At 54.0% G+C, this 57,671-nt stretch carries 48 protein-coding genes and 1 tRNA gene (2 of these 49 cut by a window edge); 31 read left to right on the forward strand and 18 right to left on the reverse strand.

All coding sequences use genetic code 11. The features are described 5' to 3' along the window. The 4 genes in view from lptA to G9Q38_RS05555 are tightly spaced (at most 10 nt apart) and all read right to left on the reverse strand, a layout consistent with a single transcriptional unit that may run on beyond the window. Window positions 1-390, reverse strand: the 5' portion of a protein-coding gene (gene lptA, locus G9Q38_RS05540) for a lipopolysaccharide transport periplasmic protein LptA (RefSeq protein WP_166128641.1). 210 nt of this gene lie to the left of the window's left edge; the window shows 390 of its 600 coding nt (coding positions 1-390); it begins with the start codon at window positions 388-390; its stop codon lies beyond the left edge, outside the window. A 10-nt stretch (window positions 391-400) separates the two neighbouring features. Beyond that, window positions 401-1,015, reverse strand: coding sequence for an LPS export ABC transporter periplasmic protein LptC (lptC, locus tag G9Q38_RS05545; protein WP_166128644.1), 615 nt, complete (start codon window positions 1,013-1,015; stop codon window positions 401-403). A gap of 6 nt (window positions 1,016-1,021) precedes the next feature. Further along, window positions 1,022-1,621: a KdsC family phosphatase gene (locus G9Q38_RS05550; protein WP_166128647.1), complete on the reverse strand. Its 600-nt coding sequence runs from the start codon at window positions 1,619-1,621 to the stop codon at window positions 1,022-1,024. Between the two features lie 2 nt (window positions 1,622-1,623). Further along, window positions 1,624-2,613: a KpsF/GutQ family sugar-phosphate isomerase gene (locus G9Q38_RS05555; protein WP_166128650.1), complete on the reverse strand. Its 990-nt coding sequence runs from the start codon at window positions 2,611-2,613 to the stop codon at window positions 1,624-1,626. Window positions 2,614-2,725: 112 nt separating this feature from the next. On the opposite strand from G9Q38_RS05555, the gene G9Q38_RS05560 reads away from it, so the two are divergent. Then, complete coding sequence (locus G9Q38_RS05560) at window positions 2,726-3,262, forward strand: adenine phosphoribosyltransferase (protein ID WP_114421379.1); 537 nt, start codon at window positions 2,726-2,728, stop codon at window positions 3,260-3,262. A 12-nt stretch (window positions 3,263-3,274) separates the two neighbouring features. Here the strand turns inward: G9Q38_RS05560 and ilvA are convergent, their stop codons facing one another. Then, window positions 3,275-4,783 carry a threonine ammonia-lyase, biosynthetic gene (gene ilvA, locus G9Q38_RS05565; RefSeq protein WP_166128653.1) on the reverse strand — a complete coding sequence of 503 codons (1,509 nt, stop codon included), beginning with the start codon at window positions 4,781-4,783 and terminating at the stop codon, window positions 3,275-3,277. A gap of 88 nt (window positions 4,784-4,871) precedes the next feature. Between ilvA and G9Q38_RS05570 the strand changes: the two genes are divergently transcribed. Together G9Q38_RS05570 and G9Q38_RS05575 are read left to right on the forward strand one after the other, a co-directional pair. After that, entirely contained in the window at window positions 4,872-5,363 is a 492-nt protein-coding gene (locus G9Q38_RS05570) for a YqaA family protein (protein ID WP_166128656.1), read from the forward strand. Between the two features lie 69 nt (window positions 5,364-5,432). Next, entirely contained in the window at window positions 5,433-9,374 is a 3,942-nt protein-coding gene (locus G9Q38_RS05575; RefSeq protein ID WP_166128658.1) for a DUF3683 domain-containing protein, read from the forward strand. Between the two features lie 26 nt (window positions 9,375-9,400). Here the strand turns inward: G9Q38_RS05575 and phoR are convergent, their stop codons facing one another. Both phoR and phoB read right to left on the reverse strand, forming a co-directional pair. Further along, window positions 9,401-10,702 (reverse strand): phosphate regulon sensor histidine kinase PhoR, encoded by a 1,302-nt coding sequence (phoR, locus tag G9Q38_RS05580; RefSeq protein WP_166128661.1) that lies wholly within the window; start codon window positions 10,700-10,702, stop codon window positions 9,401-9,403. A 45-nt stretch (window positions 10,703-10,747) separates the two neighbouring features. Further along, a complete protein-coding gene (phoB, locus tag G9Q38_RS05585; protein WP_166128664.1) occupies window positions 10,748-11,452 on the reverse strand; it encodes a phosphate regulon transcriptional regulator PhoB in 705 nt (234 codons plus the stop codon). A gap of 155 nt (window positions 11,453-11,607) precedes the next feature. Here phoB and ubiE point away from each other — a divergent pair, with 155 nt between their 5' ends. From ubiE to rfaE2, 6 genes are all read left to right on the forward strand, one after another. Further along, complete coding sequence (gene ubiE, locus G9Q38_RS05590) at window positions 11,608-12,372, forward strand: bifunctional demethylmenaquinone methyltransferase/2-methoxy-6-polyprenyl-1,4-benzoquinol methylase UbiE (protein WP_166128668.1); 765 nt, start codon at window positions 11,608-11,610, stop codon at window positions 12,370-12,372. A 122-nt stretch (window positions 12,373-12,494) separates the two neighbouring features. After that, window positions 12,495-13,460, forward strand: coding sequence for a Tim44 domain-containing protein (locus G9Q38_RS05595; protein ID WP_166128671.1), 966 nt, complete (start codon window positions 12,495-12,497; stop codon window positions 13,458-13,460). Between the two features lie 155 nt (window positions 13,461-13,615). After that, the gene (locus tag G9Q38_RS05600) at window positions 13,616-14,257 is read left to right on the forward strand and encodes a ubiquinone biosynthesis accessory factor UbiJ (RefSeq protein ID WP_166128674.1); all 642 of its coding nucleotides are present in this window, start codon (window positions 13,616-13,618) and stop codon (window positions 14,255-14,257) included. Then, on the forward strand, window positions 14,254-15,810 hold the full coding sequence (ubiB, locus tag G9Q38_RS05605) for a ubiquinone biosynthesis regulatory protein kinase UbiB (protein WP_166128676.1): 1,557 nt from the start codon (window positions 14,254-14,256) through the stop codon (window positions 15,808-15,810). Before G9Q38_RS05600 ends, ubiB begins: the two co-directional genes overlap by 4 nt. 117 nt (window positions 15,811-15,927) lie before the next feature. After that, the gene (locus tag G9Q38_RS05610) at window positions 15,928-16,782 is read left to right on the forward strand and encodes a ferritin family protein (RefSeq protein ID WP_119441276.1); all 855 of its coding nucleotides are present in this window, start codon (window positions 15,928-15,930) and stop codon (window positions 16,780-16,782) included. A 4-nt stretch (window positions 16,783-16,786) separates the two neighbouring features. Then, window positions 16,787-17,281 (forward strand): D-glycero-beta-D-manno-heptose 1-phosphate adenylyltransferase, encoded by a 495-nt coding sequence (gene rfaE2 / locus G9Q38_RS05615; RefSeq protein WP_166128679.1) that lies wholly within the window; start codon window positions 16,787-16,789, stop codon window positions 17,279-17,281. Window positions 17,282-17,295: 14 nt separating this feature from the next. Here the strand turns inward: rfaE2 and G9Q38_RS05620 are convergent, their stop codons facing one another. The 6 genes from G9Q38_RS05620 to G9Q38_RS05645 all read right to left on the reverse strand — a co-directional run bounded on the left by G9Q38_RS05620 (window position 17,296) and on the right by G9Q38_RS05645 (window position 23,725). Next, window positions 17,296-18,627, reverse strand: coding sequence for a TolC family outer membrane protein (locus tag G9Q38_RS05620; RefSeq protein WP_166128682.1), 1,332 nt, complete (start codon window positions 18,625-18,627; stop codon window positions 17,296-17,298). Window positions 18,628-18,632: 5 nt separating this feature from the next. After that, complete coding sequence (locus G9Q38_RS05625; RefSeq protein ID WP_114421378.1) at window positions 18,633-19,313, reverse strand: protein-L-isoaspartate O-methyltransferase family protein; 681 nt, start codon at window positions 19,311-19,313, stop codon at window positions 18,633-18,635. 37 nt (window positions 19,314-19,350) lie between these two features. Then, a complete protein-coding gene (thiD, locus tag G9Q38_RS05630; RefSeq protein ID WP_166128685.1) occupies window positions 19,351-20,181 on the reverse strand; it encodes a bifunctional hydroxymethylpyrimidine kinase/phosphomethylpyrimidine kinase in 831 nt (276 codons plus the stop codon). After that, window positions 20,178-20,984 (reverse strand): thiazole synthase, encoded by an 807-nt coding sequence (locus tag G9Q38_RS05635; RefSeq protein WP_166128688.1) that lies wholly within the window; start codon window positions 20,982-20,984, stop codon window positions 20,178-20,180. The genes thiD and G9Q38_RS05635 overlap by 4 nt, the downstream gene beginning before the upstream one ends. A 61-nt stretch (window positions 20,985-21,045) precedes the next feature. After that, a complete protein-coding gene (locus G9Q38_RS05640) occupies window positions 21,046-21,945 on the reverse strand; it encodes a helical backbone metal receptor (RefSeq protein WP_166128690.1) in 900 nt (299 codons plus the stop codon). Next, window positions 21,890-23,725, reverse strand: a complete 1,836-nt coding sequence (locus tag G9Q38_RS05645; protein WP_166128693.1) for a TonB-dependent receptor plug domain-containing protein — start codon at window positions 23,723-23,725, stop codon at window positions 21,890-21,892. Before G9Q38_RS05645 ends, G9Q38_RS05640 begins: the two co-directional genes overlap by 56 nt. Window positions 23,726-24,094: 369 nt before the next feature. Here G9Q38_RS05645 and metH point away from each other — a divergent pair, with 369 nt between their 5' ends. Then, on the forward strand, window positions 24,095-27,892 hold the full coding sequence (gene metH / locus G9Q38_RS05650) for a methionine synthase (protein ID WP_166128695.1): 3,798 nt from the start codon (window positions 24,095-24,097) through the stop codon (window positions 27,890-27,892). 8 nt (window positions 27,893-27,900) lie between these two features. Further along, window positions 27,901-28,698: a helix-turn-helix transcriptional regulator gene (locus G9Q38_RS05655; protein WP_166128698.1), complete on the forward strand. Its 798-nt coding sequence runs from the start codon at window positions 27,901-27,903 to the stop codon at window positions 28,696-28,698. Between the two features lie 35 nt (window positions 28,699-28,733). On the opposite strand, the gene G9Q38_RS05660 is transcribed toward G9Q38_RS05655, so the two are convergent. Beyond that, window positions 28,734-30,113: a DHA2 family efflux MFS transporter permease subunit gene (locus G9Q38_RS05660; RefSeq protein ID WP_166132327.1), complete on the reverse strand. Its 1,380-nt coding sequence runs from the start codon at window positions 30,111-30,113 to the stop codon at window positions 28,734-28,736. 150 nt (window positions 30,114-30,263) lie between these two features. Here G9Q38_RS05660 and G9Q38_RS05665 point away from each other — a divergent pair, with 150 nt between their 5' ends. From G9Q38_RS05665 to G9Q38_RS05680, 4 genes are all read left to right on the forward strand, one after another. Next, window positions 30,264-30,452, forward strand: coding sequence for a DUF3460 family protein (locus G9Q38_RS05665; protein ID WP_166128701.1), 189 nt, complete (start codon window positions 30,264-30,266; stop codon window positions 30,450-30,452). Window positions 30,453-30,457: 5 nt separating this feature from the next. Then, the gene (locus G9Q38_RS05670; protein WP_166128704.1) at window positions 30,458-31,336 is read left to right on the forward strand and encodes a segregation and condensation protein A; all 879 of its coding nucleotides are present in this window, start codon (window positions 30,458-30,460) and stop codon (window positions 31,334-31,336) included. 51 nt (window positions 31,337-31,387) lie between these two features. Beyond that, on the forward strand, window positions 31,388-32,239 hold the full coding sequence (gene panC, locus G9Q38_RS05675) for a pantoate--beta-alanine ligase (protein WP_166128706.1): 852 nt from the start codon (window positions 31,388-31,390) through the stop codon (window positions 32,237-32,239). Between the two features lie 80 nt (window positions 32,240-32,319). Next, window positions 32,320-32,742, forward strand: coding sequence for a response regulator transcription factor (locus G9Q38_RS05680; protein ID WP_166128708.1), 423 nt, complete (start codon window positions 32,320-32,322; stop codon window positions 32,740-32,742). On the opposite strand, the gene G9Q38_RS05685 is transcribed toward G9Q38_RS05680, so the two are convergent. Beyond that, window positions 32,708-33,397, reverse strand: coding sequence for a hypothetical protein (locus tag G9Q38_RS05685; RefSeq protein WP_166128710.1), 690 nt, complete (start codon window positions 33,395-33,397; stop codon window positions 32,708-32,710). The two genes, G9Q38_RS05680 and G9Q38_RS05685, sit on opposite strands and share 35 nt — an antisense overlap. Before the next feature lies 1 nt (window position 33,398). On the opposite strand from G9Q38_RS05685, the gene G9Q38_RS05690 reads away from it, so the two are divergent. The 7 genes from G9Q38_RS05690 to G9Q38_RS05720 all read left to right on the forward strand — a co-directional run bounded on the left by G9Q38_RS05690 (window position 33,399) and on the right by G9Q38_RS05720 (window position 44,553). After that, complete coding sequence (locus G9Q38_RS05690; protein ID WP_166128713.1) at window positions 33,399-34,187, forward strand: prepilin peptidase; 789 nt, start codon at window positions 33,399-33,401, stop codon at window positions 34,185-34,187. Between the two features lie 56 nt (window positions 34,188-34,243). Beyond that, window positions 34,244-34,843, forward strand: a complete 600-nt coding sequence (coaE, locus tag G9Q38_RS05695; RefSeq protein ID WP_166128716.1) for a dephospho-CoA kinase — start codon at window positions 34,244-34,246, stop codon at window positions 34,841-34,843. Window positions 34,844-34,902: 59 nt separating this feature from the next. Next, window positions 34,903-35,658, forward strand: coding sequence for a cell division protein ZapD (zapD, locus tag G9Q38_RS05700; RefSeq protein ID WP_166128719.1), 756 nt, complete (start codon window positions 34,903-34,905; stop codon window positions 35,656-35,658). A gap of 107 nt (window positions 35,659-35,765) precedes the next feature. Next, a complete protein-coding gene (locus tag G9Q38_RS05705; protein ID WP_166128721.1) occupies window positions 35,766-36,929 on the forward strand; it encodes an MdtA/MuxA family multidrug efflux RND transporter periplasmic adaptor subunit in 1,164 nt (387 codons plus the stop codon). Between the two features lie 9 nt (window positions 36,930-36,938). After that, on the forward strand, window positions 36,939-40,025 hold the full coding sequence (locus tag G9Q38_RS05710) for a multidrug efflux RND transporter permease subunit (RefSeq protein WP_166128724.1): 3,087 nt from the start codon (window positions 36,939-36,941) through the stop codon (window positions 40,023-40,025). Window positions 40,026-40,048: 23 nt separating this feature from the next. Then, complete coding sequence (locus G9Q38_RS05715) at window positions 40,049-43,147, forward strand: efflux RND transporter permease subunit (RefSeq protein WP_305076281.1); 3,099 nt, start codon at window positions 40,049-40,051, stop codon at window positions 43,145-43,147. 2 nt (window positions 43,148-43,149) lie between these two features. Then, window positions 43,150-44,553: an efflux transporter outer membrane subunit gene (locus G9Q38_RS05720; protein WP_166128729.1), complete on the forward strand. Its 1,404-nt coding sequence runs from the start codon at window positions 43,150-43,152 to the stop codon at window positions 44,551-44,553. On the opposite strand, the gene G9Q38_RS05725 is transcribed toward G9Q38_RS05720, so the two are convergent. Both G9Q38_RS05725 and G9Q38_RS05730 read right to left on the reverse strand, forming a co-directional pair. Continuing rightward, window positions 44,528-45,493, reverse strand: a complete 966-nt coding sequence (locus G9Q38_RS05725) for a Nudix family hydrolase (protein ID WP_166128732.1) — start codon at window positions 45,491-45,493, stop codon at window positions 44,528-44,530. The two genes, G9Q38_RS05720 and G9Q38_RS05725, sit on opposite strands and share 26 nt — an antisense overlap. Continuing rightward, window positions 45,486-46,367 (reverse strand): ATP-binding protein, encoded by an 882-nt coding sequence (locus G9Q38_RS05730; protein WP_166128734.1) that lies wholly within the window; start codon window positions 46,365-46,367, stop codon window positions 45,486-45,488. The genes G9Q38_RS05725 and G9Q38_RS05730 overlap by 8 nt, the downstream gene beginning before the upstream one ends. 137 nt (window positions 46,368-46,504) lie before the next feature. Between G9Q38_RS05730 and G9Q38_RS05735 the strand changes: the two genes are divergently transcribed. Both G9Q38_RS05735 and G9Q38_RS05740 read left to right on the forward strand, forming a co-directional pair. Continuing rightward, on the forward strand, window positions 46,505-47,470 hold the full coding sequence (locus G9Q38_RS05735) for a polyprenyl synthetase family protein (RefSeq protein ID WP_166132328.1): 966 nt from the start codon (window positions 46,505-46,507) through the stop codon (window positions 47,468-47,470). Between the two features lie 21 nt (window positions 47,471-47,491). Then, window positions 47,492-47,568: transfer RNA gene (locus tag G9Q38_RS05740), tRNA-Pro, on the forward strand. Between the two features lie 5 nt (window positions 47,569-47,573). On the opposite strand, the gene G9Q38_RS05745 is transcribed toward G9Q38_RS05740, so the two are convergent. Further along, window positions 47,574-48,908 (reverse strand): PepSY-associated TM helix domain-containing protein, encoded by a 1,335-nt coding sequence (locus G9Q38_RS05745; RefSeq protein ID WP_166128737.1) that lies wholly within the window; start codon window positions 48,906-48,908, stop codon window positions 47,574-47,576. A 400-nt stretch (window positions 48,909-49,308) separates the two neighbouring features. On the opposite strand from G9Q38_RS05745, the gene G9Q38_RS05750 reads away from it, so the two are divergent. From G9Q38_RS05750 to G9Q38_RS05780, 7 genes are all read left to right on the forward strand, one after another. After that, window positions 49,309-51,471 carry a TonB-dependent receptor gene (locus tag G9Q38_RS05750; protein WP_166128740.1) on the forward strand — a complete coding sequence of 721 codons (2,163 nt, stop codon included), beginning with the start codon at window positions 49,309-49,311 and terminating at the stop codon, window positions 51,469-51,471. A gap of 129 nt (window positions 51,472-51,600) precedes the next feature. Next, window positions 51,601-53,145, forward strand: coding sequence for an AMP-binding protein (locus G9Q38_RS05755; protein ID WP_166128743.1), 1,545 nt, complete (start codon window positions 51,601-51,603; stop codon window positions 53,143-53,145). Between the two features lie 46 nt (window positions 53,146-53,191). Further along, complete coding sequence (locus G9Q38_RS05760) at window positions 53,192-54,961, forward strand: acyl-CoA dehydrogenase family protein (protein ID WP_166128745.1); 1,770 nt, start codon at window positions 53,192-53,194, stop codon at window positions 54,959-54,961. 94 nt (window positions 54,962-55,055) lie between these two features. Further along, the gene (locus tag G9Q38_RS05765) at window positions 55,056-55,991 is read left to right on the forward strand and encodes a dihydrodipicolinate synthase family protein (RefSeq protein ID WP_166128748.1); all 936 of its coding nucleotides are present in this window, start codon (window positions 55,056-55,058) and stop codon (window positions 55,989-55,991) included. Between the two features lie 9 nt (window positions 55,992-56,000). Continuing rightward, entirely contained in the window at window positions 56,001-56,780 is a 780-nt protein-coding gene (locus tag G9Q38_RS05770) for an SDR family oxidoreductase (RefSeq protein WP_166128751.1), read from the forward strand. 9 nt (window positions 56,781-56,789) lie between these two features. Continuing rightward, window positions 56,790-57,065 carry a hypothetical protein gene (locus tag G9Q38_RS05775; protein ID WP_166128754.1) on the forward strand — a complete coding sequence of 92 codons (276 nt, stop codon included), beginning with the start codon at window positions 56,790-56,792 and terminating at the stop codon, window positions 57,063-57,065. A gap of 8 nt (window positions 57,066-57,073) precedes the next feature. Further along, a protein-coding gene (locus G9Q38_RS05780; RefSeq protein WP_166128758.1) for a DODA-type extradiol aromatic ring-opening family dioxygenase crosses the window boundary here: on the forward strand, window positions 57,074-57,671 show its 5' portion. The gene runs 227 nt beyond the window's last position; 598 of the gene's 825 nt are visible here — the first part of the coding sequence; its start codon is at window positions 57,074-57,076; the stop codon falls past the right edge of the window.

The raw sequence follows: 57,671 nt of genomic DNA on the forward strand, positions 1-57,671 counted from the left end.
GATCATTTCAATTTCCTCGGTTTTGCCGTTGTATTCCGCCCGCAGGCCACGTGCTTCAATGACTTCGAATTTTTCCGGGTTTTCCTGGCGGATGAAAACGAGTTTCCCCTCGTTGGCGGTTGCCGTACCGTATTGAAAGCCTTCTTCGTCTTCGCGCATGATGAGCGTGTCGGCGTTCAGCGTCATTTGGCCGCGCGTCATGACCACGTTACCGGTAAAAGTGCTTTCTTGCTTGATGTCGTCGTAATTTAGCGTATCGGATAAGATAAGGGTGTCGGGCTCTTCAGCAGGGTTATCGTTTGCCTGCTGAGCGCTTGCCAAAGACGATAAGGCCATCAGTGCGCTAACACATACCCAGCGGCAAAGGTGTTGAATAGATAAGCGGTTCATAATATTTTTTCTAGTCGTTCGATGTGGCGTTTTCAGTGCGTTGCGAGCGTGATTCTTCGCCCGATATTTTTACGTCGCTGGCCGAGAAAACCTCAAGTGTACGAGACTCGTTGTCGTAGCGCATGCCTTTTCCGTTAATTCGCGACTTCCCGTTTTGTACCAGCGCCGGCAGGTCGGTGTAGGCGACATCTTCGTCGGGCAGCAGAATGAGTTTTTCGCTGGTCACGTCAAGCGCGGGCCGGTCGTCGTAGGGAACCCGGTGCAGGTGGGCGTCGCCGGTAAGTGTGATGCGGCTGCCGTCCTGATCCATGATGGCTTTGTTCCCGGTACCCACGGTAATGGGTGACCCTGCACGTTGACCAACGGCACGTGCATTGTCGACTTCATAGGAATCGTCGTCGGGGTAATGCTGCAGGTAGTCGCCCTCCAGCCGGTTAATGGCCTCGCCCTGGGGGTTGGTTCTTACCATGACGAAACTTTCGGACCAGGCGTCAGGCTCATGGGTAATGCGCCGGGGTGGCTCCAACTGCACTGCGCGCTGCGTGTATTCCGCCGCCCACCAGCTTAAAACAACCAGTGAGCAGAGCAGTAATATCGCGATGAATCCAGGTAGCCGTTCTTTCATAATATGTTATTGCGTGACATCGCCCAGTACGACACTATTTTGCGACAGGAAAGGGCCCAGGCGTTTCTGTGCGGCCAGAATCAGGTCGCAACACTCTCTGGCGGCGCCTTCCCCGCCCGGCTTGCCTGATACCCAATGTACGGCTTGTTCAATATAGGCGGGGGCGCCGGGCACCGAAGCGGCAAGCCCGACACGTTGCAACGCGGCCAAGTCCATGATGTCGTCACCCATAAAACCTATTTGATCGAAGGACAGGCCATGCTCCTGAGCGATTTGGGTAAGGGATTGAAGCTTGTCGCGCACCCCTTGCAATACAATCTCAATACCGAGTTCGGCGCCTCGCCGGGCGACAATAGGGCCTTTTCGGCCCGTGATGAAAGCCACCACAATGCCGCTTTCCCTAAGCATGCGCAGCCCATAACCGTCGAGCGCATGGAAGCGTTTGGCAACTTCACCGTTTTCGCCGTACCAAAGTGCACCATCGGTAAGGATGCCGTCGACGTCGAAGGCCATGAGTTTGATTTCCCGAGCGCGGTTGACCACGTGCTCAGGGACACGAGCCAGGATGAGCGCTTCTGCGGGGTGTGGAATAGCGGGTGTTTTCATATTCAGATTACCTTGGCGGCCATGAGGTCGTGCATATGCAGGGCGCCAATGAGTTTGCCTTGTGTGTTAACGACAACGACTTGCGATAGTTTGTTGGACTCCATTATCGAAGCCGCTTCGACGGCGAGCGCATCGGCGCTCACGCTGCGTGGGCCGAGTGACATGCCGTCGGAGACATTCAGGTGGCGGATATCGCCTACCTTTGAAATGAGACGACGCAAATCGCCGTCGGTGAAGATCCCAATGGGTTCTTCCTTGTTATTCACAACAATGGTCATGCCCATACCTTTGCGCGACATCTCCTCGAGCGCTTCCTGGATGGGGGTTGCGCCTTGAACAATGGGCAAAGCCTGACCGTGTCGCATGATGTCGCGCACGTGAGTTAGCAAGCGACGCCCCAGGGCGCCGCCCGGGTGCGATCGGGCAAAATCCTCGGCACCAAAGCCGCGCGCCTCGAGGCAGGCAACCGCCAGCGCATCACCCAGTGCCATGGTGGCGGTGGTGCTGGCTGTGGGCGCCAGATTAAGCGGGCAGGCCTCTTGTTCAACGCGAACGCTCAAATGTACTTGCGCACTGCCGGCCAGTTCAGATTCGGGGTTGCCTGTGATGGCGATGATAGGAATGCCCATGCGCTTACAGACCGACAGGACGGTAATCAGTTCCTCGGCAGTGCCCGAATAAGAAATGGCAATGACGACGTCTTGGGGGGTGAGCATGCCCAGATCACCATGGATGGCTTCTACGCCATGCATGAAAAAAGCAGGTGAGCCTGTGGAAGCAAGCGTTGCCGCCATTTTTCTGCCGATGTGGCCGGACTTTCCGATGCCGGTCACCACCACTCGGCCACTGCATGCCAAAACCAGTTTGACCGCTTGATGGAACGTGTTATCAAGGCGGTTGCTGAGGCTTTCGAGCGCAGCGATTTCGGTGCTGAGCGTCCGGCGGGCGGAGGCCAGTGCGTTGGTGGCGGAAAGGGAGTCTGAAAGCGTCATTATTCGATTTTAAACGTTGCGAATTGTTTTTGTTTCAATGGGTGGGCTGCACAGTTCAGGCAATATTAAGGTTATAGTTAGTGCCTGGTTCAATTTTGTTGTGGCGACCTTAATGCATACCGATCCTGCCGAGTACATCCGCAATGCCATCCGCAGCGTGCCCGATTGGCCCAGCCCGGGTGTTACATTTCGCGACATTACCCCTATATTACAAGACCCGCGCTCATTTCGGGTTTTGGTCGACCTGTTTGTTTATCGTTATATGCGCCAACGACTCGATCTGGTGGCGGGTGTCGATGCCAGGGGGTTCATTCTGGGCGCGGTGCTGGCATATGAATTGAACCTGGGGTTTGTTCCGGTGCGGAAAAAAGGCAAGTTGCCTTTTCAAACCCTGGCCGAGGAATACACCCTGGAGTATGGCAATGCAACCGTTGAAATGCATACTGATGCCGTGAAGCCCGGGCAGCGCGTGTTGCTGATCGACGACCTGATCGCAACAGGCGGCACTATGGTGGCCGCCGCCAAGTTATTGCAACGTTTGGGTGCCAATGTGGTTGAAGCCGCCGCTATTATCGACCTTCCCGATCTTGGCGGGTCGAAAAACCTGAAAGACACCGGTTTGCCGCTTTACACTGTGTGTACGTTTTAATCCGGCGCCGCCTTACAAGAATAACTGGTAGGCGGGATTGTCGGTTTCGTTCCAATATGGGTAACCCAGGGTTTCAAGAAACGCTTTGAACGCTTTTTTGTCGGCTGGGGGAACTTGCAGCCCTACCAGGATACGGCCGTAGTCATCGCCTTGGTTTCGATAATGAAACAGGCTGATGTTCCACTCGGGGCTCATTGAGCTTAAAAATCGCATCAAGGCGCCTGGTCGTTCCGGGAACTCGAAGCGGTAAAGAAGCTCATGTTCCGCCAGGTCGGAGCGCCCCCCCACCATAAAACGCAAATGGGTTTTGGCCATTTCGTTGTGGGTCAGGTCAAGGGCTTCAAAGCCTTTGCGACTGAACATGTTGGCCAGCTTTTCACCTTCCGAGGGTGAGCTGATTTGGAGGCCGACAAAAACGTGGGCGTTTTTAGCGTCGGAAATACGGTAGTTGAACTCGGTAACGCTACGCGCGCCGATCGCTTCGCAAAGCTTCAGGAAACTGCCGCGTTGTTCGGGAATGGTGAGTGCCAAAAGTGCTTCGCGTGCCTCGCCGACGTCGGCCCGATCGGCCACAAAACGCAGACGATCGAAGTTCATGTTGGCGCCGCTGGCGACGGCGACCAGCGTTTTGTTTTTCCACTTGTTTAAAGCCGCGTAGCGCTTGGCGCCGGCAATAGCCAAAGCGCCCGATGGTTCGAGCACGCTGCGGGTATCCTGGAAAACGTCTTTAATGGCTGCGCAAATGGCATCGGTGTCAACCGTCACGAAGTCGTCGACCCACTCGCGCGTCAAGCGGAAGGTTTCTGCACCGACTTTCTTGACTGCCGTGCCGTCGGAAAAAAGGCCTACGTCGTGCAATTCAATGCGTCTGCCCGCTTTAACGCTACGAATCATGGCGTTGGAGTCTTCGGTTTGGACACCAATCACTTTAATATCCGGGCGCAGTTGTTTTACGTAAGCCGCCACCCCGGATACGAGCCCACCTCCGCCGATGGCGCAGAAAATGGCATCGATACGGCCCGGGTGTTGACGCAGGATCTCCATGCCTACCGTGCCTTGGCCGGCAATGACGTCGGGGTCGTCGAACGGGTGCACAAATGTAAGACGTTCTTTCTTCTCGAGCTCTTTGGCGTGAAGGAAAGCATCGGAATAACTGTTGCCGACCAACACCGTTTCGCCGCCGAATGCCTCGACCGCCCGGACTTTCACCTGAGGGGTGGTGGTAGGCATGACGATAACCGCGCGGCACCCCAGCTTTCGTGCAGACAGCGCCACCCCTTGTGCATGGTTGCCCGCCGAGGCTGCAATAACGCCACGCTTTAATTCGGCTTTGCTAAGGTGCGCCATTTTGTTATAAGCACCCCTTAGCTTGAAGCTGAAGACTTCCTGTGCATCTTCGCGCTTTAGAAAGAAATTGTTCTGGGTACGCGCGGAAATCTGGGGCGCATATTCCAGGGGTGATTCAATGGCGACATCGTAGACTTTGGATGTGAGAATGCGTTTGAGATAGTCGGTTGACATGATGCGATTGAGCGCTAGAAAAGGGGCTTGATAAAGGGATTTAGGTTACCACAGCGCATGCTTCTTACACAGACAAAGGACAGGAAATATGCAAGGGCAATGGGGCGCGATGGTTTCTGATCTACTGGCTTTTCTGGCCATGCCCGAAGTTGGTTTAAGCGCGGTGTTCGTTATAAGTTTTTTGGCGTCAACCCTGTTGCCGCTGGGCTCCGAGCCTGTTTTGATGGCCTATTTGCAGCTCCAGCCTGGCAACGTCTGGCCGGCGCTGGCGTTGGCCACGCTGGGTAACACTTTAGGTGGCGTGGTGAGTTACGCCATGGGTATGGGGGTAGTCTGGGCCGTACGTTACTTCGGTGAAAGTACTGGACGTTGGCGGGGTGTTGCGCAGGGCTATGTTCGACGCTTTGGCCCGCTGGCGCTGTTTTTTTCCTGGTTGCCGGTAATAGGCGACCCACTTTGTGCGGTGGCCGGCGGGATGCGTTTACCTTTCTGGCCATGCTTGTTTTTCATCGCATTTGGGAAGTTTCTGCGGTATTTATTGGTGGCCTGGGCGTTTTTATGGGCTTCTTCAGGGGTTTAAGCGCCTTGTGTGCTTGACCGATGCAGTAAACTGAGGGATTACCCAAATCTTTTTTTTGACAGCGACTCCATGAACGCCCCTATTGCCAGCCAATTGCTTGCGAATTTGCCGTCAAACGACGCACCGCGTCTACGTGAAATTCCATACAACTACACTTCTTTTTCCGATCGCGAGATTGTTTCTCGATTGTTGGGTGAAGAGGCCTGGTCTTGGTTAACCGATCTGCGCGGAGAGCGTAAAACCGGTCGTTCGGCCAGAATGTTGTTCGAAGTGCTGGGTGATATCTGGGTAGTGAAGCGCAACCCGTATTTGCAGGACGACTTGCTCGATAACCCCAAACGCCTTGCGATGCTGGTAGAAGCCATGACGCACCGACTGGGTGAAATTGACAAGCGTCGCGACGCGGGTGACCCCGAACGCGATAACAAAGTTGTGTTATTGCTGCAGGCGGCGCGTGGCGCCGTGAGCGCTTTCCAGCTTGAGTTCGAGCAAACACGGGCATTGCGCAAAAAGGTCATGAAGCGCCTGGCCAAGGTAACCGCGCGCGACAATATCAAGTTCGACGGGCTGTCGCGCGTTTCGCATGTTACCGACGCAACCGACTGGCGTGTTGAGTACCCATTTGTGGTTTTAACACCCGATACCGAGGCCGAGATGGCGCCGCTGGTGCGCGCCTGTATCGAACTGGAACTCACCATTATTCCGCGTGGGGGCGGCACGGGTTATACGGGCGGCGCCATTCCGCTTACCTGGCGCTCGGTGGTGATCAATACCGAAAAACTCGACAAGCTGGAAGCGGTTGAGCATATGACGCTGCCGGGTCTTGAGCAGCCGGTTGCCACTGTGTTGGCCGGGGCAGGTGTGGTAACCCGCCGGGTAGCCGATGCCGCCGATGAGGCCGGCCTGGTGTTTGCTGTTGACCCCACGTCGGCCGATGCCTCGTGTGTGGGCGGTAATGTGGCTATGAATGCGGGGGGCAAGAAGGCCGTGCTTTGGGGTACGGCGCTTGATAACCTTGCATGGTGGCGCATGGTCGACCCGCAAGGCAATTGGCTTGAAGTCACGCGTGTAAACCACAATATGGGCAAAATCCACGATGTCGAAGATGTCCAGTTCGACATCAAATGGTTCGACGGTAGCCGTGCGCCGGGCGAGCGTTTGTTGAAGTCGGAAACGTTGCGCATAGAAGGGCGCAAGTTTCGCAAGGAAGGTTTGGGTAAAGACGTCACCGACAAATTTCTGGCCGGTTTGCCGGGGGTGCAAAAAGAAGGTTGCGATGGTCTTATTACGTCGGCCCGCTGGGTGTTGCACCGTATGCCTGGTGAAACGCGCACGGTGTGCATGGAGTTTTTCGGCCAGGCGCGTGATGCTATTCCGTCAATTGTGGAAATCAAGCAATACCTGGATGGTGAAGGCAAGCTGCAAGGTGCGTTGCTGGCTGGGTTAGAGCATCTGGATGAACGTTATTTGCGTGCGGTGGGTTATGCCACCAAAAGCAAGCGCGGCGGCTTCCCGAAAATGGTGCTTATAGGCGACATTGTGGGCGATGACCCCAACGCCGTCGCAGCCGCTGCCAGTGAGGTTGTGCGGCTGGCCAATTCGCGCCACGGGGAAGGGTTTGTCGCGGTAAGCGCAGAAGCACGTAAGAAGTTCTGGCTCGACCGTGCCCGTACCGCAGCCATTGCGCGCCATACAAACGCATTCAAGATCAACGAAGATGTCGTGATCCCATTGAACCGCATGGGTGAGTACACCGATGCTATTGAGCGAATCAATATCGAGCTTTCCACGCGCAACAAGTTGCGTTTGCTCGACCAGCTTGAGCAGTTTTTTGGCAGCGAAGCTCTGCCTGTGGGTAAGACCGAGGACGCAGAAGAGGCTGAAATGATGCGCGCCGGGGTGTTGCGCGAGCGAACCGAGGCTGCATTGGAGGTGTTAACCGAAACCCGTCGGCGTTGGGTATGGTTGCTTGAAAACCTCGACATGCCTTTGTCGCAAGCGTTGTCGCAAATTCCGGCATTGGGTTTGGAAAGCTTGGTGCCCGCGCTTCGAGAACGCCTGGATACGCAGCCCGAGGCGCGCGTGTTCGACGTGATGCAAGATCGCACCATTCGTGTTTCGTGGAAAGCCGAGGTACGCAGCCACATGGAGCGCATCTTTGCCGGTTCTGCCTGTGCGGCGGTGTTAGCCAAAATTCAGTCGATTCACGATGAGGTATTGAAAGGGCGTGTGTTCGTTGCGTTGCACATGCATGCGGGTGACGGCAACGTGCATACCAATATTCCGGTTAACTCCGACAATTACGAAATGATGCGCGAGGCTAATGAAACGGTGGCGCGCATTATGAAAATTGCCCGCAGTCTGGATGGCGTTATTTCCGGTGAGCACGGCATTGGCCTGACCAAATACGAGTTTCTTACGCCTGAAGAACTACAGCCGTTCCAGGATTACAAACGGCAGATTGACCCGCAGGGCCGGTTTAACGCCGGTAAGCTCATGCCAGGCGCCGATTTGCGCCATGCCTGGACACCTAGCTTCAACCTGTTGGGCCATGAGTCGCTGATTATGCAGCAAAGCGAGATCGGCGCCATTTCCACCGCCATTAAAGATTGTTTGCGTTGCGGTAAGTGCAAACCCGTTTGCGCCACCCATGTGCCGCGCGCCAATTTGTTGTATTCGCCTCGCAACAAAATTCTGGCCACCTCGTTGCTTATCGAGGCCTTCCTTTATGAAGAGCAAACGCGGCGGGGCATTAGCTTGAAGCATTGGTCCGAGTTTGAAGATGTGGGTGACCATTGCACCGTATGCCACAAGTGCTATAACCCGTGCCCGGTTGATATTGATTTCGGCAATGTGTCCATGGATATGCGCGCCTTGTTGCGTCGAATGGGCAAGAAGTCGTTTAATCCCGGCACGACGGCGGCCATGTTCTTCCTGAATGCAAAAGATCCACGCGTGATCAAGGCAACGCGCACGGCCATGGTCGACATCGGCTACAAGGCGCAGCGTTTTGCCGCCGACTTGTTTAGCGTGCCGGCGCGCCGCCAAACGCAGCAACCGCCCGCCACTATTGGTAAAGCCCCCATTAAAGAGCAGGTTGTGCATTTCGTGAACAAGAAAATGCCGGGTGGGCTACCCAAGCAAACCGCACGCAAGCTGCTCGATATTGAAGACGCTAACTACGTGCCTATTATTCGCAACCCCAGCTCAACGCACGTTGATTCGGAAGCCGTGTTTTATTTTCCGGGTTGCGGGTCCGAGCGCCTGTTTTCGCAGGTTGGTTTGGCCACCCAGGCCATGTTGTGGCATGCCGGTGTACAAACCGTTTTGCCGCCGGGTTACTTGTGTTGCGGTTATCCGCAGCGCGGCAATGGCATGTACGACAAGGCCGATAAAATCATCACCGACAACCGTGTGCTGTTTCACCGTGTGGCCAACACATTAAACTACCTCGACATTAAAACGGTCGTTGTGAGTTGTGGTACTTGTTACGACCAACTGGCCGGCTACGAATTTGAAAAGATTTTTCCTGGGTGCCGTTTAATTGATATTCACGAGTACTTGCTTGAAAAAGATATCAAACTCGAAGGCGTGACGGGTATGCGTTATATGTATCACGATCCCTGTCACTCACCCATGAAGCTGCAAGACCCTATGAAGACGGTGAAGTCACTTGTGGGGACTGACACAATCAAAACCGATCGTTGTTGTGGCGAGTCGGGCACGTTGGCCGTATCGCGGCCCGACGTATCAACTCAAGTGCGTTTCCGCAAACAGGAAGAGCTATTGAAAAACACAGGCCAGATTCGTGCCGATGGTTACGATGGCAATGTGAAAATGCTGACTTCCTGTCCTTCGTGTCTGCAGGGTTTGTCGCGCTATGAAGGTGACACCGGTATGGAAGCCGATTACATCGTGGTCGAGATGGCACGTCACGTGTTGGGCCAATCCTGGCTTGAAGACTATGTGAAAGCAGCGAATGCCGGTGGAATAGAGCGGGTGCTGGTATAAGCCGTTTCCCGTTATCGATTGTCGTGCTATTGGTTACCGGGCACGACAAGCCGGGAAGGCGGAAAAGCCAACGTAAACAAGCTGCCGGCGCCCAGTCGGCTATTAATGGTAAGTTCGGCGTTATGACGCATGGCGACATGCTTTGTAATAGCCAAACCCAGACCTGTGCCGCCGGTAGCGCGCGAGCGGCCGCGATCGACCCGATAAAAACGTTCGGTTAAGCGTGGTATGTCTTGCGCGGCAACGCCAATGCCCGTGTCTTGTACCGAGTAATGTGCGCGTCCGCTTTCAGTTAAATACCAACTTACCGTAATGGTGCCGTCTTTAGGGGTATAGCGAACTGCATTGGTGAGCAAATTGCTTACCGCCGAGGCAAGTTCCGATGCATTACCTTGTATGTATAAGTCATCCGCGATGTTCTCCACAAATACGTGCTGGTCTTTAGATAAGATGCGCGCCTGATTCAAAGCCGTGTGAATGATTTCGGCCATATTAACGGGCTCTCCCGACACGGAAGGGGATGACTCCAGCGTTGATAATGTGAGCAAGTCGGCCACAATGGCTTGCATGCGTTGGGCCTGGTCGATCATTAAAGTCAGGTAGTGTTCGCGCTGTTCAGGTTCAATGTGTTCAGCGGGAATGGATTGCAGCGTTTCCAGAAAACCGACCAAAACTGTTAGGGGGGTGCGCAGTTCATGTGAAACATTTGCCACAAAGTCTTTGCGAGTGGTCTCGAGCTTTTCCAGTTGTGTGACATCACGCGTCACGATCAGATACTGGCCAATACCGTAGGGCGTGAGCTGAACTAATATGGCGCGATTTTGGTCGTTGCGAACCAAGTGAAGCAACAGGGGTTCAGGCCACTTCGATTGCTGGGCGTACTCATGAAATTCGGGCGCGCGCAAAATGTTGAAAATACTGAAGCCGCGGTCAGTTTCAAGGTTCAGCCCGGTGTGTTCGGTAGCGGTTTTGTTGCACCAGGTTACCAGCATCTCTTCGTTTAACGTAATGGCTCCATCGGGCAAGGCCTCGGCGGCAAGCATAATGCCCGCAACGTGTCGGTTTAGTTCTTCGATTTCCAGACGGTCTTTACGCAGTTGCCGGTAGATGGGCGCCAGAATTTCGTCCCACGGACCGACCGACGGGGGTGGGGGTGTATGAATATGAAGAACCCATTTGCGAATTTGAGAAAGCTGCGCCCCACTCACCAGAATCATGCCGAGCAGACCTGCCGTTAAAACGAACCACCCTGTTGTTGGATTAATCCATTCACCCACCGCCCAGCCAAGCAGTATCCAGGCGCCGAGTGAGATCAGGGTTTTCTGCATGATAAGAGGCCTTGATGCTGCTTAGGTTGTTCAATTAGGTACGGTTTAAGGCGTTGCACTGGGTAAACGGGCGGCAAATCGATAGCCCGCGCCGCGTACGGTTTCAATATGGTTTTCGTGACCGCTGGGCTCGAGCGCTTTACGTAGCCGACGAATATGAACGTCGACGGTGCGCTCTTCGACAAAGACGTGATCACCCCATACCTGATCGAGCAATTGTGAACGGGAAAAAACGCGTTCCGTGTGCGTCATGAAAAAGTGTAGCAAGCGAAACTCAGTGGGGCCAATCGATAGAGCGGTGCCGTTTCCGCTGACCCGGTGGGTGGAGGGGTCGAGAACCAGTGTGCCGATTTGGATAATGTCATCGGTGAGCTGGGGAGCGCGGCGACGCAACACGGCTTTGATGCGCGCCATGAGCTCTTTGGGTGAGAAGGGCTTGGTGATGTAGTCGTCGGCGCCGGCCTCCAGGCCTTCTATTTTATCGTTCTCCGCCCCTTTCGCAGTGAGCATAATCACGGGGACTTGGCGCGTTCTTTCGTCGGATCTCAGTTGTTTTGCCAGAGTGATGCCTGAGGCGCCGGGCAGCATCCAATCGAGCAAAATCAAATCGGGTAGTTCGGCACGGATGAGCGTTTGTGCTTGTTCCGCATCGAATGCGCGCAGTACCTTGTGACCGGCAAATGACAGGTTTACAGCGATTAGCTCCTGAATCGCGGGTTCATCTTCAACGACGAGAATAGTGGTGTTCATGGCAGTTTTGGGTTAAAGGTAAGGACCCTGCCATATTATGGCTTGATTGTTACAGGTTTGTGAAAAATTCGTGACGGTTGTCCAAATTGGCGGCAAGCTGCTGAAACCGGCGTGTTGGCTGGCGGGGCATCGTGAGTTGGAGTACGATACGCGCTATGAATCGTACTCCTTCTTCTCCTCCCTCAGGGCGTCAAACGCACTTTGGCTATAAAACAGTCGATGAGGCTGAAAAAGCCGCCAAAGTCGCTCAGGTTTTTCATTCCGTTGCGCAGCGTTACGACGTTATGAATGATCTTATGTCAGCGGGTTTGCATCGAGCCTGGAAAGCTTTCACCATCGCCCGGGCCAATGTCCGTCCCGGCATGAAAGTGCTTGATATCGCAGGGGGAACGGGGGATCTGGCCAAAGCATTCGCGCGCAAGGTTGGGGCCTCGGGTGAGGTTTGGTTAACCGATATCAATGACTCCATGCTGCGCGTAGGTCGTGATCGTCTGGTTGATAAAGGCCTGATTACACCGGTTGCCGTGTGCGACGCTGAAAAGCTGCCGTTTCCCGATGCTTATTTTGATCGCATTACGGTAGCATTTGGTTTGCGCAACATGACACATAAAGAAATTGCGTTGGCGGAAATGCGTCGCGTGCTGAAGCCCGGCGGTAAGTTATTGGTGCTTGAGTTTTCGCGTGTCGCCAAGCCTTTGGCGCCGGCGTACGATTGGTATTCATTTAATATCCTTCCCTGGCTTGGCAAAAATGTTGCCAAAGACGAAGAAAGCTATCGTTATCTGGCCGAATCTATTCGTATGCACCCCGATCAGGAAACCCTGGCGCAAATGATGCGCGATGTCGGGTTCGATCGCGTGCGTTATTTCAATTTAACCGCCGGTCTGGTTGCCTTGCACGAAGGCGTGAATCTGGGCTGACGCTGCACTGGTTTTTGGATTGCCGATGCATTTTTGTTGAGCTTGTGTTCAGGTTCTAGTAAGATTAAGGTTGTTGTCTTACAACCATCGATCAATTGATCGTTCACTGGAGCTTTACAAATATGTCTAGTCGCTTGTCTCGCTACTTTGCGGGTGTGCTCCTGGCTTTCAGCACCTTTGCTATGGTGTCTATTTCCTTCGATGCAGAAGCACGTCGATTTGGTGGAGGCGCAAGTTTTGGCCGTCAGTCCACCAATGTTACGCAGCAACGTCAGGCGGCTACTCCGTCCACTACAACACAGCGTAGCGCTTCGCAAAATACCGCGGCGTCTACAGCCGCTGCGGGTGGGGCTGCTGCACGTTCAGGTATGTCACGTTTCTTGGGGCCAATAGCGGGTATCGCAGCGGGCTTGGGTATTGCGGCACTGCTTTCGCACATGGGGTTGTCGGGCGCATTTCTTGAGTTCATGTCCAGCCTGATTCTCATTGGTCTGCTGGCTTTTGCCATCATGTTTATTGTGCGCCGTTTGCGTGGCGCTGTTTCCGGCCCCGCTACGCAAAGTGCGGGCATGCAGCGCAACAACCAGCAAGGGTCTCATGAGGTTTGGAGCACGCCATCGGCACAACCAGAGGCGCCCTCTATGGCGCCTGTTGCAGCAACCGATGTGCCGGGAACGTTGTCAACTGCCGATCAAGGTAGTTGGTTCATTCCTGATGATTTCGATACGGGCGCCTTTCTGGCAAATGCCAAGAAACAGTTCCTGGAAGTCCAGCGCCTGTGGGATGAAGGCAACATCGATGGGTTGTCTGAATATCTTACCGACGATATGGTTGCGGAATTCCGACCCCAGATGCAAGCGCGTGAGGGTCTGTCACAACATACCGAGGTTCTGCTGCTGAATGCGGAGCTGCTGGGTATTGAAGCTCTTTCCGATGGCCATTTGGCCAGCGTACGGTATTCGGGCATGTTGCGTGAAGAACCCGGTGCGGAAGCGGTTCGCATTGAGGAAGTATGGAACCTGTACAAAGCAAACGGCTCGGGCTGGTTGCTGGCGGGGCTTCAGCAACTGTCTTCGAATAAAGGTTAACCGCAGGTTTGTTGCATGTCGTCTTCCGGCCGGGCGGCGGTTGTTTAACAACCGTGCCCGGCTTTTTGTTGGCGGCGTCGCGTTGTCCCTAAAACCGGTACACTTACGGCTGTTCCAAGATATTTTTCTATGCGTAGGTGCTGCGCATATCCATCATGCTGCCTATTCCTGATTTTCTGGCGCCGGCCAGGGTTTTCGCCAAAATACTCAATGGCTTGTTGGGGCGTGAGCAATGGGCTGCCGAGCGTTTGGCCCGGCATGAAGGAAAAACGATTCGTTTTTATATTGGCGCGCAGTCGGTATGCTTAACGGTGGTTGCGGGTGGTTTGGTTGAGGCTGCTTCGCGCGAGTCCCAACCGCAAGTTACTTTAACGCTCACCAGTCACCAATTGGGCCAGGTTTTGCAGGCCGTGCGGCAGGGCAACACCGACGAGGTCGCTCATTTTTTGCATGTGGAAGGGGATGCAGGCCTGGCGACGGTTGTGGCCGAGCTGGCGCGCACCCTGCGCTGGGATCCTGAAGAAGATCTTGCGCGTTTTGTGGGTGATGCTGCGGCGGTACGTGTAAACGCCGGCTTCCGTTCTATTCTGGCGGCTGCGCAGCGATCCAGTGGGCGTTTTGCCGGGAATATGGTTGAATACCTTATTGAAGAGCGTCAGGTTCTGCTTGGGCGGCATACACATGAAGCGTGGTCGGCGCAATTAAGCGATTTGCAGGTCCGACTGGATCGTTTGGACGAAAAAGTAGGTGCACTCGAAACGCATGTGCGTTCCAACCGAAATGGGGGCGGAAGATGATGACGTTTTTCCGTCTTGTCCGTATTATTTTAATATCCCTGCGGTTCAGGCTCGATGAATTGGTTTTATCCAGCATCAAGCATCCCGTTGCGGTTTTTATGCTTCGCATTGTCCGCTTTGGGCGCCCCCCCCGAACCGATCGAGGCGTGCGTTTGCGCCTGGCGCTTGAGTCGTTGGGTCCGATTTTTGTTAAGTTCGGGCAGGTTCTTTCCACCCGACGCGATTTAATTCCGCTGGATATTGCCGAGGAATTAGCCAAGCTGCAAGATCGTGTCCCGCCATTTCCGTCCGACCAGGCCGCTGAATGTGTTCGCGTGGCGCTAGGGCAGTCGCCCAATGAACTGTTCCGGCAGTTCGACAAAGATCCGGTGGCGTCGGCATCCATTGCCCAGGTGCATTTTGCGGTGTTGCACGATGGCCGAGACGTCGCGGTGAAGGTCTTGCGGCCGGGCATGTTGCGTATCATTGAAAAAGATTTAACGTTAATGCGGGCACTGGCCGGCCTGGTGCAGAAGATGGCGCCGGATAGTCGTCGTCTGAAACCTCGTGAAGTGGTGGCCGAGTTCGACAAATATCTGCATGATGAGTTGGATTTGGTGCGTGAGGCGTCGAATTGCAGCCAGTTGCGTCGTAACTTTGGCCCGGAAACAGGTCGGCAGAGTTTACTGACTGTTCCCGAGGTTATCTGGGAGTACACCACAACCACTGTCTTCACCATGGAGCGAATGCGCGGCATTCCGGTTAGTCAGATTGGGCGGTTGCGCGAAGCTGGTATCGATATAAAGGATTTAGCCCGTACGGGGGTGGAAATATTTTTCACCCAGGTTTTTTCCGACGGTTTTTTTCATGCCGATATGCATCCGGGCAATATTTATGTCTCTGATGCGCCCGAAACGCTGGGGCGTTATATTGCGCTCGACTTTGGCATCGTGGGCTCGTTGTCGGAGCATGATAAAAATTATCTGGCGCAAAATTTCCTGGCTTTTTTCCATCGCGATTACCGCCGCGTTGCCCAGTTGCATATTGAATCTGGGTGGGTGCCGTCAAACACGCGGGAAGAAGAGCTGGAAGGCGCTGTTAGAGCCGTGTGTGAGCCCTACTTTGATCGACCTTTGTCGCAAATTTCCCTGGGCCAGGTGTTGCTTCGTCTATTTCAAACGTCGCGCCGTTTCAATGTTGAGATTCAGCCCCAGTTGGTTTTATTGCAGAAAACCCTGCTGAATGTTGAGGGCATGGGCCGTGAACTTGACCCCGATCTCGATCTTTGGAAAACCGCCAAGCCGTATCTGGAAAACTGGATGCGTGAACGCGTAGGCTATAAAGGTTTTAAGCAGCGTCTCGATCAGGAGGCTGGGCAATGGTCGCAAATGTTGCCGCAACTGCCCCGCTTGGTCTATAGCAATTTGTCGCGACCGGATTCCCTGCCAGGCCTGCAGGTAGAGATTCAGCGCCTCAGGAAAGCACAAGAGCAGAATAACCGGCTGGTTTCCGCCCTTGTTGCGGTATTGGCGGTGGCTATTGGGGTGGCCATTTGGGCCATTGCGGGAAAGTAGTATTTCTGTGTACTCTATCTAGTTCGGCGAATGTTGAAATATTGCTGATATATCAAGGCTGTATCATTAAATAATTGGCTTTTGTCGTTGTGTGTTGTTATCTTAAGTGAGATGTCTATGCTTTACCCTGAACTATTCAAATCAATGGAGGCGGTACGCTGGAATATGGCCACCGATATTCCGTGGGATGATTTTGACGGAAGCAAACTCTCCGACGAGCAGGCGTACACAATCAAGATGAACGCCATTACCGAGTGGGCGGCACTGCCCGCTACGGAAATGTTTTTGCGCGACAACCGTGATGACAGCGATTTCTCGGCGTTTATGTCGATCTGGTTTTTTGAAGAGCAAAAGCATTCGCTTGTCCTGATCGAGTATTTGCGCCGGTTCCGTCCCGACCTCATGCCCACCGAAGAAGAATTGCACAAGGTGCGCTTCGAGTTTGACCCTGCGCCGGCAATGGAAACGCTTATGCTGCATTTTTGTGGCGAAATTCGTTTGAATCATTGGTATCGGTGCGCTTCAGATTGGCATACCGAGCCGGTTATCAAGGCTATTTATCAGACCATCGCTCACGACGAAGCCCGTCATGCCGGTGCCTATTTGCGTTATATGAAAAGGGCGTTGAATCAGAAGGGGCAGGAGTTGGGCGATCAGGCGCGCATGGCGTTTTCCAAAATCGGCGTGCTAATGGCGTCCGCTCACCGTACTCCGCAAGCTTTGCATCCTACAAATTTACACGTTAACAAAGCGCTTTATCCTGAAGATACGGTGCAGTCGAAACTTCCTTCCCCCGGTTGGCTGGAGCAATGGCTCGATAACCAGATCCGGTTCGACAAAGACTGGGAAGGCAAAGTCAGCGCCCGCATTTTGCATAATTTGTCTTTATTAATGAACTCATCTTTCAAAACGGTTCAAGACCTCAATCGTTATCGCAAAGAGCTCATTCGCGGCACCGCAGTGGTGGCTTAAGCCCATGCACGCGGGTTTTGAAAAGAAAGTGTTGTCTCGCAACGCTTGCGAGGCAGCAGCCTCAAGCGGCCGCTTCGCGCGGCCGCTGGTGTTTACCAACGGTGTATTCGATATTTTGCATCGTGGCCATGTAACTTATCTCGACGCTGCTGCTGCTTTGGGCGCAACGCTGATCGTCGCGGTAAACACGGATGAATCGGTAAGGCGTTTGGGAAAAGGAGATGATCGCCCGTTGAACTCACAGGAAGACCGTGCTGCTGTTTTGGCGGCGCTGGCATCGGTGTCTTATGTAACGTATTTTGATGAAGACACGCCATATCAATTAATTCAGTTGTTGAGGCCCGACGTTATAGTGAAGGGGGGCGACTACAACATGGCCACTTTGCCTGAAACGGAATTAGTTGAGAGCTGGGGAGGCAGTGCGGTTGCCATTCCGTTCGAGTTTCAGCGCTCAACCACAAAGCTGGTTAAAAAAATACGCGCCGCGTCAGGCCAATAAGCTGCTAATACAGTTTACGGCGCCAACAGATTATTGATTGCAATGATGTCGTCGGCGGTTAGAATGCCGCCGGCCGCTTTCAGGCGCAGGCCGTTCAGTAATGTGGCATAACGGGCGTCGGCCAGGGCGCGTTGCGTTTCATACAATTGCTGTTGCGCATTCAAAACGTCAATGTTCACGCGAACCCCCACTTCGTAGCCCGTTTGGTTGGCCTCAAGAGAGGCCCGGCTGGAAGCCTCAGCTGCCTGCAGAGCCGACACACGGGCAAGACCCGATACCACACCCGAAAAGAACGCCTGGGTAGCCTGTACGGCCTGGCGGCGCGTTGACTCCAGCTCGTAGCGCGCTTTTTGTAATAGAGAGGTTTGTTCGCGCACTCTCGACGAGATCCCGCCCCCGGCAAACAGTGGAATTGAAAGCTGTACGCCGACTGTCGTTTCCACTGAACGTGGACCGGCCCGCGGGCCGAATGTGCCTCTGTCGCTGCTGCTGCCCGACTGCGCGTAGAAATCGACAGTGGGGTAGTGTTCACTCTGGGCAATATGAATTTGCTTTTCCGCCAGCCGCGTGCTTAATTCAGCCTGTGCAACCTCGAGGCTTGCCTGGGCGGCCTGGGTCGTCCAGTCGTCAAGGCGGGCAGGTTGGGGAGGGGGAAGTGATACTGTGCTTTGAAGGCGGGCCAGCTCTGCGGGGCGTTCGCTAATAATGCTTGCAAGGGCATCTTGCGCCAGTTGCAGCGCGTTAAAAGCTTGAACTTCGCCGGCGTTGATGAGGTCCAGCCGGGCCTGGGCCTCATAGGTATCAGCGATGGTGGCGCTGCCCAATTCAAACCCGCGTTTGGCGGCATCCAGTTGATTCATAATGGCTTGCTTTTGCGCATCCAGGCTTTTCAGCGTGTCTTGCGCCGCCAGTACATTAAAGTAGGCTTGAGTAACGCGTAATGTAAGGTCTTGCCATGCTTGCTGTACAGCCAACGTGGCTGATTGCGCAATGTATTCCGAAGCGCGGTAGGTATCCCATAAACCCACGTCGATAATAGGTTGCGTCAGCGTTAGCGCCCAAACGGCCCGGTTGTCGGCGCTGCTCTGGTTTAACGACGTGGAACGAATATCGTCTGCCTCAACGCCCGTGCTGGCCGTAATATAAGGCAGAAGCAGGGCACGGGCCTGGGGTGTTTTTTCCGATTGCGCAGCCCGGTTGGCTTCGGCTGCCGCAAGAATTGGGTCGCGCTCAAGGGCTTTTGTCCATACCTGCAATAGATCTTGAGTTTGGGCGCCGGCAAACGGTAATAGCAGGGCGTTCAGTACAAAAAAAAGCCCGAAAGACCGTAGCCGACCCGTTGCCATGAGTGTCAGAACTTGAATTGGGACACCGACGTACCCTTTAATGGTTTGATGACGGTGTCGAAAAGAGCTTCCGTGTCGAAGCTTGCGGCGCTGGTGCGGGTGATACGGTACACGGTCATGATGGGGGTTGTGCCCACTACCACGACCATGCGGCCCCCGATACAGAGTTGGTATTTAAGGGCGTCGGGAACCACCGGCACCGAGCCGGTAAGCAGAATGGCATCATATTCCGCTGTGCCCCAGCCGCTATGCGCGTCGCCGACTTCCACGTTTACATTGCCGACCTGTTCGCGTTGCAGGTTTTCAACTGCAAAACCGGCGATGCGGCTGTCGATTTCCACACTGGTTACCTGCTGGGACAATTGACCCAATAGCGCTGCCTGATAGCCGGATCCCGTGCCGATTTCTAACACACAGTCACCGGGCTCAAGGAGTAGCTCCTGGGTTAAGCGCGCCTCAACTTTAGGCGTAAGCATGGTTTCATGCGAGTTAATGGCATTGATGACAAGGGGGAGTTCGACATCGGAGAAGGCCAATGCCTGCATACCTGCCGGGACATAACGCTCTCTTCGAACGTCGAACAATGCTTGCAAAAGGCGTGGGTCGAATACGTTCCATGGTCGGATTTGCTGCTCCACCATGTTGAAGCGGGCACGTTCGGTGTCGGAAAGTCCGGTAGCGTTCATAACGTTAATAACGAGTTTGAAGTTGAATATATTGTACTCATTCAGGCCGGCGACCGGGTTGCCACCAGGCATGGAAGTGGTGTACCGGTCCATGACCTTCGCCAACCTGTAATTCGTCGGCGTGGCGAATGGCTTCTTGCAAATACGCTTTTGCTTTACGCGCGGCTTCGGGCAAATTGGCCGATTGTGGCAACAGGGCGGCGAGGGCGGCGGAAAGCGTGCATCCTGTACCGTGGGTATTGCGGGTATGGATGCGCTCGCCCGGCAGTTCGAAAAGTTGGTCGCCGTTGTGCAGAATATCAGTCGGATCATTGCCCGGCAGGTGCCCGCCTTTCAGGAAGACCCAACGCTCGCCATTGTCGTTTAACAGGCGACGTAGTTTTTCCGCGACCCGGCGCATCTCTTTCAGGTTATCAACGGGGGACATCTCCAGAAGGACACCTGCCTCCGGCAAGTTGGGCGTGATGACCGTTGCCACGGGCATGAGGCTTTCACGCAGCTCATTGATGGCCGCTTTTTCAAGGAGCTGATCGCCGCTTTTGGCGATCATGACCGGGTCAAGCACAATGTGGGCGGGGCGCCAGTGCATTAAACGTTCGGCTACCACACGCGTAACGGCCTGTTGACCCAGCATGCCGATTTTCACCGCATCGATATGCACGTCGGTAAACAGCGTGTCGATTTGTTGCGCTACGAACTCAGGGGGCACGGGCGCAATGCCGGTTACGCCACGCGTATTTTGTGCCGTTAGAGCGGCAACCACAGCAGTGCCGTATGCGCCCAATGCGCTCATGGCTTTAATGTCGGCCAGAATGCCGGCGCCTCCGGAGGGGTCGACACCGGCAATGGATAAGGCATTGGGGATCATGATTTGGGTTTCCGGGACTGAATCAGACCTTCGGTGGGTGAACTGGGGTCGGCGCTGTATAGCTTGCGCGGCATGCGCCCGGCCAGGAACGCTTCACGGCCGGCCTGTACGGCTTTTTTCATAGCGCCGGCCATTAATATCGGGTTCTGCGCGCCCGCAATAGCGGTGTTCATCAGGACGGCATCGCATCCCAGCTCCATTGCCACCGCTGCGTCGGAAGCGGTGCCGACACCGGCATCGACCAGGACGGGCACTTGGGCCTGATCGATAATCAGGCGCAGATTCCATGGGTTCAGAATGCCCATGCCCGACCCAATGAGCGAGGCCAGCGGCATGACCGCGATGCAGCCCATGTCTTCGAGCATGCGACACTGAATTGGGTCGTCGGTGCAATACACCATCACGTCGAATCCGTCGTCGACCAGTGTCTTGGCCGCTTTCAGTGTTTCGGGCATATTGGGAAACAGGTTGTCGGCACTGCCCAGTACCTCGAGTTTCACGAGTGTGTGGCCGTCAAGGAGTTCACGGGCCAGCCGTAATGTGCGTACGGCGTCGTCGGCGGTAAAGCAACCCGCGGTGTTGGGCAAAATGGTGTATTGCGACGGCGGAAGAAAATCAAGCAAATTGGGTTCGTTTGCGTTTTGGCCGATATTGGTGCGGCGAATCGCTACCGTAACAATTTCTGCGCCACTGGCTTCAATGGCTTGTTGAGTTTCCTGAAAATCTTTGTATTTTCCGGTACCCACGAGTAAACGTGAAGCGTAGGTTTTACCGGCAAGCGAGAATGCGTCTTTTGCTGTCATGAATAAAAGCTTCTTGAAATACCAATGAGGAATACTGCTTATTGTATAGGCTCAATGCTTTTTATCGTTGGTCTTGTAGCTGGGCGCAGAGTTGTTCAAGTGCATCGACCAGGCGGGGGCCCGGGCGGAATAGCAGGTCGGGGTCGATTCCGATTATTTTTCCCTGCCGCGCCGCCTGTACGCCCTTAGCGGCCAGAAACTCAGTACGTTCCTTCATTAGTCGGTTTGATTCGCTCCGAATGACGATGAAGTCGGGTTGATTGGCCAGCAGGTTCTCCAGCCCAATCAGCGGCGCTGCTTGTGGAACATCGGCGAAATGATTGGTTGCATTGCAATATTGCAATGCGTTGTTCAGCAGCGGGTCGTTTCCAACGACGTAAAGTGGAGCCGGGTTGATTTCCAGCACAATAGATACGGGTTGCGTCGGCGCCTGTTGCTTGAGGTGTGTCAGCCGCTCTCTGATTGATTCGGCCGCAGCCCCGGCGGAAACGTTGTTGTCCGTCAGCCGGCCAATTTTTTCGATGGCGTCCGGAATGTCTTGAACCGATTTTGGGTTGATATGAACAAGGGGGATGCCCAGTGTTTTCAGGATCGGCGCGACAGCTTGTGTTGCGCCGGCCTGCCAGCCCAAAACAAGGTCGGGTTGCAGGGAAATCAGCGTCTCCGGGTCGATATGCAAGCCGTCGCCGACGCGGCGCAAGGTTTCAACGTCTTTAGGGAAGTCGCTACTTTGAACGGTTCCTATCAAACGATTCCCGGCGCCTGCTGCAAACACGAGTTCGGTGATATGGGGCGCCAGGCTAACGATACGCTGCGCCGATTCTGGGGCCGAGGCTTGCGCCCAGGCCCAGACAGGCAGTAGCCCCAGAGTGAGTAACAGCAGGCGCCGGTGTACGCCGCGCGGTTTACATTTTCCAGGCCAAATTAACGAATACAGTCGAGCCCGGATTCGCGTAGCCATACACATCGGTATAGTCCTTATTGGTAATGTTGTTCCAGCGCACCTGTGCCGACAGGTTTTTGGTGAGCGTTGCGTTCGCGGTCAGATTCCATAAGCTGTACCCGCCTAAATGAACACGGCCCTGAGAAAAGGTTTCATCGTAGCGTTGGCCAACGTAAAGGAATTCGACGCCAAGCGTCCATTGCTCGATACGGTGTTCCGCGTTTAGTCGGTAGGTTTGGCGTGCACGACGGATGAGGCGTTCCCCAGTGCTGTCATCGTAGGGGTTTAGAAAGTCGGCGGCCGCACTCATCCGGGTGTGATCCCATTGGTACGCTGCGGTTGCGGTAATGCCGCGCAAGGTGGCGGAATCGACATTCTCAAGTCGGCGCGGCGTTGACACAATGAGATTGTCTACTTTGTTCTGGTAGGCAACCAGACCAAGTTCGATGCCATTTTGTCGATATTGAATGTGCGCTTCAATGTTGCGTGACTTTTCCGGTTTCAGGTTCGGATTGGATTGCGGCGGGAAGCCGCCCCAGCCCGGAGCGTAAAGGTCGTTGAAACTGGGTGCCTGAAAACCGGTGTTGGCAGCCAGACCCACTTGCCATGCCTTGGTCAGAGCAAGTTCGTATGCAAACCCGCCGGTGGCATGGCTGCCGTAATCGCTAATGTGGTCATTGCGCACGCTTGCCTGAATACGATGCTTTCCGAACCGGCCTCGATATACCAGGCCGGTTGCCTGTGTATTGCGACGATTTGAAAGAAAAGTCATGCTGCCCGATGGTCGTTCCTCGATGCGTTCGAGCAACATACTGACACTGTGATCAGGGTCCAGGGCCAGGTTGTTCTGCCAGGTGTAGGTGCGTGTTAGTGAGCCGAATTCGTAGGGTGCGAAGTTGCCGCTGTAGCTTATACCGTCTTCCTTGGCGTAACCGAAGCGCAGCACGCTTTCCCAAAAATCCGTTAGTTGGTTCGTGCTTGAAAGGGTGTATGCCTGCTGCCGTGTCTGGCTAATGGCCGGGTGTGATTGGCCGGCATCGAAGTCACCGTTTATGTACCCGTTGTACAACGAGAAATCGAAGCGCTGGCCTTGCCGCCATCTGTACCCCAGCGCCCCCGCTACGCTATTCTGCCGGTAGCCGTCTTTGTCCGGGTAGGCGTCGGAGGCATAGTCTTGGGTTGCATCGAACCCGGAACTGCGCGCGACCGCGGTCGACAGGTTGTAGTTCCAGCCGTCTGCCGCGCCGGAGAACCCCGCGCCCGACTTAAATGTATTGTGGCTGCCGTAACCCGCATTGGCGTAGGCCTTAAGTGGTTCGTCTTCAGCCGGCTTTCGGGTAATGATGTTCACCACGCCACCGATGGCATCCGAGCCGTAAAGGCTGCTGGCCGCGCCGCGTAGAATTTCAACGCGCTCAATCGTTGCGGGGTCGATAGCATTCCAGTTAACGCCACCGTAATTCGAACTGTTAATGCGTACGCCGTCGATTAGAACCAGCGTATGGCTCGCATCGTTGCCTCTTAGGAACAGGCCGGTGGTGTTTTGGGGCCCGCCACTGTTATAGAACGCGATGCCGGGCTCCTGCGCGAGGATTTCCGCCAGGCTCTGTTGTCCGGCTTCACGAAGCTTTTCATTTGGTACGACAGAAACGTCGCCCAATGTTTCCGACTCAAGTTGCGCAACACGACTGGCGGTGACAACAATAGGATCAAGCGAGGAGGGAGTTTGCGCTAGGGCGATAAAAGGAATGAAAAGCGCCGGAGCCAAAAGGCGGCGCTGCAAACGGATGGTATTCATGATAAGACCTGCGAGATAACGCGCGTCCCCGCACGTTATTGACAATAAAACACGCTAAAAGGCGTGCGCCGGTTCGACAGGGGCCGGTGTCGGGCTGGCATGCGTTGCATGAGTACCGTTGCGGGGGCAGCACAGTTTATACCGTGCCACACAGGGCTGAATTGATGCAGCCCTGTGTGACATGTGTGTTCTGTTTCCCGTTTAACTTTCGCAGAAATGGCGACAATGTTGATAACACTGCTTTTTGCCGATAACCGAAAGCACCTCTGACAGGGCCAAAACTTTAGCACAGCCAAAGGGTAAAAGATATATACGGGCTACAATAAAGGGTTTATCCCTTAAGTTCTTTATTGTTTCAGGCCTGTTCGCGTGTCATATCCCAATTTGCCCTATCCCTTGAATACTTACACTCATGGTCGTCGATTCGTTGAATTATTGGCGGATCGCATTTTGGTGCTTGACGGCGCCGTGGGCACCATGATTCAGCGCTATAAGTTGTCCGAGGCTGATTTCCGGGGCGAGCGTTTTGTGGCGCATGGAAAAGACCTGAAGGGAAATAACGAGCTTTTGTGTTTGGTTCGACCGGATTTGGTGTCGGAAATTCATCGCCAGTATCTGGCGGCCGGTGCCGATGTTATTGAAACCAATACATTTGGTGCAACATCGGTTGCGCAGGGTGATTACGGTTTACCCGAGCTTGCTTATGAGATGAACGTGGCGGCGGCCAAGCTGGCACGCCAGGCGTGCGATGAATTCAGCACATCCGGGCGCCCCCGTTTCGTTGCAGGTGCTTTGGGGCCGCAGCCTAAAACCGCCTCCATTTCGCCTGATGTCAACGACCCTGCAGCACGCAATGTCACGTTCGAAGAGTTGCGCGAGACATACACCGAGCAGTTGAACGGGTTGCTGGATGGTGGCATCGACATCGTACTTATCGAGACCATCTTCGATACGTTGAACGCCAAGGCGGCTATTTTTGCTGTGGAGTCGGTGTTTGAAGCGCGAGGTGTGCGCCTGCCCGTGATGATCTCCGGTACTGTTACCGATGCTTCGGGGCGTATTCTTTCGGGGCAAACGGTGGAGGCGTTCTGGAACTCGGTACGCCATGCGCGGCCCGTCACCATTGGTTTGAACTGTGCCTTGGGCGCGGCGTTAATGCGCCCCTATGTGGCCGAGCTGGCTAAAATTTGCGACACCTATGTGTGTGTTTACCCGAATGCCGGTTTACCCAACCCGATGGCAGAAACGGGCTTTGACGAGACCCCGGAAGACACCTCTTCGCTGCTGCAGGAGTTTGCGACTGCCGGTTTGGTGAACATGGTGGGCGGATGTTGCGGCACTACGCCCGAGCATATTCAGGCCATTGTGGAAAAAGTAGCCAGTCTGCCGGTTCGGCAGGTTCCGGAAATTCCCGTTAAAACGCGCCTGTCGGGTCTGGAACCGTTGAACTTCGATGGCGACTCGTTGTTCATCAATGTAGGCGAGCGCACCAACGTAACGGGCAGCAAAAAGTTTTTGCGCCTGATTCGCGAAGAGAACTACGAGGAAGCCTTGTCGGTAGCGCGTCAGCAGGTGGAAAGCGGCGCCCAGATTATCGACATTAATATGGACGAAGCCATGCTGGATTCGGCTGCCTGCATGCGCCGATTCCTGAATATGGTGGCGTCGGAGCCGGATATTTCCCGTGTGCCTATTATGATCGACAGCTCCAAATGGAGCGTGATCGAAGCGGGCTTGCAATGTGTGCAGGGCAAGGCGGTGGTGAACTCCATCTCCATGAAGGAAGGGGTTGAGCCGTTTCTTGAGCAGGCGCGTTTGTGCCGCAAGTACGGTGCGGCGGTGGTCGTCATGGCCTTTGATGAAAAAGGTCAGGCCGATACACTGCAGCGTCGTATTGATATTTGTGGCAAAGCTTATAAGTTGCTGGTTGAAGAAGTGGGCTTCCCGCCGGAAGACATTATTTTTGATCCAAACGTATTTGCCATAGCCACCGGCATTGATGAACACAATCATTATGCAGTCGACTTTATTGAAGGTACGCGCTGGATTACCCAGAACTTACCCCATGCGCGCGTATCGGGCGGCATTTCGAACGTGAGCTTTTCGTTCCGTGGTAACGAGCCTGTGCGCGAAGCGATTCATACGGTGTTCTTGTACTACGCGATTCAGGAAGGTCTGACCATGGGTATTGTGAATGCCGGTCAGTTGGGCGTGTATCAGGATATTGATAAGAAATTGCTCGACCTGATTGAAGACGTGGTGCTGGATCGCAACCCCCCGGTAGCGCGCGCAGACGAAGCGGATGAACTGACGCCCACGGAACGTTTGGTGGTGTTTGCCGAAACGGTCAAGGGCGCTGGTACGAAACGAGAAGAGGATCTGGCCTGGCGCGATCAATCGGTTGAGGAGCGCCTGATTCACGCTTTGGTCCATGGCATTACCACGTTTATTGTCGAGGATACGGAAGAGGTTCGTCAGAAAATTGCCGATCAGGGTGGACGCCCGATTCAGGTTATTGAAGGGCCGCTGATGGATGGCATGAATGTCGTGGGCGACCTGTTCGGTTCCGGCAAAATGTTCTTGCCCCAGGTGGTCAAGTCGGCGCGCGTTATGAAACAGGCCGTTGCGCACTTGATTCCCTTTATTGAAGAGGAAAAGCGTCAGATTCAAGCCGCCGGCGGCGATGTCCGTGCCAAAGGCAAAATCGTCATTGCGACCGTAAAGGGTGATGTTCACGACATCGGCAAGAACATCGTGACCGTCGTACTTCAATGTAATAACTTTGAAGTGGTGAACATGGGGGTGATGGTTCCCTGCGCCGAAATTCTGGCCAAAGCCAAGGAAGAGAACGCCGACATTGTCGGGCTATCGGGCTTAATTACGCCCAGCCTGGAGGAAATGGCGTATGTGGCTTCGGAAATGCAGCGTGACCCTTATTTTAAAGAGCGTAAAACACCCTTGCTGGTAGGGGGCGCCACCACCAGCCGCGTGCATACCGCCGTGAAAATTGCGCCAAACTATGACGGCCCGGTAATTTACGTGCCCGATGCCAGCCGTTCCGTGGGTGTCGCCACACAACTGGTGTCCGAACAGTCGCAAGCCTATCTTGATGCTTTGGCCAAGGAGTATGAGCAGGTTCGGGAGCGCCATGCCAAGCGCAAGGAAACGCCGCTGGTTTCGTTAAAGGAAGCGCGCAACAATCGGCCTGACATCGATTGGTCTACCTACACGCCGCCCAAGCCCAAGTTCATTGGACGCCGTGAATTCAAACATTATGATCTTGCAGAGATTGCGCGTTATATCGACTGGACGCCGTTCTTTCAGACTTGGAGTCTGTTTGGGCAATATCCCGCCATTCTGGATGACAAAATCGTGGGTGATCAGGCGCGTAAGCTCTTTGAAGAAGGGCAGGCCATGTTGCGCAAGATTATCGATGGCCGCTGGCTCACGGCCAATGGGGTCGTCGCCTTTTATCCGGCCAACACGGTACACGGCGAAGATATTGAGGTCTATACCGATGACACGCGTTCCAAGGTACTGTTCACTTGGCGAAACCTGCGCCAGCAGGGGGTAAAACGGGAAGGCGTCGATAATAAATGTCTGGCCGATTACATTGCCCCCAAATCATCTGGAGTGAAAGACTATATTGGTTTGTTTGCCGTTACCGGTGGTTTGGGCATTGAAAAGTACGAGCAGATGTTCCAGAACGATAACGACGATTATTCAGTCATTATGCTCAAAGCCCTGGCCGATCGTTTCGCGGAAGGTTTTGCGGAATGCTTGCATGCGCGGGTGCGTACCGATTTGTGGGGCTATGTGCCCGATGAAGCGCTTGACAACCCGTCTTTGATTGCCGAGAAGTATCAGGGTATTCGGCCGGCGCCTGGTTACCCGGCCTGCCCTGAGCACGTTGTAAAGCGGGATATGTTCCAGGTTTTGCAAGCGCAGAGTATTGGCATGGAATTGACGGATAGTTTTGCGATGTATCCCGCTTCCAGTGTGTCGGGCTTTTACTTAAGCCATCCGCAGTCGCAATATTTTAATGTGGGTAATATCGGCGAAGACCAGTTCAACGATTATGTGCAACGCAGCGGTCGGAGTGCAGATGATGTGCGGCGTACCCTGGCCAGTGTGTTGGGGTTCAAACCCAGCGTGGCAACCACCTAGGCGCTGTCATGATAGGCCCAGGTTCCGATTCTGCACGCCGTCGCGCACTGGGTGAGTTTTTGCGCAGTGTGCGTGCTCGTGTGTCGCCCCAGGCTGCCGGTTTGCCTGCGGGAGCCAGACGCCGAACACCCGGCTTGCGCCGCGAGGAAGTGGCGCAATTGGCCGCTATTAGCGTGACCTGGTACACCTGGATCGAACAAGGGCGCGATGTCTCTGTTTCCGCGGCAGTGTGGTCGCGGCTGGCCGGTGTCTTGCAAATGAGCCGTGCAGAACGACACTATTTGTTTGAATTGGCCGAAGCCACCGATCCCGAGCATGGGCGTGAAACGCTGGAGCAATTGCCGGAAGGCTTGCAATTATGTGTGGATAGCATAACCGTGCCGGCTTATATTCTTGATCGCAGCTGGAATGTTCTGTGCCGTAATAATCTTATGCTGGAGTTATTTTCGGGCTGGCCCGATCGCGATTCCCAGCCCAATCTGTTACGTTTTATGTTTCAGGATGAGGCGGCCAGGACCCTGGTTGAGGATTGGGAGGCACGCGCGCAGCGTGTTGTCGCTGAATTCCGGGCGGAGACGGCATCGTTTGCAGAAGAGCCGGAAGTGAGTGCTCTGATCGACTCATTGCTGGAAACCAGCCCTGTATTTGCGCATTGGTGGACGCGCCAGACGGTGGTGGAACGTGAAGGCGGAAGTCGTGCGTTTTTTCACCCGGACAAAGGCCGGGTATCGTATCGTCAGATGACATTTCATTTAGCGATAAGGCCCGATTGCAAGCTGGTGATGTTGCTGGATGAGGCCGATTGAAGGGTTAAGGCACGGGCGTGGATGGTCGCTTTAGATCAGGTTTGCTGACGCTTTTTATTTTCCAAAGCAGCCGTGGCATTTGCCGGCAGGCGCCGGAAAGAGAAAAAAGACGTTGCAGTAATCAGGCCAATAACAATGAAGCCCCACATGACATCCACACGTTCGAGTGAGGTTGCTTCGCGCCAACTCATGCTTAAGTTAAGTACCAGTGCGGCGCAGCCCACCCCCAAACTAATGCCAAGCTGCTGGGCCATTGCCGCGAGGGTGCTGGCTTTGCTCATTTGGCTCGAATTGAGCTCGGCATAAGTTAAGGTATTGACTGCGGTGAATTGCAGTGACCGGAAAATACCGCCGGTTGCCAGAATGGCGACCATGACCCATAACGGGGTACTGTTTTGGAATAACGCGCACAATACAACGAACAACCCCGATATCAACGCATTCCACGTGAGGACCGCTTTATAGCCGAAGCGTTCAATAATTCGGGTGGCGACAACTTTCATAATCAACGCACCTGCCGCGCCGGTAAACGTGATCAGGCCGGCCAGAAACGCAGAAAAATTGAATGTAACCTGCAGCAGAATGGCCAGAAGGAACGGCATGGACCCAACCATAAAGCGACATAGGTTACCGCCCAGAATTGAAACGGCAAATGAAGGTATACGTAACAGGCTCAGATCCAGAATGGGCTGATCGCAACGACGTGCATGATGTATATACAGCACGCCACAGACCAGGCCCGTTGCCAGCAACAGCAAGACTTGAATTGTGGAAATGCCTTGGTGACCAATGGCTTCGAACCCCGAAACCAGCGCAGCAAGACAGACCGCGCTTAAAATGAACCCAGGCCAGTCCATGCGCGGCGACGTTGTGGGCAGTTCCTCTCGGATAAATCGCATAACGAGATAAATTCCCAATACACCGACCGGTACGTTAATAAGAAAGATCCAGTGCCACGAAGCGTACGTCACCAGAAACCCCCCAACCGGCGGCCCCAAAATTGGGCCCATTAATGCGGGCATGGCCAGAAATGCCATGGCTTTGAGCAAGTCTTCTTTGGGCGTTTTGCGTAGCATAATAATGCGCCCGACGGGAACCATCATGGCACCGGCAGCGCCTTGCGCGATACGGGCTAGCACGAGTTGTATAAGGTTTTGGGAAACGGCGCATGCAATCGAGCTGAGTGAAAAAAGCACAATGGCAGTAATGAATATACGGCGTGCGCCGAAACGTTCGGCGGCCCAACCGCTGATGGGTACGAATACGGCCAGTGCCAGCAGGTAGCTGGTAATGGATATGTTCATTTGTACCGCTGTTGTGCCCAAAGAGGCCGCCATGGCGGGAATGGCGGTGGCCACGACCGTGGCATCCAGCATTTGCATGAAAAGTGCACAACCCACGATAAAGGGGATCATGCGTACCGCTTTCCGTTCCCGGCGGGCCTCTTCTGATGAGGGTGATGATGGCGTTTCGGACATAACGGATTCTAACTTTTTGCGGCTGAAGTAAACTGGAATATGATGCGAGCCAATGCGTTGGCAAACCTATTTTATTGAATTGAGATTATGGCCAAGAATTACGAGTCGGAAATTACGCAATTTTTGAAAGAATATAAGCGCGCGCACCCTGACACAGAGCAACGCCAGCGTGAGGGGCGGGCTCGGCTGTGGGAACGGCAACTTGACTCTGAGTTGCTGGAAAATTATCGCGCGGGCAAAGTACCTCAAGCGCCTTATGTTTATCAAACCAAGTAAGTCGAATGCCTAACCGGGCTCAACCACCCGATATCGGGGCTTTGGTCGATCCGGCTATCGATAGTACGCCCAATGTCGTCGATTCGGTCGCTTTTGCGCGATTGTACGGTGAACCTTTGTTCGCCTTGCCACAAGATCTTTATATCCCGCCTGATGCACTTGAGGTTTTTCTGGAAACCTTCGAGGGGCCGCTCGATTTGCTCTTGTATTTAATCCGCAAACAGAATTTCAATGTTCTGGACATTCCCATGGCGGAAGTCACGCGCCAGTATTTGTCGTATGTTGATCAAATACGTGAGCACAACCTTGAGCTTGCCGGGGAGTATCTGTTAATGGCTGCGTTACTTATCGAGATTAAGTCGCGCATGCTTTTGCCGGTTAAGAAAACAGACACAGGTGAGGAGCCGGATGACCCAAGAGCTGAATTGGTGCGTCGGCTACTCGAGTACGAGCGCATGAAGTTGGCGGCTCAGAAATTGAATGAATTACCGCAATTGGGGCGTGATTTTCAGCGCGCGCACGCGTTGATGGATATTCGCGTTGAGAGAATGTTGCCCGACATCAGCGCAGATGACTTGCGGCAGGCATGGGCCGATATAATGCGTCGGGCAAAACTGAATGCGCATCACAAAATTACGCGTGAACAGTTGTCGGTGCGTGAACATATGACACGTATTTTGCGCCGCTTGGCCGATGTGCGCTTCATGGAGTTTACCGAGCTTTTCAGTGAGTCAGTCGACAAAGGACATACTGTGCCGGTGATTGTGGTGCATTTTCTGGCGATGCTCGAATTGGCGCGCGAGTCTTTGCTGGAGGTGACCCAGGCCGCGCCTTATGCGCCCATATACGTGCGGCTCACCTACACAACGCAAGCTGCAAATTAAGGTTAAGCCGTCCTGCGGCCATTTTCCGGATTGTTATCTACGGAGATTTTTTTGAAAGTCGTTCACACTATTGAGGCTTTGCGTGATCAAATGCGCGGCCAGCTTCGCGCTTCTTTTGTTCCCACAATGGGGAATTTGCACGAGGGGCATTTGTCTCTTATGCGAATGGCGCGTCAGCATGGTGATCCGGTCGTAGCCAGTATTTTTGTGAATCGTCTACAGTTCGGCCCGAATGAAGACTTCGACAGTTACCCGCGTACGTTGCAGGACGACATTGAAAAGCTCGAACGCGAGCGCGATGTTTATGTGTTGTTTGCGCCGAATGAAAGCGAAATGTATCCCGAGCCGCAAAGTTATCAAATTTTGCCGCCGCCGGATCTTGGCGGGATTCTGGAAGGGGAGTTCAGGCCTGGTTTTTTCATGGGCGTCAGCACAGTGGTACTTAAACTGTTTTCCTGTGTACAGCCGCGTGTTGCCGTTTTTGGCAAGAAAGATTACCAACAGTTAATGGTGGTGCGGAATATGTGCCGGCAGTTTCAGTTACCGGTAAAAATTATTGCGCATGAAACGGTTCGTGACGCCGACGGGCTGGCCTTGTCGTCACGCAACCGTTATTTGTCTTCTGAAGAACGGGCTGAGGCGCCGCGTTTATATGCTTTATTGCAGAAGTTGCGTCAGGATGTTTTGGCAGGAGCGTCTGATTGTGTCGCTTTAGAGCAGATGGCGATCGATGATTTGCAAAAACGAGGTTGGCAGGTGGATTACTTCACGGTACGCCGTCAGCGCGACTTGTTGCCGCCTAGCTCCGAAGAGATGAAAGAAGGGGTCCCGCTGGTGGTGCTGGCCGCGGCAAAGCTGGGTAGTACGCGACTGATCGACAACCTGGAAGTTGAGCGGGCTTAAATATCCTAGCAGTTCTGTTAGGTTACGAATTGTTTCTTTCGTGTCAAAATTGTTTCCAGAAAATAACCATTGGAGACAAAATGGATCAGACTCAATTCGAAGTAAAGCCGTTCTGCATTCTCTCACCTCGGGAACGCGAGGTCATGCTTGGTATCGTCGAGGGAATGTCGAATAAATACATTGCGCTGGAAATGGCGTTGTCTCAGCGCACTGTCGAAGCACACCGGGCCCGGATTTTCGATAAAACCGATGTGCGCAATGCTGTTCAGTTAACCCGGCTGTGGCTTCGAAGTCTGGGTATTAGCGACTACCAAGGGCGTTGGCCCGTATACCGGTTTTGTAAAGCCGGCGATGCACAGAGTGCGGTAGGGCCGTCGGGTATGCGTGAGTGCAACAAAGCACAATGCAGTGCGAGTCACCGGTGCGCATATGATGCCGCTATACCCAATGGCTTTTCCTATAAATGGTTCAAGGACGACAGTTCATTGCCGGCTGATCTTTAAGTTCATTTATGCCGTCAATGTCGGCTTGGCGTGTTAAATGGAATGGCAGGGTGGCCTCCACATTGTTCATGCTGTTCACGCGCAACAGATTGTTGTGTTCAAAGGTGAGGGCGCTCAGTGTCGTGTCGTCGCGGGTTTGCAAACGAATGCGCCAGGGTTCAGTGCCGATCACTTTCCAGCAACCTTGTTCCAAAAACGGCTCGTTGGTTGCCGGGCCGTCTAAAGGCTGTGCTCGGGCCCGCCACTCGCCCGATGGCGCCAGCGTAAGTGTGAAACGGCTGGCTGAGCATGACTGCAGGGTCATGTTGCATGGCAAAGTGCCCAGAAAAGTTTTAGGTTCACGTAAGGGGCGGATGACATTGGTTTGGTCGGCCGATCCCGATTCTGTTGCTTCTTGATCTTGGGTTTCCGCCGGCGACTGTTCGGTTTGGTCTTTGCCGAAACCCAGTTGTAACTGCGACGGTGCACGAGTGTCCTGGCGTCCCTGAGCTTGAGACCGCGCATCCGACAACGTGGACTCTTTTGGGGGTTCGTAGTAGCCGGGTTGTTGTTGCTGTGCGCATCCGGCCAGCGTAATAAGGCTGATGGCCGCCATGGTTGCAGGGTGAAAGCGGGGCCGGGCAACTGCGCTTAGAAAATTAATAGGGGCTCGCATAATGGCTTTCCATCAAGAATTGAATATAGCGCTTATTCTACGCAACTCTGTTTCGTTGCGTCACTGGGTTGAGTTGTTTGAGTGGCCGGTTCCGGCATGGCAAACGCATCTTGGTGCGATAGTTGTCTTGGCTACAACGGGCGCGATAGTCGTAGGCGTGTGCAGCCTGCTGGCCGCAAACAGCGTTAGAAATATTTGCATGCTGACAGCGGTGTCGATGCGACCGGGTGTGGGACGCCTGCGATGCTTGGCAGGCGCTTTGGGGTTGGGCGGTGTTTTGGGTGCCTGGGTGGGCGCGCGCTACGGTATATCGGTTTATGCGATTTCTCTTTTAGGCGCATTAGGTGTGCTTATTATGCTGGCCATGATCGACGCCCGTACCGGTTTATTGCCGGATTTGTTGACCTTGCCTTTGCTTTGGCTGGGTTTGGGTTTGTCTTGGTCGGGTATTTTGCCTGTGTCGTTGCACCAGTCTGTAGGCGGTGCCATGGCGGGTTATGGGTTTCTGTGGCTGCTTTCATGGGTGTTTCTTTGTATAAGAGGCAGAGAAGGCATGGGGCACGGCGATTTCAAATTGACCGCTGCTCTCGGGGCCTGGCTGGGGTATGGTCTTTTGCCTCTGGTGCTGCTGTGGGCGTGCTTTCTGGGGTTAGTGGTTGTTTTTGTTCGTCATTTCTTGCTATTTGGACAGCGCACTGGTCGCATTGATTACGGCTCAGTATTAGCGCAAACACTGCCTTTTGGTCCCTACTTGGTGTTGTCGGGGGCGTCGGCCCTTCTTGTTTCTTAGGCGATGAGTTTTAAGCTGGATAAAATACGGGCTTAGCCAACCAATAAGCAGGAACTATGTTGAAAATCGGCTTAACAGGCGGCATTGGCTCTGGGAAAACCCGGGTCACCGACCTTTTTCACGAATGGGGCGCCAGTGTCATCGACACTGATGTCATTGCGCATCAGCTCACGCAACCGGGTGGTTTGGCCATGCCGGCGATTCGCGAAACATTTGGTGAGCAAGTGGTTGCGGCCGATGGGGCAATGGACCGCGCCGCGATGCGCGAACGGGTGTTCGGTGATCCGGAAAGCCGGCGCGCGCTTGAAGCGATTGTTCACCCCTTGATAGCAGAAGTTACAGAACAGCAGGCGGGTCAGGCCCATGGGTGCTATCTTGTGCTGGTTGTGCCTTTGTTGGTGGAAACGGGTCGCTGGCTCAAGAAGGTAGACCGGGTGTGTGTCGTTGATTGCGATCCCGAAACCCAAATTAAACGTGTGCAGGCACGCAGTGGGCTGACGATCGACGCCATTAAGCGTATCATGTCAGCACAAGCGACACGCGATGCACGATTGGCACAGGCAAACGACGTTGTTCTGAACGACGGCGCAACCACACCAGGCCAACTGCGCTCACGTGCACGCGAATTGCACGAATACTGGTGTTCACTGGTATAACACCCTGCATTGGTAAACAGGTTCTGCTTATTACGAAACAGATATAGGTAACTGGTCGCGTGATTCTTTACGAGTATCCATGTAATGAACGGGTTCGAACATTGCTCCGGGTCGAGCACCTATTCGGGCGCCTGTTCTTTTTTGCAGAAGAAGAAGAAGAGGTTTATCACCACCAAATCGCGGTTGCGACCCTTTTCGACCTGCTTGAAATTTGTGATCGTACCGATTTACGGGGCTCGGTTTTGCAAGACCTGGAACGACAGCGCGCGTCATTAACTGCACTGCGGCGTCACCCGGGGGTTGATGAAACGACTCTCGACAAAATGGTGGCCGATCTGGAAAAAACGGCTTCCGATCTGGCGGCACAGGGGCGAGTGGGGCAAGTACTGCGCGATAACGAATGGCTGGCCAGTCTGCGGGGTCGTCTTAGTGTTCCGGGCGGATCGTCACCCGCCGACATTCCCTCTTATTACGCATGGCAAATCAAGCCCATGGAAGTGCGTATGAAGGATCTTCAACAATGGATTGAGCCCTTCCTGCCGCTTTATAACGGGTTGTCGCTCATTCTAAGGTTGCTGCGCGAATCGGGTGATCCGATCGAGCTGGAAGCAACACAGGGTGCCTATCAGGAAATGCTTACCGGTAAAACCTTCCAGCTTTTGCGTGTGTGGGTCGATCCGGCTTTGGGTGTGTTTCCCGAAATGAGCGCTAATAAATATGTCATTTGGGTTCGTTTTTCCATGCAAGACAACGAGCTTAAGCCTTTGTCGGTCACCCGCGACATCTCCTTTCGCCTTTCGCGCTGCAATTTCTAATTTACTGGCAATAATTGTTGCGTTCAATTTCAGAATGCAGGTTTCGTTTCGCCTTGCTTCCTAATATAAGCGAGAATAACGCTCATATTTGTTAACAGGGAGAACAAATGTCGCAGTCTGAAAAGGCGCGCGTATCCCGGCGACGTGGGTGGGTCTGGCTAATTGTGTTACTGGCCGTGGCGGCCGGTATGTATTTTTATTTGAATCGGTCGGATACGGCAAATCAGTCGGGGTTACCCGGCATGCGTGGCATGAGGGATATGGCGGTGCCGGTGAGAACGGCCACGGCAACAGAATCGTCGGTACAGGTTGTGTTGCCGGCGGTTGGAACGGTAACAGCCCTGAATACGGTTACCGTCACCAGCAGGGTCGAGGGTGAACTTGAGGCCGTGCTTTTCGCCGAAGGGCAGAAAGTGCAGGCAGGCGATATGCTGGCACGCATTGATCCGCGTCCTTACCAGGTTGCGCTTGACCAGGCATTAGGCCAACAAGCGCAGAACCAGGCACTGTTGGAGAATGCCCAGCGTGATTTGCGTCGGTACGAGCAACTTTTCAAACAAAACTCGCTTGCACGACAGCAGCTTGATACGCAGCGCGCATTGGTGCAGCAGTACCAGGGTGCGCTGGTGAGCGATCAGGCCGAGGTGGATAACGCACGTCTCCAATTGGAGTTCGCTCAGATCAAAGCACCGATTAGCGGCCGTGTGGGCCTGCGTAAGGTGGATCCGGGCAATTTAATCAGTGCCGGTGATACAGAGGGCTTGGTCGTCATTACCCAAACCCAACCGATTTCAGTATTGTTTTCATTGCCGCAAGCGCAGTTGCCCGAAGTGCGTGCGCAGTTAATGAACGGCAATACGCTTACTACTGTGTTGTACGACAGCACCAGCACGCGTGAACTGGCACGCGGGGAGCTCGTTTCCATCGATAATCAAATTGACGTGGCAACGGGTACTGTGCGGATGAAAGCGCAATTTCCTAATGAAGATGAGGCGCTTTTCCCTAATCAGTTTGTGAACGTCAGACTCGTGGTGAACACGCTGGAAAATGCCTTGGTTATTCCCGCAAGGGCGGTACAGCAAGGGTCTATCGGTTCTTTTGTTTATCGGGTGCAGGAAGACAACACGGTTAAAGTGCAGCCGATCGTCACGGGTGCGGTGCAAGAGCGCAACGTCACGGTCCTGGAAGGGTTGCAGCGTGGCCAGGTGGTTGTAACGGAAGGCGTGGACCGCTTGCGCGATGGTGCCAAGGTGGAAATTGTTGAGGAATAAGGGGCCAAAGTGAACTTATCCCGGCAGTTCATTTTGCGCCCGGTGGCCACAACGCTGGCGATGCTGGCCTTGTTGATCGCCGGCATTCTGGCGTATCGGATGTTGCCTGTTTCCGCTTTGCCGGAAGTGGATTACCCCACAATTCAGGTTTCCACGCAGTACCCCGGCGCCAGCCCCGATGTCATGACGGCGCTGGTGACATCGCCCCTGGAACGTCAGTTGGGGCAAATGTCGGGGTTGACGCAGATGTCGTCCACCAGCTCCGGCGGGCAGTCTCAAATTACCTTGCAGTTTGGCCTTGATGTCCCGCTGGACGTCGCCGAGCAGGAAGTACAGGCGGCGATTAATGCCGCTTCGAATCTGCTGCCGAACGATTTGCCGTCTTCGCCTGTTTACAACAAAGTGAATCCAGCAGATACCGCCGTGATTAGCCTGGCAATTACGTCGCCAACGTTGCCGTTGTATGAAGTGCGTGACTTAATTGATTTACGTGTTGCGCAGAAATTGTCGCAGATATCGGATGTGGGCCTGGTAAGCATTGCCGGGGGGCAGCGCCCTGCGGTAAGGGTTCAGGCGAACCCGCAAGCCTTGGCTGCACATGACTTGACGCTTTCATCGGTACGCAGCGCCATTTTGTCGGCGAACGTTAACCAGCCCAAAGGCAATCTCGACGGCCCCGAACGATCCACCACGATTAACGCAAACGACCAACTGCGCTCGGTGCAGGATTACGAGTCACTGATTCTGGCTTACGAGAATGATGGTGCATTACGGTTGGGGGATGTTGCCCAGATTCGTGAAGGTGCCGAGAATGTGAGGCAATCGGCCTGGTTCGGCACGACGCCCGCCATCCTGTTGAACATTCAGCGACAACCCGGCGCTAACGTGATCCAGGTCGTTGATCGTGTTAAGGAGTTGCTTCCTTCATTGCAGGAGGCTTTGCCTGTCGGCGTGGATATGGCGGTTGCCAGTGACCGTACCCAGACGATTCGTGAATCAGTTCGGCACGTTCAAATAGAGATGGTCATGGCGGTCACCCTGGTTATTCTGGTGACATTTGTGTTTTTGCGTACCTGGACGGCCACGTTGATTCCCAGTGTCGTTGTACCGTTGTCATTGGTGGGGACGTTTGCCGCCATGTATTTAATGGGTTTTAGCGTGAACAACCTTACGTTGATGGCGCTGACGATTGCAACCGGGTTTGTGGTTGATGACGCCATTGTGATGATTGAAAATATTGCGCGCCATTTAGAGCAGGGGCACTCACCCTTGCATGCCGCCTTGAAAGGCGCGCAACAAATCGGTTTTACACTTATTTCACTAACGCTCTCGTTAATTGCAGTGTTGATACCTCTGTTGTTTATGAGCGATGTGATCGGCCGACTGTTTAGCGAGTTCGCCCTGACGCTTGCGGTAGCGATTTTTTTATCGCTGCTGATTTCTCTGACCTTAACGCCAATGATGTGTGCGCAGTTTTTGCGGCGTGAACCGGAAGAGCGCATGAGCCGCTTTCAGCAATGGTTGGGTCACCATACCGAACGTCTTATTCAGGCTTATGATCGCAGCCTGCAGTGGGTGTTGCAGCGGCAGCGGCTCACACTGCTGGTGGCTTTGGGCACATTGGCCCTGACTGCATTGTTGTATTGGTGGGTGCCTAAGGGATTTTTCCCGCAGCAGGACACCGGCTTGATTCAGGCAGTTACGCAGGGCCCACAAACCGCTTCGTTTTCGGCTATTTCCCGTTTGCAGGAACAGGCTGCGGCGCGCATTGTGCGTGATCCGGACGTGGCTGCCGTTACCTCCTTTACCGGCATAGACGGCACAAACACAACACTGAATACCGGACGCATGCAGATCGCTTTGACGCCGCTGGCGCAGCGCAGTGCGAACGCCCAGGAAGTGATTCAGCGTTTGCAGGAAGACCTGAAAGGTTTATCGGGGCTTGAGGTCTTCATGCAACCGGTACAGGATTTAACGATTGATGACCGGGTGAGTCGAACGCAATATCAAATGACGATTTCCGACCCGGACATGGAAACATTGCGCGAATGGGTACCACGCCTGGTTGAAAAATTGCAGCGTTTGCCTGAGTTGGCCGAGGTGACCGACGATTTGCAATTAGATGGCCTGGAAACGCGTTTACTGATCGACAGGGACGCAGCCGCTCGCTTGGGCGTCAGCGTGGCCGATATTGACGAAGCTTTGTACGATGCGTTCGGGCAACGGCAGATATCCACTATTTTCACCCAATCGGCTCAGTATCGCGTGGTGCTGGAAGTGGCACCGGAATACCGTTCGACGCCGTCGGATTTGGGGCGCATTCATGTGTCTACTGAGTCGGGCGGTACGACCCCGCTTACCAGCGTGGTGAGTGTTGAACCGTCGAATACGTTGTTGTCGATTGGACGCCAGGATCAATTTCCATCGGTCACCGTTTCATTCAATTTGCCCGAAGATGTTGCACTTTCAGATGCGGTGTCGGCAATTGAACAAGCACAGCAAACGCTGAGCATGCCGGCGTCGGTTGAAACGCGTTTTCAGGGCGCGGCCAGGGCGTTTGAAGCATCGTTAAGCAGTACCTTATGGCTGATGCTGGCGGCGGTAATGGTGATGTACATTGTGCTGGGTATCCTGTATGAAAGCTTCATTCACCCAGTCACAATTCTGTCTACCTTACCCTCGGCAACGGTCGGGGCGTTGGCGGCCTTGTTGCTTACGGGGCGCGACCTGGACATGATTGGGGTCATCGGCATTATTTTGTTGATTGGGATCGTCAAAAAAAATGCCATTATGATGATCGACTTTGCCCTTGAAGCTGAACGCACACGGGGCCTGGCGCCGCAAGCGGCGATTCACGAGGCGGCGCTGCTCCGTTTTCGTCCGATTCTTATGACGACATTGGCTGCCTTGTTTGCAGCAGTACCGTTGATGTTGGCAACCGGGGCGGGTTCGGAGTTGCGCCAGCCTCTGGGCCTGGTCATGGTGGGCGGCCTGTTGTGCAGTCAGGTGCTTACGCTCTATACAACGCCGGTTATTTATTTGATGTTTGATCGACTTGCGCGCCGGCGTCGCGCTTTCCCGGCAGAGGTGACATAGTGCGCTGGTTGACCGTGTTTGTCATGCGTCCGGTAGCCACCACTTTGTTGTGCCTGGCGATGGTGATGGCCGGTTTGCTGGCGGCACGCATGTTACCGGTTGCGCCGTTGCCGCAGGTCGACTTTCCCATGATTACGGTCACAGCCAATATGGCCGGCGCCAGCCCGGAAACCATGGCCTCTAGTGTGGCGATGCCGCTGGAGCAGTCGCTTGGCTCCATTGCCGGGGTCACGGAAATGAGTTCAAGCAGCTCTGAAGGGTCGACCCGCATCTCGTTGGTGTTCGACCTGAGCCGTGACATTAACAGCGCAGCGCGTGATGTTCAGGCGGCGATTAATGCGGCTCGTGGCTCTTTGCCGTCAAGCTTGCGCGATAACCCAACTTACAACAAAGTGAACCCGGCTTCTTCACCCATCATGGTGCTGGCGTTAACGTCTGAAACCGTTACCCAAGGTGAGTTGTATGACTTGGCGTCGACCGTGCTTGCGCAGAAGTTGGCGCAGGTGTCGGGTGTGGGCGAGGTGAGTGTGGGTGGCAGCGCACTGCCGGCTGTGCGGGTGAGTCTGAACCCGCAGGCATTGGTTGCGGCCGGTGTGGCACTGGACGAGGTTCGCCAGGCACTGAATCAGGCCAACACCTTGGGGCCTGTAGGGGTCATTGAGAATCATCAGTATCATTGGCAAATCAATTCCGGCAGCCAGATGACCCGCGCCGAACAATACCGGCCGCTTATTGTGGCCTGGCGCGACGGTGCGCCGATTCGGTTAGACGACGTGGCCAAGGTAGAGGATGGCGTTGAAGATGCATTCAATACCGGTTTTTTTAATGATCGGCAGGCCGTGTTGTTGGTGATTCGCCGTCAACCCGACGCCAACATTATTGAAACCGTTGACGCCATTCATGCCCAGATGCCTGCGTTTCAAAGTTTGGTGCCGGCACAGGTGACTTTGTCAGTTGCGGTTGATCGAACGCCCAGTATTCGTGAGTCTCTTGCCGAAGCGCAATTTACCTTGTTTATTGCCGTCGTTTTAGTGGTGCTGGTGGTGCTTGTATTCTTGCGTCAGGTTCGGGCGGCGGTGATCCCCAGTATTGTTGTGCCCGCTTCGCTGATTACCACGTTTAGCCTGATGTGGTGGATGGGGTTTACGTTGAACACCATGTCGTTGATGGCCATGATTGTGGCTGCCGGCTTTGTGGTTGACGATGCCATTGTGGTGCTTGAAAACATCATGCGCTATATCGAAAAGGGTTATAACCCGGTGCGCGCCGCCGTTCGAGGTGTGCGTGAAGTGGGGTTTACCGTGGTTGCCATGAGTGTGTCGTTGGTGGCGGTATTTATTCCAATTTTGTTGATGGGAGGCATTCCGGGCCGGTTGTTTCGTGAGTTCGCGCTGACGCTTTCAGCCGCCATTCTCGTTTCTCTGGTTTTGTCATTGATTCTGACGCCCATGATGTGCGCGCGCTGGCTGCGTGCGCAAGACAAGACGCGTGCCGGTGGAAGCGGCGTCAGGCGGCGTGAATCATGGGTGGAGCGCGCGCTGTTGTCGGTTGGACGTTGGTGTTTGCGCGGTTATCAACGTTCACTCGACTGGGCTTTGGTCCATAGCCGGATCACGCTATTGATTCTGTTGGGCACAATAGGGTTGAATGTCTATTTGTATTCGGTCGTGCCGAAGGGTTTTTTCCCACAGCAAGATACCGGGCAGCTGTTGGGGTTCTTCCGCGTTGATCAGGGCACGTCGTTTCAGGCCATGTTGCCTAAGCTCGAGAAATTCCGGAATGCGTTGCTGAAAGATCCGGCCGTAGACACAGTGACTGGTTTTGCGGGTGGACGAGGGGGCAGTCATTCCAGTTTTTTGTTGATACAGCTCAAGCCATTTGATGAACGTGATGTGAGTGCCACAGATGTGGTCAACCGGTTGCGTAGTCGATTCAATAATGAGCCAGGCGCACGTTTGTTTCTGGTGCCTCAGCAAGACGTTCGTGTTGGAGGGCGTCAGGGGCTGGCGTCATTTGAGTATTCTTTGCTGGCTTCCGAGCTGGATCTGTTGAAAACATGGTTACCGCGGGTACAGCAGGCCCTGGCGGGTTTACCGGAGTTGGTTGATGTCGAAAGCGACATTGAAGACAAGGGTCGGCGCGTTGAGTTGATTATTGATCGCGAGACCGCCACAAGGCTGGGGGTGGATATGGCGCTGATTGCCTCGACCTTGAACAACTCGTTCAGCCAGCGACAGGTATCCGTTATTTATGGTCCTTTGAATCAGTATCGGGTGGTGATGTCGGTGTTGCCTGAGTATGCCCAGGATGCGGAATCATTAAAGCTAGTTCAGGTCGTCACGCAAGACGGCAATCGCGTGCCGCTGGCGTCGTTTACCCGGTTCGAGGTCGGCACCGCGCCGTTGCGTGTGCGTCACCAGGGTTTGCTGGCCGAAGAGTCGGTTTCGTTCAGCTTGGCGCCGGGGGTGTCGCTGGGCGAGGCAACGCAGGCTATTGAAGACGCGGTGGCTCGGACGGGGCTTCCCACCAATGAACTTCAAGGCGTGTTTCAAGGGTCGGCGCAAGCGTTGCAGGAATCGTTGGATCAGCAACCGTGGCTTATTTTGGCGGCGCTACTGACCATGTACATTGTGCTGGGCATGCTTTACGAAAGTTATATTCATCCGCTGACGATTTTGTCGACGCTGCCGTCAGCGGGCATAGGGGCTCTGCTGGCACTGATGCTGCTGGACTATGAGTTTTCGTTGATTGCGCTGATCGGTGTGTTTCTATTGATTGGTATCGTGAAAAAGAACGCCATCATGATGGTGGATTTTGCTTTGCATGCTGAACGTCAGCGTGGCCTGACGCCACGACAAGCCATTTATGAAGCGTGCCTGATCCGTTTTCGCCCCATTATGATGACTACCTTGTCTGCTATTTTCGGGGCTTTGCCGCTGGTGTTGGCCACTGGGGCCGGCGTGGAGCTGCGCCAACCACTGGGTATTACCATTGTCGGCGGTCTTGTGTTGAGCCAGGTTTTAACGCTTTATACGACACCGGTGGTTTATTTGTATCTGGACCGATTACGGCTTTGGTTCAGGGCAAGACAGGCCAAGCATGCACCTGCAATACAGGAATAACAATGGAAAGAGCTAAATGGTTTTTGGCGACCTTATTGACGCTGACAATGGCGGGATGCGCCGTGGGTCCGGATTACACGGAGCCCGGTGTTGAACTGGGTCAACAGTATGAAAATCAGCAAGGTTGGGTGCGCGCACAACCCAATGCTGCGGCACTTCGCGCTGATTGGTGGACGCTTTTCGATGACCCCGTACTGAACGGATTGATGGATGAGGTGCTGGTCAATAATCAAACGATTGCCCAGTTCGAAGCGCAGTATCGGCAAGCGCAGGCCTTATTGCGTGAAAGCGAAGCCCAGTTTTTTCCTTCGGTGAATGCCAATGCAGGCTTTACCCGATCGGGTTCCGGTTCGGAGGGGGTGTCGCAACAGTATCGTTTGGCGGGTACGGTAAGTTGGGAGCCGGACTTATGGGGGCGCATTCGACGTACGGTAGAGGCGGAATCAGCGCAACTGCAGGCCAGTGAGGCAGAGTTGGCGGGTACCCGGTTAAGCGTGCAGTCCACTTTGGCCCAAACCTATTTCCGCTTACGTTCGTTCGATGCCGAGTTGCGGTTATACGAGCAAACGGTTGAGGCTTATCGTCGCTCCCTGCAAACAACAGAGAACCGGCTGAACGTCGGAGTCGCAGCCCAACTCGATGTTGAGTCGGCGCGTGTGCAATTGAATAACGCATTAACCCAGCAACAAGCGCTGCGACGTCAGCGGGCGCAGCTGGAAAATGCGATGGCGGTTTTACTTGGCAAGCCACCCTCACAATTTTCGTTGCCGTCCGAGCCCGTATCGGTTGCCGTTCCGAGCATTCCTGCGGGCTTGCCGTCCGAGCTCTTGCAGCGTCGACCTGATATTGCGTCGGCCGAGCGGCAAGTGGCTGCGGCCAATGCGCAAATAGGTGTGGCGCAGTCGGCCTGGTTCCCTAACTTAACTTTAACGGCCGAGGGCGGTTATAGGGCGGGCCAATGGGCGCAGTGGTTAAGTGCGCCTTTTAGTTTTTGGTCGCTTGGTCCGGCGTTGGCGATGACAATCTTTGATGGTGGAGCGCGCGAAGCCCGAATAGAACAAGCGCGTGCAGGTTATGAGGCTCAGGTTGCTGTGTACAGGCAGACGGTGTTGACTGCATTACGGGAAGTTGAGGACTATCTGGTTGATCTGAATAGTTTGGCGCGCGAACAGCAGAGCCAGCAGCGGGCGCTGGATGCGGCAAGAGCGTCATTGCGCTTAACGCTGAACCAGTATGACGCAGGCCTGATCGATTATCTGAGTGTCGTGCAAGTTGAAACGACCGCCCTGGCGGCTGAGCGTGCTTCATTATCTTTAAGCGCCGATCGTCTTGTTGCTGCGGTGCAGTTAATTGCCGCGCTGGGTGGGGGGTGGCAACAGCCTACTCCGGCAGAAGTCCGCGAATAGCGGCAATGCCGTGGGCTCCGTGTTCTTGCGCTATTGCCATGGTTTGGTCAGACTGCCCGCCAATGGCAAAAACCGGACGCCCCGCTTGGCCTGCCAGTTCGGCAAATTGTGCCCAGCCCATGGCGCTTTCCAGGGGGTGAGAGGGGGTGGGGCATACATGACCCAAGACAACAAAGTCGGCATCAAGCTGCTTTGTCTGTTCCAGTTCGGCCTGGTTGTGAACGGAAACCCCGCATAGATACTGTTCGGGAAATACATCCCTTTTGAAACTGTGCATGTCTTGCGCCCGAAGATGAACGCCGTCGGCTTGTGCCCACCATGCCTGAGGGTGAACACTGTTTAGCAAGCATTGCGCCCCCGCCGCCCGGCAAACAGCCAGAACATTTTCAAAAGCCTGATGCAGGGAGCCGGCGTGCCCGGATGCCGCCCATTCGGGTTCACGAAACTGAACCAGGCGGACGCCGCGATTAATAGCTTTTTTGAGTTTTGCCAAATAGGGTTCGAGGTTTTCAGGATGTTGAATACCTGTGATGAGGTATTGGGAAGGCAGTTTCAGCCAACGCAGTGGGGGTTCGGTGGCCGGCAATAACGGCCCAACCGCTATGGGTGCCTGCGGATCGACCCAGGCCAGGTTTTGCCCTTCCAGGCCGGTAGGGTTTCCATTCCAACCGGTTACCTTGCAAAACGCCAGGCGCACGATGTTTTTTGGGTACTCATGGACATACGTCACCCACGGTGTCGCGTGGGTCACTTCAATGTCCAGTTCTTCCTTTAACTCTCGCGCCAGGGCCTGCAGAACGGTTTCCCCGGCCTCGATTTTCCCCCCCGGCAGTTCCCACCAGCCCGGCCACGGTTTGTCGGCGGGCCGTTGGCCCAGCAATAGGGCGCCATCGGGTTTCAAAATCAGGCCGGCGGCGACATCAATAAAAGGTTTAGACATGACGGGCTGCCCAATCTTTGGCGAATTGATGGGCCACACGGCCCGAGCGCGACCCCCTTTCCAGTGCCCACTGCAGGGCCTCCAGGCGGCATGCCTCGATGTCGGACGCCGGGCAGCCGAGCTCGTGCAACCAATGATGCACGATGTCCAGGTAATCATCTTGCTTGAATGGATAAAACGACAGCCAAATACCGAAGCGCTCAGATAAGGAAATTTTCTCTTCAACGGTTTCGCCGGGATGAATTTCTCCATCCGGCTGGTGCTTGGCTTCAAGGTTTTCGCTCATGTATTCAGGCATCAGGTGGCGCCGGTTTGAGGTGGCGTAAATTAAAACGTTGTCGCCTGAGTCGTTAATTGAGCCATCAAGCACTGATTTCAGTGCCTTGTAGCCGGCTTCGCCCTCTTCAAAAGACAGGTCGTCGCAGAAAATAATGAATTTTTCCGGACGCGCGCGAACCTGTTCCACAATGTCGCTCAGGTCGGACAGGTCGGACTTATCGACCTCAATAAGTCTGAGTCCCTGGTTGGCATAAAGGGCAAGCATGGCTTTGACCAAAGAACTTTTTCCAGTGCCTCGTGCGCCGGTCATGAGCACATTGTTCGCGGGTTTGCCGGCTAAAAAGAAGCGGGTGTTGCGGTCGATAACGCCTTTCTGACGCTCAATATGCTGGAGATCGTTGGTTTTTATTTTCGAGATATTGTGCACGGCATCGAGCCAGCCGCGGCTGCCGCGTTTGCGCCAGCGATAGGCATGGGCCGACCAATCGACCTCGGGGGGCGCCGGTGGCAGCCAGGCCTCCAGTTGCGCAAGAACACGGTTGGCCCGCTGCATGAGCGAGGCCAGGTCGACATTGTTTGCAGTGTTTTCCGGCATAGTGTGCTTCTTGATCAGTATCTCGACAAACCCGCATTATCGCCAATTTTGAGCCTGTCATGCGAACGGGTCGCATGACACCGTATAATCAAGGACTTGGCTTTTCCGCCGTTTTATCCAAATATTTTGAGTTTGCCTTGAATATCTCCGAGTTGCTCAGCCCCATTAACGAAGACATGAAAGCCGTCGATGCGGTTATTCGGGAACGCCTGAACTCCGATGTCGTACTTATTCGTACCGTTGGTGATTACATTATTCAGGCCGGTGGCAAGCGTATGCGGCCGGCCATGCTGCTGATGGTGGCGCGGGCGCTGGGATACGAAGGGGCCATGCATCATTTGCTGGCGGCGGTGGTTGAGTTCATTCATACATCCACTTTGTTGCACGACGATGTTGTCGACGAATCCGACTTGCGGCGCGGCCGTAGCACCGCTAATGCGGTATTCGGTAATGCGGCCAGTGTACTGGTGGGCGATTACCTGTATTCGCGTTCTTTTGAAATGATGGTGGAGGCCGACTCCATGCGGGTGATGCAGGTTTTTTCCAAAGCCACCACCATTATTGCCGAGGGCGAGGTGTTGCAGTTGTTGAATGTGCACGACCCCGACGTGTCGCTGGAGCGTTACTTGCAGGTGGTGCGTTATAAAACAGCCAAGTTGTTTGAAGCCGCAGCACAGGTGGGTGCGATTGTGGCGCATGCCTCACCCGAACAAGAAGCGGCTGCGGCGGCCTATGGCCGGCATATCGGTACGGCCTTCCAGTTAATCGACGACGTGCTTGATTACGAAGGTGACGCCGCCGCATTGGGTAAAAATGTGGGCGATGATTTACGTGAAGGCAAGCCTACATTGCCGTTGATTCGTGCCATGGAGGTAGGGTCGGCGCAGCAGCGGGCGCTTATTCAGGAAGCCATTCGTACCGGCGACGGCGATTTCGCGGCTGTGGCGCATGCTATTCAGGAAACCGATGCCTTGCAGTACACACGTGAAACGGCCGTGGAAGAAGCCGAGCTGGCGCGCCAGCAGCTTGGTTTGTTTCCTGCTTCTGCGGCGCAGGAATCTTTGCTAAAATTCTGCTCGTTTGCTGTTGATCGCGACCGCTGAACGGGCGCGATTTTCTTTTGTCGGGGCGTAGCTCAGCCTGGTAGAGTACTGCGTTCGGGACGCAGGAGTCGGAGGTTCGAATCCTCTCGCCCCGACCATTTTCTTATTGTTTTCCCCATTTGCGCATCATGACGGCGACTGGCACGGCAAGTGTCAGCCAAGATAAAACATCCAGCCAGCCGTCTCCCACCAGCGCGGCTATCAGTCCGACCGCAGTCACAATTGCGATAAAGGTTGGCGCCTGCCACATTTGTCGTATCGTAATGAAGCCCGCACTCTTGTTATCCCGGATTTTGGCAATGCGTTTTGCGTGCTCCTGTTCGGGCGCGGGATATTCTTGGGCAGGGGCTTTCCGGCCCCGGGCGAGCCAAAGGTAAAGCCCGCTTCCCAGCAGAATAATGGTGATTATGTCGAGCACCGCCCATAGTATTTTCATTGGCATGCCGCCATAGTCACCAAAATGTAGTGGCTCTGAAAGAAGCAGTGCTGTCATGTACCAGGGTAGAGGGCGGTTGTCGGTAACCTGCAGCGTTTGCGCATCAACCAATACTGGTTTAAGCAGGCGTGATGTAAGCGGTTCGGTGCCACGCATGAATACTGCGTAGTGGTGCGGGCTCGACAACCCTGATCCGGGAAAGGCAACGAAACCCAGTTGCATGTTCGGCTCGATTTTTTGGGCGGCACGAACGGCTTGTTCCAACGAGCCGGGATTCGTGACGGCTGGGCTACCTTCATAGGGCGCAATCATTTCAGCCATTTGATCGGCTCGCCACGCACTAATGATCAAATCCGCCCAAGTGTTGATCATACCGGTGGCGCCGACGGTACCTACCCAGACGATGGTGATAATGCCCAATAAGTTATGCAGGTCCAACCATTTAAGACGGGTAGTGCGATTGCGACGTACCTCGCCAAAGCGCAGACGTCGCATGAAAGGGGCGTACAGTACCACACCCGATACGATTGCCACAAGCAACAATAAGCCCATAAAGCCCAGGAACAGTTTTCCGGGTAACCCGGCGAACATATCGGTGTGTAGTTGCAGCATGACGGACATGAAGCCGCTTTGCCGCGCTTCCGGATCGAGTATTTTGGCGGTGTAGTAGTCCACCGTGACCGATGTGCGGCCACCTTCGCCTGCGACCGTGTCAGCAAGGTTGACATACCAGAAGCCGTCGTCAGTGATATCGCCAAGGAACATGATGGCTTTATCCGGAGCTTGTGATTTCGCCGCGGCAACGACTTCATCCAGATTTGCCATGGGCAGGCCGCTGGCTGCCGTTGTGTGTGGCGTCGCGTCGGTAAGCCAATGATCAATCTCATGCTCAAAGATCAGTGGCAAGCCGGTGATGCAAAGCATCAAGATAAAAATCGTGGAGATCAGGCTGGTCCATTTATGCACGAAAGACCAACTACGCAACGCCTTCGCCGATAACATGGTTAAAGCTCCCTTGTGGCGCGCAATTGGGGCGTACGCAATGCGGCACGATCGATAGCGCCGCTGAAAAGAAAGGGTTGACTAACGGCCATATCGATTCCTGTTGTAATTGAGAATAATATTGAGAGTTATTATTGTCTTTATGGAATTATACATAGACTGAACACGCATAAAGGAAGGTTTCCCCGGGTGGAGTTGATCGTTTGTGCGACGTTTTTTAAACAAGATGAATAAATTAAATATTAATAATAAGATTTGTTCCCATTTGTGTTTATATTATTATTTGTGTTAAATTCAGCCGCTATCGCCGATCCGCCGGCTTTCGGCTCCGGTGTCTTGTGCCGCTCGTATGTGTTGTTCCTCGTTCCGGTCCCTTTTCTCTTTTTATGAGTGTGAAATCATGCCTCATCGCCCTTTTACCCGTTCGCTCTTATTACGCCATTTGGCGGCTGCCGGCCTTTTGGTTTCCGCCGGCGGCGCTCTGGCGCAGAGCACGCAACCTGCTACTCTTCAGACCATTACGGTTGAGGGTAGTCAACTGTCCGACGGAGTAATGCCGCCTTTTGCCGGTGGGCAGGTGGCAACGGGCGGTAGTTTGGGCTTGCTCGGAACCAGTAACGTCATGGACTCTCCGTTCAGTACGGTGAACTACACCTCGCAACTGGTAGACGACATACAGGCCCGAACCCTGGCGGATGTCATCACGCTTGACCCTTCGGTGCGCACGACAACGTCTACTGGTGGTTTCGGAGAAGATTTCCTTATTCGTGGCTTTAGCGTTGGCACCGGAGATGTCGGGTTGAATGGCCTGTACGGATTGTTGTCGGCTAATCGGATTCCACTTGAAATGGTTGAGCGTGTCGAGTTGCTTAAAGGGCCGGGCACACTTATGCGAGGTATTCCGCCCAATGGAAGTATCGGTGGTAGTGTCAACGTCATTACCAAACGGGCTGACGACGAGCCCCTCACGCGTGTTAGTGCCGCGTATACCAGCAAAGCCAACGTGGGGACGCATGTCGACATAGGGCGGCGCTTTGGGAAGAACAATGCCTGGGGAGTCCGCTTTAATGGCGTATTGCGTGGCGGCGAAGCCTCTATTCGTGGCGGCAAACAAAATCTGGGTCTGGGTGCTCTGGCCCTGGATTACAGGGGAGAGCGTTTGCGATGGACGCTGGATGCCATATATCAAGACGAAAAGATAGATGATTTTCGTGCCCAGATCGGTTTCCGGCCGGGCATTGCCGAGATTCCGGCAGCACCGGATGGAGACATTACTTTTTACCCGGGCACAACGCTTACCCAACTCGACAAGACAGTCGCTTCGCGACTGGAGTACGACCTGACCGACAATCTAACAGCGCACGTTGCGATGGGTTACCGAGACAACGTCGTAAAACAAATGTTCCCGATTTCGGTGAATCCCAACACGCTTGCACGACAGGGTGTGGACGCCGACGGTAATTTCGGCGTCATGAACTCTTATTATGATTCCTATTCCAAAACCTTCAGTGCCGACGCGGGTTTGCAAGCCAGGTTTAATACGGGCGGTGTGGGTCATGTCGTGGCGTTGAGCGCAACCCGTATGGATCAGGAAGCGGGCAATGCCTATTCACCCGGCACGGCTGCCGTGTCGTCAAATATTTATAACCCATCGCCGCTTCCTGCAGCGCCATCCGTACGAAACAATATGGAACGCGCTTCGGAAACGACACTCAGCAGTATTGCGATAGCCGATACGCTGTCTTTTGCCCAGGATAGTGTGCTACTTACCGTAGGTGCACGCAGGCAGACGGTTGAGGTTGATGGTTACAGCACCGCTACCGGCGCCAGAACGAGCACGTATAAGGCCAGTGCAATTTCTCCGGTTGCAGGCATCGTAGTAAAACCGCTAAATAACGTATCAATTTACGGTAACTTCACGGAAGGGCTTACCAGGGGCACCATTGTGAGTGCCAATTATGCGAATGCCGGGGAAGTGCTTGATCCTTACAAGTCGAAGCAATACGAGGCCGGTGTTAAAGTGGATTGGGGCAAGGTAACCACTACTGTGGCGGTGTATCAGTTGGGGCGGCCCGCGGGTCAGGCCGACGATGCCAACGTATATGGTTATTTTGGCGAGCAACGCAACCGCGGTCTTGAACTCACGGCATACGGGGAACTGCAGCCCGGTTTGCGGTTTATGGCGGGCGCGGCCTTTACACAAGCTAAACTGATGAACACCCCGGGCGGTGTCAATGAAGGTAATACGGCGGCGGGCGTGCCTCGACGCACTTTTAATCTTGCCTTGGATTGGGATACGCCTTGGGTGAACGGTTTGAGCCTCAACGGTAGTGTGGCTTACACGTCCTCTTCATATATTGATTCAACCAATACACTAAGCCTGCCGGCGGTTACAACTTTTGGTCTTGGTGCACGCTACCGTACCGAAGTCGCAGGAAAACCCGTTGTCTTGCGCGCTAATATTGATAACCTGACAGACAAAGAATATTGGTTGGCCAGCGGAAGTTTTGCAACAAATGCAGCCGGGCGTACGGTGATGTTGTCTGCCACAGTCGACTTCTAAAAGCATATTTTCAACTGATTTCCCGCGACTGACTATTCTTATTGACACTTCTTGTTTTTCATCTCATTTAACATATACTTATATATATAATAGTTTATGTGAATGGCAGGCAAGAGGAGACGCATAAGAGTGGAGCGAACCATCAGTCAGGCGGGAATCGTTGAGCCGGTACCTACGGTTCTTGAAATGTTGCAGGACTCTGCTATTCGGTTTCCTGAGAACGAAGCGGTTGTCTTTGAGAATGTCCGGTTGACGTATCGGCAATTGGTCGCCGAAATAGCCGATCTAGCGAGTCGCTTGAGCAAACTAGGGGCGAAAGGGCAACGAGTCGCCATTGTCATGCCCAATGGGTTGGACATCGTTGTTGCGATTTACGCGGTATATGCTGCCGGCGCCCAAGCGGTGCCGTTGAACCCAGATTACACCGAGCGGGAAATCAGCGAGATTCTGCAAGATGCTGACGTTTTAGTAACGCTTTGCGGACGCGCGCAATACGATAGGGTCGGTCAACAACTGGATACCTTGTCGAAAAATCACGCAATTGTGTTGGCATTGTCTCCTTCTGGATCAGTCGAAACAGAACAACCGTTATGTGAATTTACGTTACCGAGTCCGGCCGACTTGGCTAAGCTGCAATATACCGGTGGAACGACTGGTCGTTCGAAAGGTGTCATGCTGACCCATGAAAACGTTGCCGTTAATGTATTGCAACGCGAAGCGTTGATTCCAATGCGCCAGGGTGTAGAGCGAATTTTGTGTGTAACGCCGCTATATCACGCGTATGCCACTGCAATGGCTTTATATCCGGCTTTGAGTTCGGGCGGGGCGCTGGTTATACAGTCGCGCTTCAAGCCCGAGCAGGTCTTTGATGCTTTAGAGCGCGAGCACATCACGTTGTTCGCCGGCGCCCCGGCTATTTATTACGCGTTGGTCAGTCACCCATTATTCGAAAAATGCAATTTGTCGTCTTTATCGGCCAGTTTCTCGGGTTCGGCGCCGTTATCTTTAGAGGTTTTGGAGCGCTGGCAAAGTGTATCGGGTGCGCCCATTCTGGAAGGGTATGGTTTAACAGAGTCCTCTCCTATCCTTACTTTTAATCCGCGATATGGCATACGAAAGCCAGGCTCTGTGGGGTTGGCTGCATTGAATACGATGCTTGAAATCGTTGACCCTGTCGAGACCGACAAAGTATTGGGATGCAACCAGGTTGGCGAGATCAGAGCACGCGGCCCACAACTCATGGCGGGTTATCGCAACCTACCAAAAGAGACCGCGGCAATGATTCGCGACGGATGGCTTTACACCGGCGACCTTGGGGAGTTGGATGAAGAAGGCTACTTGTTCATTCGTGGCCGCAAAAAAGAGATGGTGATCGTCGGTGGTTTTAATGTGTATCCGCGAGAGATAGAAGAACAGCTATTTATGATGGCAGGAGTTCAGGACTGCGCGGTCGTGGGAGTTAAGGACGCGTATTTGGGAGAGGTCTTGCATGCCTTCATCGTGGTCAGGCCCGGCTCAGCGTTAACCAAAACTGACGTTTTCGAGCGTTGTGAGCAGAACCTGGTGCGTTACAAAGTCCCCAAGCACGTGCATTTTGTTGAGACTTTGCCTCGTACCGCTGTAGGAAAGCTGGACAGGGCTCGTTTGTCGGTAATGGGCGAAGAGCATATTTGACGAGCGCCTCTTTTATTCATCTTCTACAAATAGAAAGGAATGAAGCTTGAGTACTTATTATCCGCGGTATGACGAAATTCATTTTGCGTTAAATGTGTGGTCGGAAATGCCCGGCTTGCAGGCTTTGCCTGGGCTTGAAGGACAAAGTGCGGACATCGTTTCAGCTGTGATTGATGAAGCGGGGCGGTTTGCTTCGCAAGTGCTGGCACCGCTGGATACGATCGGTGATCGCGAAGGGGCGTATATAAAGGACGGTCGCGTGTGTCTACCTGAGGGTTGGGGTAGTGCGTACAACAAATTTGTTGAAGCGCAGTGGAACACCGTGCATTTTCCTGAAGTGATTGGTGGTCAGGGGTTTGCTACGCCGGTCAGTGTTGCTGTGTCCGAGATGTTCAACAGCGCCAATATTTCATTTAGCTTGGGGCTGATGCCTTTTTCTGGCGTGGTGTCGCTACTGGCAGCATACGGAACTGAACGGCAAAAGCGAGTCTATCTACCTGCGTTGGTAAGTGGGCGTTGGACAGCTACGCTTGCAATTACCGAGCCTCAGGCGGGTACCGACTTGGGTGCAATTAAGACAAAAGCCGAAAAAGATGCAGCCGGATATCGGATTAAAGGCACAAAGTGTTTTATTACGTATGGCGATCACGATATGGCCGAAAACATTGTGCATTTTGTGTTGGCGCGCGGGCCGGAGAATGTCGCGGGCGTGAAAGGCCTGTCCTTGTATGTGGTGTCGAAGTTCGAGGTGGATGATGAAGGGGAAATCGGCAGCAGGAATGATGTTCAGTGCATTTCGCTGGAGAAGAAAATAGGGGTGCGCGCCAGCCCAACAGCAACAATGGCATTCGGAGATGAGCAGGGCGCTGTTGGGGAGTTGCTTGGAGAAGAGAACCGGGGGCTGGCGCATATGTTTCTTGTGCTGAACCGCGCCCGCCTGAATATTGCTGTTTTCGGATTGGCGTCTGCCGAAAATGCCTATCAGGCAGCGTTGTCATATGCACAGGAACGTATACAGGGAAGTGATCGAAATGGCAGACCCTGTGCCATTATTGAGCACCCAGACGTGCGACGAATGTTACAAGACATGCGTGCCAGTACGGATGCCATGCGGGCAATAGCTTATTACACCGCAGGGGTTGCAGAGCGCGCGCAGCGTGAGCCGGATGAGCTGCTTCGCTCAATGTATAAAAAGAGATTGGATCTGTTAACGCCGATCGCGAAAGGGTGGGTTACCGAGAATGGTTTTCTGGCTGCGTCGACAGGTGTTCAGGTCGCCGGCGGGGCCGGGTACCTGGAGGAAAGCAGGGCTTCACAGTATTTCAGGGATGCTCGCGTACATACTATTTACGAGGGTACCACGGGTGTGCAGTCGATGGACTTGGTTTTGCGTAAGGTAATGCGCGATGAAGGGGAGAGTGCGTTACTGCTGTTGAATTCTATGCTGCAGGAAGTATTGGCGTATCAGCATCATGATTCCGTGCGCGATGAGGTTGCGTTGCTTTCAGATGCAATCGCGCGATTAAAAGATGCCACTGAATGGATTCTTGGTCAGGGTGACGCTCAAAGAGAGCGCTTGGAGGCTATTTCGGCGCATTATTTGAATTTCTGGGGAACGGTTTTGGGTGCTTGGCTCTTGATCAAAGGCGTGGTTGCGTCAACCGCAACGGAGTCTGATTTATCGTTGGCCAATGCTTTTGTAGATAACAAAAAGTCTGCAATGCGCTATTTTCTGGTGCATCGACTCATGCCGGCGTGTTCTCTAAAAGACGTGATAGTTCAAGGTGCCTCTTCCATTACATGCGCCAAATTTTAGTTTGTTTGGCGCCATTATTTTTTTGTTGACATACTCATATACATATAAGTATCATCAATAAAAATATCTTACTTATGTGTATAGGAGTTTTGTTATGTCGCGTCTGAAAATTGGACGGCATTTCGCCGCACTTGTTGTGCCTTTTACTGATTCCGGCGAGATAGACGAGCCGGCTTTTCGCAAAGTCTGTCGTTTTATGCTCGATGTGGATGGTATTGATGGTTTAGTTGTGAATGCCAACGCAGGTGAAGTTGATGCGTTAACAGACAGCGAGCGCATGTTGGTGCTGAAGTTGGCTATTGAAGAGGCTCATCCGCGAAAGAAAACGGTCGTGGCGGGTATTGTTCCTGTGCCGTACACCAACGCGGTAGCCGCGCGGTCGGCACAAGAGGCAGAGCAGGCGGGGGCTGACGGTATTTTGCTGTTGGGGTCAATTGCTTTCGGTCGTGGCGTCGACGCAGTGCCCGAGGTGGCGAAACAGTACACGTCAGATGTTGCCTCTTCAATCCGTATTCCAGTGATCTATTTTATGGCTGGGCCGCTGTCGGGCATCAACTACACGCCGGAAGTTGTAAAAGCCATTTGCGAAGTTGATAACGTTGTGGCAATTAAAGACACCATGTGGACGCCGCAGGGATTCGAAAATAACTATAAATCGTTGAAGAAACTGGGGCGCGACACGACGGTGTTGAGTGGCAACGATAATTGCCTTTTCCAGAATTTTGCAACGGGTTGCGATGGAACATTGCTTGTGCTGCACATGGTTATGGCGAAGAAAGTCATAGAAATGTACGACCTGGTTCAACGCAATGATTTGAATGCGGCTCGCGAGATTCATGATAGTCATGACGCACTGGTACGACTTCTGTTTGCACGGCCAATGTTGAAAATGGTTAGCCGAGTGAAGTACGCACTTCATCAGATGGGAGTGATGGATAACTATCTGACACGAGATCCCATGCCGGCCCCTACCGAAGCAGAACGTAAAGCGATCAGCGCGGAACTGCGTGCCCTTGGCTATATCAAGTAACGAGAAGAAATGGATTTAGGAATCAAAGGTCGTCTTGCGGTTGTCTCGGCGGGATCGAAAGGAATAGGGCGGTCGTGTGTGCTTGCGTTGGCAAAGGAAGGCGCGCGCATTGCGACTTTTTCCCGGCAGGAAAGTCATCTAACGGCGCTGGCAGATGAGATTGAAGAACTGACGGGCCTTCGGCCTTATACCAGGTCTGCAGATTTGGCTGACCCGGCTTCTCTATCCGAGTTCTTTCAGGCGGTTCGCAAGGATGTGGGACCGGTAGATATTCTGGTGGCGAATTCCCTTGGTCCGCGCCCAGGGGTTTTCGATTTGCACGACGATCATGCATGGATATCAGCTTTTGAAGGTGCGCATCTAACGACTGTTCGAATGATTCGTGACGTCATTCCAGATATGCAAAAGAGTGGTCGAGGCGCTGTAGTCGCTATTCAATCTACGTCGGTCAAACAGCCGATTCCCGGGCTTACTTTGTCAAATGGAGTGCGTCCGGCTGTCGCAGGTCTGATGAAGTCGCTTGCTATGGAATACGGCAAGAAAGGCGTGCGTTTCAATATTGTATGTCCCGGTCGTGTCATGACGGAACGGTTTTTGCAGGTTGAGAAAGCGCATGGCGGCTCGTTGGAAGAACGACTTGCAAAGTCTGCCGCGGAGGTGCCCATGGGTCGCTTTGGGGAGCCTGAAGAGGTGGCGGATGCCGTTGCATTTTTATGTTCGGATCGTGCTTCGTACATAACGGGAACGGTTCTGTCAGTTGATGGCGGCAACGTACGAAGTCTGTTCTGAGGAGTCGACATGGCGCTTTACGATCTACAGCTTTATTTATTCAAGCTGAAAAATGAGCCCGATATGCAGGCAGCGTTTATGCAAGACCGGGAGGGCCATATGGTGCGTCATGGCTTGAATGAACAAGAGCGCCAGGCGATGCTTGATCAGGATATCCAAGCGCTATGGCGCTTGGGGGTGCATCCATTGTTAATGGCACCTTTAGGGCGATTTTTTAATCTGCCTCCTGATCAGTATCGGGCAACATTACGCGCCCTGGCGGGCGAGCGGCACTTGCGCAGTTAGGAGGCAACATGGGTGGAATTGTATTTGCTGCGGCTATGAGTCATGCGCCACACATAACGGGCTATGCCAATCATGCCGGCAAAGAGGTCAAGGACCGGGTGTATGCGGGGATGACCGAAATTGGTGATCAGTTACGTCAGGCCAGGCCTGATGTGTTGGTGGTCGTCAGTTCCGATCATTTTCATAATTTGTTTGTTGATCGCATGCCGGCGTTCTGTGTGGGTGTCGCGCAGTCATACTCCGGTCCAATTGAGAAATGGATCAATGTTGATTCTTTTTCCATACCAGGGGCCGAGGCATTTTCACGCGCTTTGGTCGAGCAGGCTTATGAGATTGGGTTTGACCCAGCCTTTGCTGAAAATGTCATTCTTGAGCATGGTGTTGTGGTTCCATTGCAGTTTCTTGCTCCTGAGTACGACATCCCTTTGGTCCCGATTCTTCAGAACTGTATGGTCCCGCCTCTGCCGACGTTGTCGCGTTGTTACGGTTTTGGCCAGTTCATCCGACGCGCGGCACAGGCCTCTGATTTGCGTGTTGCCGTGGTTGGCACAGGGGGGTTGTCACACTCACCCGGCGCACCGGAGGCGGGTGATATTGACCGCGAAT

Origin of the sequence: Pusillimonas sp. DMV24BSW_D, assembly GCF_011388195.1 — a bacterium.
GTDB classification, from domain to species: Bacteria; Pseudomonadota; Gammaproteobacteria; order Burkholderiales; family Burkholderiaceae_B; genus Neopusillimonas; species Neopusillimonas aestuarii.

Bases quoted from the DNA above. Each gene is read 5' to 3' on its own strand.
- lptC (WP_166128644.1), bottom strand. From the start codon at position 1,015: ATGAAAGAACGGCTACCTGGATTCATCGCGATATTACTGCTCTGCTCA.
- G9Q38_RS05550 (WP_166128647.1), bottom strand. From the start codon at position 1,621: ATGAAAACACCCGCTATTCCACACCCCGCAGAAGCGCTCATCCTGGCT.
- G9Q38_RS05555 (WP_166128650.1), bottom strand. From the start codon at position 2,613: ATGACGCTTTCAGACTCCCTTTCCGCCACCAACGCACTGGCCTCCGCC.
- G9Q38_RS05560 (WP_114421379.1), top strand. From the start codon at position 2,726: ATGCATACCGATCCTGCCGAGTACATCCGCAATGCCATCCGCAGCGTG.
- ilvA (WP_166128653.1), bottom strand. From the start codon at position 4,783: ATGTCAACCGACTATCTCAAACGCATTCTCACATCCAAAGTCTACGAT.
- G9Q38_RS05570 (WP_166128656.1), top strand. From the start codon at position 4,872: ATGCAAGGGCAATGGGGCGCGATGGTTTCTGATCTACTGGCTTTTCTG.
- G9Q38_RS05575 (WP_166128658.1), top strand. From the start codon at position 5,433: ATGAACGCCCCTATTGCCAGCCAATTGCTTGCGAATTTGCCGTCAAAC.
- phoR (WP_166128661.1), bottom strand. From the start codon at position 10,702: ATGCAGAAAACCCTGATCTCACTCGGCGCCTGGATACTGCTTGGCTGG.
- phoB (WP_166128664.1), bottom strand. From the start codon at position 11,452: ATGAACACCACTATTCTCGTCGTTGAAGATGAACCCGCGATTCAGGAG.
- ubiE (WP_166128668.1), top strand. From the start codon at position 11,608: ATGAATCGTACTCCTTCTTCTCCTCCCTCAGGGCGTCAAACGCACTTT.
- G9Q38_RS05595 (WP_166128671.1), top strand. From the start codon at position 12,495: ATGTCTAGTCGCTTGTCTCGCTACTTTGCGGGTGTGCTCCTGGCTTTC.
- G9Q38_RS05600 (WP_166128674.1), top strand. From the start codon at position 13,616: ATGCTGCCTATTCCTGATTTTCTGGCGCCGGCCAGGGTTTTCGCCAAA.
- ubiB (WP_166128676.1), top strand. From the start codon at position 14,254: ATGATGACGTTTTTCCGTCTTGTCCGTATTATTTTAATATCCCTGCGG.
- G9Q38_RS05610 (WP_119441276.1), top strand. From the start codon at position 15,928: ATGCTTTACCCTGAACTATTCAAATCAATGGAGGCGGTACGCTGGAAT.
- rfaE2 (WP_166128679.1), top strand. From the start codon at position 16,787: ATGCACGCGGGTTTTGAAAAGAAAGTGTTGTCTCGCAACGCTTGCGAG.
- G9Q38_RS05620 (WP_166128682.1), bottom strand. From the start codon at position 18,627: ATGGCAACGGGTCGGCTACGGTCTTTCGGGCTTTTTTTTGTACTGAAC.
- G9Q38_RS05625 (WP_114421378.1), bottom strand. From the start codon at position 19,313: ATGAACGCTACCGGACTTTCCGACACCGAACGTGCCCGCTTCAACATG.
- thiD (WP_166128685.1), bottom strand. From the start codon at position 20,181: ATGATCCCCAATGCCTTATCCATTGCCGGTGTCGACCCCTCCGGAGGC.
- G9Q38_RS05635 (WP_166128688.1), bottom strand. From the start codon at position 20,984: ATGACAGCAAAAGACGCATTCTCGCTTGCCGGTAAAACCTACGCTTCA.
- G9Q38_RS05640 (WP_166128690.1), bottom strand. From the start codon at position 21,945: ATGGCTACGCGAATCCGGGCTCGACTGTATTCGTTAATTTGGCCTGGA.
- G9Q38_RS05645 (WP_166128693.1), bottom strand. From the start codon at position 23,725: ATGAATACCATCCGTTTGCAGCGCCGCCTTTTGGCTCCGGCGCTTTTC.
- G9Q38_RS05655 (WP_166128698.1), top strand. From the start codon at position 27,901: ATGATAGGCCCAGGTTCCGATTCTGCACGCCGTCGCGCACTGGGTGAG.
- G9Q38_RS05660 (WP_166132327.1), bottom strand. From the start codon at position 30,113: ATGATCCCCTTTATCGTGGGTTGTGCACTTTTCATGCAAATGCTGGAT.
- G9Q38_RS05665 (WP_166128701.1), top strand. From the start codon at position 30,264: ATGGCCAAGAATTACGAGTCGGAAATTACGCAATTTTTGAAAGAATAT.
- G9Q38_RS05670 (WP_166128704.1), top strand. From the start codon at position 30,458: ATGCCTAACCGGGCTCAACCACCCGATATCGGGGCTTTGGTCGATCCG.
- G9Q38_RS05680 (WP_166128708.1), top strand. From the start codon at position 32,320: ATGGATCAGACTCAATTCGAAGTAAAGCCGTTCTGCATTCTCTCACCT.
- G9Q38_RS05685 (WP_166128710.1), bottom strand. From the start codon at position 33,397: ATGCGAGCCCCTATTAATTTTCTAAGCGCAGTTGCCCGGCCCCGCTTT.
- G9Q38_RS05690 (WP_166128713.1), top strand. From the start codon at position 33,399: ATGGCTTTCCATCAAGAATTGAATATAGCGCTTATTCTACGCAACTCT.
- coaE (WP_166128716.1), top strand. From the start codon at position 34,244: ATGTTGAAAATCGGCTTAACAGGCGGCATTGGCTCTGGGAAAACCCGG.
- G9Q38_RS05705 (WP_166128721.1), top strand. From the start codon at position 35,766: ATGTCGCAGTCTGAAAAGGCGCGCGTATCCCGGCGACGTGGGTGGGTC.
- G9Q38_RS05715 (WP_305076281.1), top strand. From the start codon at position 40,049: ATGCGTCCGGTAGCCACCACTTTGTTGTGCCTGGCGATGGTGATGGCC.
- G9Q38_RS05720 (WP_166128729.1), top strand. From the start codon at position 43,150: ATGGAAAGAGCTAAATGGTTTTTGGCGACCTTATTGACGCTGACAATG.
- G9Q38_RS05725 (WP_166128732.1), bottom strand. From the start codon at position 45,493: ATGTCTAAACCTTTTATTGATGTCGCCGCCGGCCTGATTTTGAAACCC.
- G9Q38_RS05730 (WP_166128734.1), bottom strand. From the start codon at position 46,367: ATGCCGGAAAACACTGCAAACAATGTCGACCTGGCCTCGCTCATGCAG.
- G9Q38_RS05745 (WP_166128737.1), bottom strand. From the start codon at position 48,908: ATGTTATCGGCGAAGGCGTTGCGTAGTTGGTCTTTCGTGCATAAATGG.
- G9Q38_RS05750 (WP_166128740.1), top strand. From the start codon at position 49,309: ATGCCTCATCGCCCTTTTACCCGTTCGCTCTTATTACGCCATTTGGCG.
- G9Q38_RS05765 (WP_166128748.1), top strand. From the start codon at position 55,056: ATGTCGCGTCTGAAAATTGGACGGCATTTCGCCGCACTTGTTGTGCCT.
- G9Q38_RS05770 (WP_166128751.1), top strand. From the start codon at position 56,001: ATGGATTTAGGAATCAAAGGTCGTCTTGCGGTTGTCTCGGCGGGATCG.
- G9Q38_RS05775 (WP_166128754.1), top strand. From the start codon at position 56,790: ATGGCGCTTTACGATCTACAGCTTTATTTATTCAAGCTGAAAAATGAG.